Origin of the sequence: Variovorax paradoxus, from assembly GCF_030811855.1 — a bacterium.
Classification (GTDB): domain Bacteria; phylum Pseudomonadota; class Gammaproteobacteria; order Burkholderiales; family Burkholderiaceae_C; genus Variovorax; species Variovorax paradoxus_L.
In genome coordinates this window covers 1-48,550 of record NZ_JAUSRN010000025.1, presented here as the reverse complement: position 1 = coordinate 48,550, position 48,550 = coordinate 1, and the positions used below count along the sequence as shown (strand labels likewise).

The following is a 48,550-nucleotide window of genomic DNA, read 5'->3' as shown; positions in this document are numbered from 1 at the left end:
GCAGACAGTAGGGTCGCCTTTTCTTTGCTTACTTTCTTTTGGCGAAGCAAAAGAAAGTAAGTCCGCCGCCGGGCGGATATCCCGGCCTCGGGAAACAAACAGCGCGCAGCGTCAAAGAAGCTACGCCACCTCAAAGAGAGAACAAGAGTCAGCCAGCCTGCCGCTCGACCAAGTCATCATCGATATGCGGATCAGCCGGCTGCCCCCGCACCCTGCGCACCGTACGCCGAATCCAGTGCTCGATGTCGTCTACATAAGTGAACACAGCCGGCACCACCAGCAGACTCAGCACGGTCGACGTGATCAGCCCGCCAATCACCGCCATCGCCATCGGCGACCGGAAGCTCGAATCAGCCGCGCCAAGGCCCACGGCAATCGGCAGCATGCCCGCACCCATGGCCAGCGTGGTCATGATGATGGGCCGGGCGCGCTTGTGGCAGGCATCGCGCAGGGCCTCCCAGCGGGTCATGCCGTGGTCGCGGCGCGCCACGATTGCGTACTCCACCAGCAGGATCGAGTTCTTGGTGGCAACGCCCATCAGCATGATCAACCCGATCAGCGACGGCATCGACAGCGCCTTCTGTCCAATGAGCAGGCCCACGAAGGCGCCGCCAAGCGCCAGCGGCAGCGCGCAAAGAATCGTCACCGGATGCAGGAAGTCCTTGAACAGCAGCACCAGCACGATGTAGATGCACAGCACGCCCGTGAGCATCGCAAGGCCGAAGCTCGCGAACAGCTCGGTCATTACTTCCGCGTCGCCCACTTCGGTCACGCGCACGCCGGGCGGCAGCTTCTGGATCGAGGGCAGCGCCGTCACCGCGGTCTTGGCATCGCCGAGGCCCACGCCCGAAAGCTCGATCTCGAAGTTGACGTTGCGTGAGCGGTCGTAGCGGTCGATCACGGCAGGGCCGCCTTCCATCGTCAATGAAGCCACCTGGCTCAGCATGACGGGGCCGCGCGCGCCGGGCACCGAGAGGCGGCCGAGCAGGTCGAGATTCTGCCGGGCGGAGTCCTCGAGCTTCACCACGATGGGCACCTGCCGCTGTGCAAGATTGAGCTTGGCCAATGCCTGGTCGTAGTCGCCGAGCGTGGCCACGCGCAGCGTCTCGGCGATGGCCGAACTGGTCACGCCCAGGTCGGCGGCGCGTGCGAAGTCGGGGCGCACGGCAATCTCGGGGCGCACGAGGCTCGCGGTCGAGGTGATGTTGCCGAGGCCGGGAACCGTGCGCAAATCTTTCTCGACCGCGCTGGCCGCGCTGGCGAGCGCGGCAGGGTCTTCGCCGGTGAGCGCGAGGATGTATTTTTCCCCCGAGCCGCCAAGGCCCACGGTGCTGCGCATGCCAGGCAGGGTTTCAAGTGCTGTGCGAATCTGGTTTTCGATTACCTGCTTGCGCGGGCGGTCGCCGCGCTCGTCGAGCTTGATGGTGAGCGTGGCCTTGCGGGTTTCGGGTGTTCCGAAATTGGCGAACGGATCGCCGCCCGCGCTGCCGCCCGCCACGGTGGTGTAAACGCTTTTCACGTGCTTGATCTGCATCACGCGGCGCCGCGTTTCTTCAGCAGCAGCCGTGGTCTGCGCGAGCGTGGACCCCGGCGCGAGCGACAGGTAGATCTGTGTCTGCGAGTTGTCGTCCGGCGGAATGAAGCCGGTCTTCAGCAGGGGGATCATCGCGAGCGAACCGAAGAAGAAGAGGGTGGCCAGCACCATTGTCTTGAAGCGATGGTGCGTGCTCCATTCCACCGCGCGCATGTAGGCCGTGAGCCAGCGCGGCTCCTTTTCGGCGCCGACCACCGGCTTCAGGATGTAGGCCGCCATCATGGGCGTAAGCACCCGCGCCACCACCAGCGACGCGAACACCGCCAGCGAGGCCGTCCATCCGAACTGCTTGAAGAACTTGCCGGCGATGCCGCTCATGAAGGCCGTGGGCAGGAAGACCGCAATCAGCGTGAAAGTGGTGGCGATCACCGCCAGTCCGATTTCGTCGGCCGCCTCCATGGCCGCCTCGTAAGGCGACTTGCCCATGCGCAGGTGGCGCACGATGTTTTCCACCTCCACGATGGCGTCGTCCACCAATATGCCCACCACCAGGGAGAGCGCGAGCAGCGAGATCACGTTGACCGAGAAGCCCAGCAGGTGCATGCCGATGAAGGCCGGAATCACGGACATGGGCAGTGCCACGGCCGAAACGAAAGTGGCGCGCCAGTCGCGCAGGAATAGCCACACCACGATCACCGCCAAAATCGCGCCCTCATACAGCAGGTGCAGCGAGCCGTCGTACTCCTCTTCCACCGGGTCGACGAAGTTGAAGGCTTCTGTCAGCTCGATGTCGGGCCGCTGCACGCGCAGGTCGGCCAGCGCCTTCTGGATGGCGCGGCCCACCTCCACCTCGCTGGCGCCGCGGCTGCGGGCCACTTCGAAGCCGACCACGGGCTTTCCGTTGAGCAGCGCCGCGGCGCGCGGTTCGGCGATGGTGTCGCTGATGCGCGCCACCTGGTCGAGCCGCACGCGCCGGCCATCGGAGAGCGCAATCTGCATGTCGGCAAGCTGGTCGGCCGACTGCACGGTGGCCATGGTGCGCACCGGCTGCTCGCTGCCGCCCAGGTCGATGCGGCCACCGGCGCTTTCGGTCTGCACCTGGCGCAGCTGGCGCGAAATGTCGGCCGCCGAGGCGCCCAGCGCCTGCAGCTTGGCCGGATCGAGGTCGACATGCACCTGGCGTGTGACGCCTCCCACACGGTTCACCGCACCCACGCCCGGAAGTGCGAGCAGTTTCTTGGTGATGTCGTTGTCCACGTACCAGCTCAGCGCCTCGATGTCCATGCGCGCCGAGGCTATGGTGAAAGCCAACACCGGCTGGGCCGCGAAGTCCAGCTTGGTGACCACCGGGTCGCGCACGTCGGCCGGCAGGTCGGCGCGCACGCGCTGCACCGCGGAGCGCACGTCGTCCACGGCTTCCTGCACCGGCTTTTCGAGACGGAACTCGACGATCAGCGTGGCGGCGCCGTCCTGCACCTTGGTGGTGATGTGCTTCAGGCCCTGCACCGTGGCAATGGAGTTCTCGAGCTTGCGCGCGACGTCGGTCTCCAGCTGCGAAGGCGCGGCCCCCGGCAGCGCCGCCGAGACGGTCACGGTCGGCAGGTCGATGTCCGGAAAGTTCTGCACCTTCATCGCGTTGAACGACAGCAGCCCGCCGAAGGTGAGCAGCACGAACAGCATCACCGCCGGAATCGGGTTGCGGATGGACCATGCGGAAACGTTCATGGGCGTGCCTTCGTTTCAGTCGGGGCAGCGGGTTGCGCACCCGCGGCCGCCGGCGCGGTCGCCGCGACGACGCGCACCAGGTCGCCGTCGTTCAGGAAGCCAGCGCCCTGCACCACGATCTGCGCGCCTTCGGGCAGCGCGCTGGTGATCTCGACGCGCTCACCTACGCGGCGGCCGGTCTGCACCTTGAGCTGCGCCACGCGGTTGTCGGGCAGCAGCATGAAGACGTTGTTGAAGCCGTCGCGCGGAACGATGGAGGTCTGCGGCACGGTCGGCGCGGAACTGTGGCCGAGCTCGAAGTCGCCGCGCGCGAACATGCCGGCCTTGATGCCGGTGTTCTGCTGCACGTTCGGCAGGTCGACGTAGACCAGCGCCGCACGCGTTTGCGGATCGACCGTGGGCGCGATGCTGCGCACCTTGCCGCGCACCTGCGCGCCGCTGGCGCTGACCACGAAGGCCGTGGTGTCCACCGCGATGCGGCTGAGCTCGGCCGAGGTGACCTCGGCGCGCCATTCGAGTCGGCCTTGGCGGATTAGCCGGAACAGCTCGGTGCCGGAGGCCACCACGCTGCCGACCGTGGCGGTGCGCGATGAGATCACGCCGTCGTCGGGGGCCAGCACCTGCGTGTTGCGCCCGCGAACCTGCTGCGCGGCGAGCACGGCTTCGGCGGCCTCGACGCGTGCCTTGGCGGTCTGCTCGGCGGTCTGGTACTGGTTGATCTGCTGCTGGCTCAGCGCGCCGGTGGCCTGCAGCGTGCGGGCGCGCGCCGCGTTGCCGGCTGCGTCGGCGGCGGTGGCCCTGGCTTCGGCGAGCGAGGCACGCGATTGCGCGATGTCTGCTTGCACGGTCTCGGGCGAGAAGACGGCGAGCACCTGACCCTTCTTGACCACGTCGCCCACGTTCACGCGCACTTCGGCGAGCCGGAGCCCGGTGGACTCGGAGCCCACGATGGCCTCCTGCCAGGCGGCCACGTTGCCGTTGGCCGCAAGGGTCTGCGTGAGCTCGGTGAGTTCGGGCTTGGCGACCGTGACCGTCAACGTCGGCCGAGCAGCCGGGGCACCCGCCTTGTCCTTGGCGGCCGCCGCCGGGGTGCCGGGCTCGCTCGCTGGCTTGCGTGTCAGCCACACGACCGCCGCAATGACGATGACGAGCGCCAGCAGCGCGATGGCGAGGGTGGAGCGTTTGATATTTTTCATGGCGACGTCGCGACCTTGGTGGCCGGGTTGGAAGTCATCGGGGTCGATTCGGCACGGGTCCAGCCACCGCCCATCGAGCGGTAGAGCGCAACCCAGGCTTGGGCCCGTTCGCGCTGCAGCGAGACGCGCGCGGTTTGCGCGGCAAAGAGCGTGCGGCGCGAATCCTCGAGTTCGAACAAGCTGGCCAATCCGCTCTGGTAGCGGGCCTGTGTGGCGTCGAACGAGGCCTGGTAGTTCTTCACCGCCGAATCGGCATCGGTGGCGCGCGCATCGGTGGCGTCGAGGTTGACCAGCGCTTCTTCGACCTCGCGCACCGCCTGCCGCACGTTCGCGCGGTAGAGCGACACGGCTTCGGTGTAGCGCGCCTTGGCCGCATCGCTGTTGGCCGCGCGTGCACCGCCGTCGAGCAGCGGGACGGTGAGCGACACCGGGCCAATCGACCAGGTGTCGAGCGACGCCCGAAAGCCGCTGGTGCGGATCTGCATGCGGCCAATGGAGCCCGAGATGCTGAGCTTGGGATAGCGCTCCGCTTCCGCGGAGCCCACGTCGGCGCTGGCGGATGCCACGCCGAGTTCGGCCGCATATACGTCGGGCCGCTGCGAGATGGCCTCGGCCGGCACGCTGGCGATGCTGCCGACCACGGGCAGTGCACGCTGCGCGGGCGAAGACGCCAGCTTCTCTTCGAGCGTGGGCTCGTCGATGCCGCTGAGCGCCACAAGTGCCTTGCGCTGCACCGCGCACTGGGCGCGCTGCTGCGTGAGGCGGCCCGAGGCGTCCGAGGCGCTGGCGCGCGCGAGCGCGGCGTCGGCCGGTGCGGTGAAACCGGCGCGTGCGGAAAGGTCGGTGAGGCGCGCGGTTTCGCCGCGCGATTTCGCATCCGATTCGGCCACGCGCAGCTGCTGCTGGCAGGCGCGCTCGGCGAAGTACGCATTGGCCGTTTCTGCCGCGACGGCCACGCGCGCGTCATGCCATTTGGCGGTTGCGCTGCTCAGCTTCTGCTCAGCCGAATCGCGGTCGGCGCGCAGGCGTCCGAAGAGGTCGATTTCCCACTTGGACTGCAGGCCGGCCTGCAGCGTGGTCACCGGCGCGATGGCGCTGGTGGACGAGGAGGCCGTCGTGCCGCCCGCGCCGAACGAGGAGCCCGAGACACCGCGGCTGGCCGACAGCGTGCCGTCCAGATTGGGCAGCAGCGCGGCGCCGGCCTGCACGCGCGTGGAGCGCGCCTCGGCCACGCGCGCTGCGGCGCTCGCGAGGTTGGGGCTTGCGGCTTCGGCCGCGGCAATCAGTTCAACCAGCAGCGGGTCGTCGAGCTGGCGCCACCAGTCGGCCAGCGACGCCACCGAGCCGCCGTGAGGCAGCGGTGCATGCCACTGCGCGGGGAAGGGCGCCTCCACCGTGGCCGGCGGGCGCGTCAGGCCGCAGCCAGCAAGGCCGATACCAAGCGGCAGGCACACGGCGGCAATCCATCGGAGTCGTCTCATATCTTCTTTCTCCCGGAACGGGCAGCAGGTACGGCCGTGGGCTTGGCAATAGCTTTGCGGCGCAGTACTTCCGCCTCGACCAGCGCGACGGCATAGCCCGTGAGGCGCTGCGCCCAGGTGTCCACGTTTTTGGGTGTGTTCAGCAAAGACGGGCGTATGGCGTCGACGAGATCCTGGCTCACGAAAAGCTGCACCGCGAGCCCGGTGATGGCGAAGGTCAGGCGATGCACGTCGTCGTCGGGCCGCGCAAGACCCAGGCGGCGGCACAGCACGCCTGCGATGGCGATGTGCGGTGCCTTGATGTCGCGCTCGAATTCCTTGGCCCACTGGCTGGTCGGCTCGAGCATCTCGCGCATGTGCAACTGGATGCATTGCCGCACGATCTCGCCCTGCTTGAGCGGTTCGACCATGCGCGTGAAGAAGATGCGCAGCGCCTCTTCCATCGGCAGATCGGGCGCGTCGTACAGCGAAACGAAGTCTCCGGCATTGCCGCCCATCGGCTCGCCGAAGGTGGCGGCATACAAACCGGCCTTGTCGCCGAAGTAGTAGCTGATGGCCGAGATGTTGACGTCCGCCGCGCGTGCAATCTCGCGGGTCGAGGTCTTGGCGTAGCCGTTGGCGGCAAAGAGCGCAAGGGCGGCATAGAGGAGGCGCTGGCGCGCTTCGACGCCGTCGCTGCGCGGCGCGCGGGCGGAAATGGCTTGGAGGGCTGGGGCGCTCATGCCGGCGATTAGACCATTGTGGGCAATCAAACGATTGATTTACTTATGCCCGCATGAGGGCTTTCTTCTCACAGTTTGGTCAATGCGCATTCTGAGCATTTTCCAAAGGGGCATTGATGCTCGATTCGCAGGCGATTGATGCGCGCTACGATCCGCCCATGTCCGCTGTTCCGCCCGTTTCCGCACCGCCCGCTTTGCCAGCTCTGCCCCTGGATGCCGACGGCATCCTTGCCCTGGCGGCGCGATCGATGTTCCATCTGTTCTCGAGCATCAGCCAGGGCATGTTCCTGGTCGATCGCAGCGGGCGCATCGTGTGGGTGAACGAAGGCTACCGGCGCTTTTTGCCGGCGCTGGGCTTCTCGTCGATCGACGAGTTCATGGGCCACATGGTCGAGGACGTCATTCCCAACACGCAGATGCGGCGCGTGCTCGAAACCGGCGAGCCGATCCTCGTCGACCTGCTCACCAACAAGGCGGGTACTTTCGTTGTCAGCCGCATTCCGCTGCGTGCCGAAAGCGATGGGCGCGAGGGCAGGGCGGGAGAGGTCATCGGCGCCATCGGCATCGTGCTGTTCGACCAGCCCGAAACCACGCTGCAGCCACTCATCAGCAAGTTCGCGTTATTGCAGCGCGACCTCGACGACGCACGGCGCGAACTGGCGAGCCAGCGCAACAACCCGCTCTACCAGCATGCGGCCGACGGGCAGCGGCGCTCCAAGTACACCTTTGCCAGCTTCATCGGCAGCAGCCCCGCGGCGGTGGAGGTGAAGCGTCATGCGCGCCGCGCCGCGCAGTCCACGAGCCCGGTGTTGCTGCTCGGCGAAACCGGCACCGGCAAGGAGTTGCTCGCGCATGCGATTCACGCATCGTCGGCACGTGCCAAAGGGCTGTTCGTCAGCGTCAACATCGCGGCCGTGCCCGACACGTTGCTGGAGGCCGAATTCTTCGGCTTCGCGCCGGGTGCCTTCACCGGCGCCGACCGCCGCGGCCGCGAGGGCAAATTCAAGCTGGCCGACGGCGGCAGCCTCTTCCTCGACGAGATCGGCGACATGCCGCTCGGCCTGCAGGCCAAGCTGTTGCGCGCGCTGCAAGAGGGCGAGATCGAGCCGCTCGGCTCGAACAAGCTGGTGCCCTTCGATGCGCGCGTGATCGCCGCCACGTCGCGCGACCTGCCCGAGCTGGTGCGGCGCGGCCAGTTCCGCGAAGACCTGTACTACCGCCTCAACGTGCTGCCGCTGCGCGTGCCGCCGCTGCGCGAGCGCCGCAGCGACATCCCGGCTCTGGTCGAGGCATTGGGCGAGGACATGGCGCTGCGCAGCGGTGAGGCACCGCCCGAGCTCACGCCCGATGCGCTGGCGCTGTTGGCCGGCCAGCACTGGCGCGGCAACATCCGCGAGCTGCGCAATGTGCTGGAGCAAGTGACCATGCGCAGCGACTCGCAGCGCATCGACGCGGCGCAGCTCGAACGCATCCTGCGCGAGGCCGGCCTAGAGCAGATCGAACTGCCCGATGCGTCGCACGCGGCCGGAGGTGAAGATGGCAACCTGCTGCGTCCGCTGGCGCAACAGATTGCGGAGCTGGAGCGCAAGGCAATTGCCGCCGCGCTCGCGGCCACGGGCAACAACAAGCTGGCCACGTCGAGACTACTTGGCATTTCGCGCGCCACCTTGTACGAGCGGATGACCAGTCAGGGTCTTTGACCGGACCTCGTCGAGCGGGCAGGCGCACTCTCGAAAACCCTGACTGAAAAACAAGCATCTGCCTGAAAAAAACACACAAAAAGTGTTCTAAGTTCAGTCGATGTGGGCTTCTTCCCAATGAAGAACCCTTTGTTATCAACATGTTAAGGCGTGGCACGAACTGTGCAATATTCAGTCACCTTTACAGGAGACAAAGAATGAACCGTCGCCACCTCGTAGCCCTGGCCGCACTCGCCTGCTGCGCCGCCGCAGCCCCCGCATGGGCCCAGTCCAACGAAATCCGCATTGCGCACATCTACAGCAAGACCGGTCCGCTCGAGGCCTATGGCAAGCAGACGCAGACCGGTTTCACCATGGGCCTGGACTACGCCACCGGCGGCACGATGACGGTCAACGGCAAGAAGCTCGTGGTCATCGAGAAGGATGACCAGGGCAAGCCCGATCTGGGCAAGTCTCTGTTGGCTGCCGCGTATTCCGACGACAAGGCCGCGCTTGCGGTGGGCCCTACGGCTTCGGGCGTGGCGCTGGCCATGCTGCCGGTGGCCGAGGAATACAAGAAGATCCTGATCGTCGAGCCGGCGGTCGCCGATTCGATCACCGGCGACAAGTGGAACAAGTACATCTTCCGCACCGGCCGCAATTCGAGCCAGGACGCGATCTCCAACGCCGTGGCCATCGACAAGCCGGGCGTGACCGTGGCCACGCTTGCGCAGGACAACGCCTTCGGCCGTGACGGCGTGAAGGCCTTCGGCGCCGCGCTCAAGAAGGCGAAGCTGGTGCACGAGGAATACCTGCCGCCCGCCACCACCGACTTCACGGCCGGCGCGCAGCGCCTGATCGACAAGCTCAAGGACCAGCCGGGCCGCAAGATCATCTGGATCGTCTGGGCCGGCGCGGGCAATCCGTTCAAGATCGTCGACCTGGACCTGAAGCGCTACAACATCGAGATCGCGACGGGCGGCAACATCCTGCCGGCCATGGCCGCCTACAAGAACCTGCCGGGCATGGAAGGGGCGGCGTACTACTACTTCGGCATCCCGAAGAATCCCGTGAACGAAGCCCTCGTCGCGGCGCATTACAAGGAATACAAGACGCCGCCGGACTTCTTCACGGCCGGCGGTTTCTCGGCCGCGATGGCGGTGGTCACGGCGCTCAAGAAGACCGGCGGCGACACCAGCACCAACAAGCTCATCACCGCCATGGAAGGCATGAGCTTCGACACGCCCAAGGGCAAGATGACCTTCCGCAAGGAAGACCACCAGGCGATGCAGTCGATGTACCACTTCAAGATCAAGAACGACCCGGCCTTTGCATGGGGCGTGCCGGAGCTGGTGCGCGAGATCAAGCCAGAAGAGATGGACATCCCGATCAAAAACAAACGCTGATCGGCACCCCGATACCGCGGTCCTGAGGCCGCATCCCTTTCGCCTGGCATGGCCGCCGGGCGAAGCGCCAGCCTGCGCCTTCGTGGCGGACGTGGCGGCGCAACCAATGGCCCATTCGTCAGCAATCAAGCAAGCGTTCGACGCGCCTGCAACCAAGGAGACAGCGATGGCAGCGATGCGAGGGAACTGGAAGGGATTGGCCGCGGCTGCGGCAATGGCGTTTGGCGTGTATGCCTGCACGGCCACTGCGGCGGTGCCGCTGCCGTCGCTGGGCGCAAACCCGGGGGAGGTGAGCGTGTCGGGCCTCTCGGCGGGCGGCTTCATGGCCGTGCAGTTGCACGTGGCCTATTCGGCCACCTTCAAGCGCGGTGCCGGTGTGGTGGCCGGCGGGCCGTATTACTGCGCGGAGGGCTCGGTGGTCAATGCCACCGGCCGCTGCATGGCGCACAGCACCAGCATCCCGGTTTCGACGCTCGTGAGCACCACCAACAGCTGGGCGGCGAGTGGCGCGATCGACCCGGTGTCGCACATGACGGGCTCCAAGCTGTACCTGTTTTCTGGCACCTCGGACAACACCGTCAAACAGGCGGTGATGGACGACCTGAAGACTTACTACCAGAACTTCGTGCCCGCGGCCAACACGGTCTACAAGAACAACATCGGGGCCGGCCACGCGATGGTCACCGATGACTTCGGCGCCGCTTGCAGCACCACTGCTGCGCCCTACATCAACAACTGTGGCTTCGACCTTGCGGGCGAGATCCTGCAGCATCTCTACGGCCCGTTGAACCCGCGCAACAACGGCACGCTGAGCGGCACGTTCACGGAGTTCAACCAGTCGGAGTTCATCTCCGGCCACGGGGTGGCAGCCACCGGCTGGATCTACGTGCCGCAGGCCTGCACCACCGCCTCGTGCCGCGTGCACATGGTGCTGCACGGCTGCAAGCAGAACTACACCGACGTAGGCGATCAATACGTGCGCAAGACCGGCTACAACCGCTGGGCCGACACCAACAACATCGTGCTGATCTATCCGCAGACCAGCACGGCGGCCACCAACAGCTGCTGGGACTGGTGGGGCTACGACAACGCGAACTATGCGAAGAAGTCGGGCCCGCAGATGGCAGCGCTCAAGGCCATGGTCGATCGCGTGACCGGCTCCGGCGGCGGCTCGGCACTGCCGGCGCCCACCGGCGTGGGCACATCCGGCGCAACCAGCAGCAGCATGGTGATCGGATGGAACGGCGTCTCCGGCGCCAGTGGCTACAACGTCTATCGCGGCGGCAGCCAGGTCAACGCCGCGCCGGTGTCCGGCACCAGCTACACCGACAGCGGTCTGGCCGCGTCGACCACCTACAGCTGGACCGTGGCGGCATTGGACGCCAGCAACGCGCAGGGCGCGATGTCGGCCGCGGCCACGGGCACCACGCTTGCCGGAAGCGGTGGCGGCGGCACCTGCTACACCGCCAGCAACTACGCGCACACCGTGGCAGGGCGTGCCTACGCGCTATGGGGCCTTACCTATGCGTACGGCTCCGGGCAATCGATGGGACTGTGGAACATCTACGTCACCACCACGCTGAAGCAGACCGGCCCGAACTACTACGTGATCGGCAGCTGTTGAGCGCCGATCTACACCGACTTTCATTTGCAATGACCAACGATGCTTGAGACCCGAGACCTGACCATCCGCTTCGGTGGGCACGTGGCCGTCAACAGCGTGAGCTGCGCCTTCGCGCCGGGCACGCTGACGGCCATCGTCGGCCCCAACGGCGCGGGCAAAACCACGTACTTCAACCTGATCTCGGGTCAGCTCAAGGCGAGCGCGGGCACGGTCTCGCTCGATGGGCAACCGCTCTCGGGCCTGTCGCCGTCGGCGCGCACGCATGCGGGCCTCGGGCGGGCCTTTCAGCTCACGAACCTGTTCCCCAATCTCACGGTGCTGGAGAACGTGCGCCTGGCGGTGCAGGCCACGCGCGAAGGCGCGCATCGGCGCGGGCTCAACCTGTGGAGCATCTGGAGCGACCACAAGGCGCTGACCGAGCGCGCCGACCAGATCCTGGCCGACGTGGCGCTGAAGTCGCGCGAGCACGCGACCGTGGCCAGCCTGCCGCACGGCGACCAGCGCAAGCTGGAGGTGGCGCTCCTGATGGCGCTCGAGCCCAAGGTCTTCATGTTCGACGAACCGACGGCCGGCATGAATGCCGCCGAGGCACCCGTCATCCTCGACCTGATCCGCAAGCTCAAGCAGGACAAGAGCAAGACCATCCTCCTGGTCGAACACAAGATGGACGTGGTGCGCGAACTCGCAGACCGCATCATCGTGCTGCACAACGGCACGCTCGTAGCCGATGGCGAACCGGCCGAGGTGATTGCCTCGCCGGTGGTGCAAGAGGCGTACCTCGGCATCGCGAAGGAGACGGCTGCATGACGATGTATTTCTCCCTCCCCTTCCGGGGGAGGGCGGGGGTGGGGGCAAGCGGCCTTCACACCGCCGAGGCCCTTCAAGCGCCCCTCGCCCCCATCCCAACCTTCCCCCGGAAGGGGAAGGAGCAAGACCGATGACAACCCAGAACCTCCTGACCCTCGAAGGCGTGCACACGCACATCGGGGCGTACCACATCCTTCACGGTGTGGACCTCGCTGTGCCCAAGGGCCAGCTCACCATGCTGCTCGGCCGCAACGGCGCGGGCAAGACGACCACGCTGCGAACCATCATGGGCCTGTGGCATGCGTCGCAGGGCCGGGTGCGCTTTGGTGACAAAGACATCACCGCCATGCACACGCCGCAGATCGCCGAGCTCGGCATCGCCTATGTGCCGGAGAACATGGGCATCTTCTCCGACCTTACGGTGAAGGAGAACATGCTGCTTGCCGCGCGCGGCGCCAAGAACGCTGCGCAGATCGACGACACGCGGCTGAAGTGGATCTTCAGGCTGTTTCCCGCGGTCGAGAAATTCTGGAATCACCCCGCCGGCAAGCTCTCGGGCGGTCAGAAGCAGATGCTCGCGGTGTCGCGCGCCATCGTCGAGCCGCGCGAGCTGCTGCTGATCGACGAGCCCAGCAAGGGCCTTGCGCCGGTGATGATCAACAACATGATCGACGCGTTCGGCGAACTCAAGCGCAGCGGCGTGACGATCTTGCTGGTGGAGCAGAACATCAATTTCGCCCAGCGCTTGGGCGACAACGTCGCGGTGATGGACAACGGCCGCGTGGTGCACAGCGGCAGCATGGCCGCGTTCTCCGCGGATGCGCAATTGCAGCAATCGCTGCTTGGACTGGCTCTATGAAGTATTCGACGTTTTTCTCCCTCCCCCTCTGGGGGAGGGTTGGGGTGGGGGCTCGCGGCCTTCGATACAGCGCGGCGTTGCAAGTGCCGTCAGCCCCCATCCCAGCCTTCCCCCGGAGGGGGAAGGGGCAAGAAAAGGGAGCGCAGCAATGAAGGCACTCGATTTCGACTGGAAGCCGCTGCTTCTCGCCCCCATCCTCGCGCTGGCCGCGCTGCCGCTCACGGGTTCGTTCTCGACCTGGCTCACGCTCACGGTCGCGGGCCTGGCGATGGGCATGATCATCTTCATCATCGCGTCGGGCCTCACGCTGGTGTTCGGCCTCATGGACGTGCTCAACTTCGGCCACGGCGTGTTCATTGCGCTCGGCGCCTTCGTGGCCAGCAGCGTGCTCGGCTTGATGGGCGACTGGACGGGTTCGGGCGAGCTGTGGCGCAACCTCGTCGCCGTTTTCCCGGCCATGCTGGTGGCCATGGCGGTGGCCGGTGCGGTCGGCCTCGCGTTCGAGCGCTTCATCGTGCGGCCCGTGTACGGCCAGCACCTGAAGCAGATCCTCATCACGATGGGCGGCATGATCATCGGCGAGGAGCTCATCAAGGTGATCTGGGGGCCGGCACAGGTGCCGCTGCCGTTGCCTGAAGCCTTGCGCGGTTCGCTGCTGATCGGCGATGCGGCCATCAGCAAGTACCGTCTGCTCGCGGTGGCGGTGGGCATCGTGGTGTTCGGCCTGCTCGCATGGACCCTGAGTCGCACCAAGATCGGCCTCCTGATCCGCGCCGGCGTGCAGGACCGCGAGATGGTCGAGTCGCTCGGCTACCGCATCGGCCGGCTGTTCGTCGGTGTGTTCGTGGTGGGCAGCGCACTGGCCGGCCTGGGCGGCGTGATGTGGGGGCTGTTCCAGCAGAACCTGGTGCCGCAGATGGGCGCGCAGGTCAACGTGCTGATCTTCATCGTGATCATCATAGGCGGGCTCGGCTCGACAGGCGGCGCGCTGATCGGCGCGCTGCTGGTGGGGCTCATGACCAACTACATCGGCTTCCTGCTGCCCACGCTCACGCAGTTCGCGAGCATCCTGCTGATGGTGGCCGTGCTGCTGTGGCGGCCGCAGGGCGTGTACCCGGTTGCCAACCGCTGAGAAAGAAGAAGCCGCCATGTTCCTGAAACGACTTCTCTCCAACGACACGCCGAGGAGCCGCCTGCTGGCGCTGCTGCTGGTGGCGCTTTTCATCGCGCTGGCGTTCGCGCCGTTCATCTTCCCGGGCGTGAAGGCGCTCAGCGTCGCGGCCAAGATCCTGGTGTTCGTGGTGCTGGTCGCAAGCTTCGACCTGCTCTTGGGCTACACCGGCATCGTGAGTTTTGCGCACACGATGTTCTTCGGCATCGGCGCCTACGGCATCGCCATCTCGGCTTCACGGCTTGGGCCCAGCTGGGGCGCGGTCCTGCTGGGGCTCGCGGCGTCGCTCGCGATCTCGCTGGTGCTCTCGTTCGCCATCGGTCTGTTTTCGCTCAGGGTGCGTGCGATCTTCTTCGCGATGATCACGCTGGCGGTGGCTTCGGCGTTTCAGACGCTGGCGTCGCAGCTGTCGGATTTCACGGGCGGCGAAGACGGGCTCACCTTCAAGCTGCCCGAACTGATTTCGCCGAGCTTCGAGTTCTCCGAAGAACCTTTCCTCGGTGTCTCGCTCGATGGCCGGCTGCTGTGCTACTACATGCTCTTCGTGGCGGCGGTGGTGTTGGTGCTCGCGCTGCTGCGTATCGTGAATTCGCCCTTCGGCCGCGTGCTGCAGGCGATCCGCGAGAACGAGTTCCGCGCCGAGGCCATCGGCTACCGCGTGGTGGTGTACCGCACCACGGCGGCCGTGCTGTCGGCCCTGTTCGCCACGCTGGCCGGCGCGATGCTCGCCATATGGCTGCGCTACAACGGGCCCGACACGTCGCTGAGCTTCGAGATCATGATCGACGTGCTGCTGATCGTGGTGATCGGCGGCATGGGCACCATCTACGGCGCGGCCATCGGCGCGGTGCTGTTCGTGCTGGCGCAAAGCTATTTGCAAGATCTGCTGCGCGTGGGCAGCGAGGCCGCGAGCGGGTTGCCGTGGCTTGCGGCGCTGCTGTCGCCCGACAGATGGCTGCTGTGGCTGGGGGTGCTGTTCGTGCTCTCCGTCTATTATTTTCCGACGGGCATCGTCGGCAAGCTGAGGGCGAGGGCTGCACGATGAGCAACGATCTTCCCGTTCCGGTTTCCCGCTACGCCCAGCTCGCGGGCCGCGAAGTCCATTGGCTCGACTGGGGTGCGCCCGATGCGCCGGTGATCATCGCGTGGCATGGCCTTGCGCGCACCTGCCGCGACATGGACGAGCTGGCACAGCACTTTGCCGCGCGCGGCTTCCGCGTGATCTGCCCCGACACCATCGGCCGGGGGCTGAGCCAGTGGAGCCCGGCGCCCGACGAGGAATACCAGCTCTCGTTCTATGCCCGCATGGCGGCTGCGCTGTGCGACGAACTGCGCCTGGGCCGCGTTCATTGGGTCGGCACCTCGATGGGCGGCGCCATCGGCACGGTCTGCGCTTCGGGCCTGTTCGAGCCGCGCATGAGGGCGCGCATTGCGAGCCTCACGCTCAACGACAACGCGCCGCAGCTCGCGCAGGCGGCCATCGAGCGCATCCGCGCATATGCGGGCGAGCCACCCGCATTCGACACGGTTGCGGAACTGGAGCTTTTCTTTCGCACCGTCTACAAGCCCTACGGTTGGCTCAGCGATGCGCAATGGCGCCGCCTGACCGAAAGCTCCACGCGCCGCCTGCCCGACGGCCGCGTGACGCCTCATTACGATCCGGCCATGGTCCGTCAGTTCAGCGCGCACGACAACGACTACCTGATCTGGCCGCACTACGACGTTATCGAGGTGCCGGTGCTGTGCCTGCGCGGCGCCGAGTCGGACCTGGTGCTGCCCGAAATCACGCAGCAAATGCAGCAGAGGGGACCGGGCGCGGCCGGGTTGCTGAAGGTGATTGAAATCCAGGGATGCGGGCACGCGCCCGCGCTGAACGTGCCGGAACAACTGGACCTGGTCGAAGGGTTTATCCGCGCCGCCGGCCGCTAGGCGCGAGTCGGCGAGACAATCGCCGCCGATTCCAACCACAAGGATTTACCCATGGCGCTTTCGCTGTACGACATCTCCGTGCCGGTCTTCTCGCGCGGGCTCGGTCAACTCACCCACGTGCTCGAGAAGAGCCTGGCGCATGCCAAGGCCAACGACATCGATCCGGAGACACTCGTGGATGCGAGGCTCGCACCTGACATGATCACGCTGGCCGGGCAGATCCAGCGTGCGAGCGATGCGTCGAAGCTCGGCGTGGCGCGCATCTCGGGCATCACGGCACCGAGCTTTCCCGACGAGGAAAAGACGTACGACGAACTGCTGGCCCGCATTGCGAAGACGCAGGCGTTTCTTGGCACCGTGGACCGCGCGCTGGTCGACGGCCAGGAAGAACGCCAAGTGACCATCAAGGCGCGCGAAGGCGAAGCGCACTTCACCGCGCAGCGCTACCTGCTGCAGTTCGCACTGCCCAACTTCTTCTTCCACGTGACCACGGCCTACGACGTGCTGCGCCACAAGGGCATGCCCATCGGCAAGATGGACTACTTGGGCAAGTTCTAAGTACTGGCGGGGCGCTGGGTCGGCCAGCCCGCGAGATTGCGTTCGGCAATACCCGCCAGCGCGGTGATCCAGGCCGGGCTGTCGTTCAGGCAAGGGATGTAGCTGAAGGCCTCTCCGCCCGCGTGCATGAAGGCCTCCCGGCCCTCCATCGCAATTTCTTCCAAGGTTTCGAGGCAGTCGGCCGGAAAGCCCGGGCACACCACGTCGACCCGCTTGACGCCGCTCGCGCCGAGTTCACGCAGGGTGGGCTCGGTATAGGGCTCGAGCCATTTGGCGCGGCCGAAGCGCGACTGGAACGTGACGCGGTGCTGCGCGGCCGAAAGCCCGAGGCGCGTGGCCAGCAGGCGCGCGGTTTCGAGGCACTGCGCCTGGTACGGATCGCCGAGCGCGATGTTGCGCGCCGGTATGCCGTGGAAGCTCATCAGCAGCACCTCGCCGCGGCTTTCGCCCTTCCAGTGGCGCTCGATGCTCTGCGCAAGCGCCTCGATATAGGCCGGATCGTCGTGGTACTGGTTGACAAAACGGAACTCCGGAATGCGGCGCTGGCGGCGGCTCCAGTCGTTCACCGCATCGATCACGCTGGCCGTGGTGGTGGCCGAATACTGCGGATAGGCCTGCAGCACCAGCACGCGCGATGCGCCTTCGGTCTGCAGTGCATCGAGCCGCGAAGCGATCGAAGGGCTGGCGTAGCGCATCGCATCGCGCACCGCCACGCGGTGCCCGCGTTCGCCGAGCCAGCCGGCAAGCAGGGTGGCTTGCTTCTGCGTCCACACCTTGAGCGGCGAGCCCTCGGCCATCCATATGCTCGCGTACTTGGCGGCCGACTTGGCGGGCCGCACGCGCAGGATGACGCCGTACAGGATCACGGCCCAGAGCAGCTTCGGAATTTCGACCACGCGCGGATCGCCGAGAAACTCCGCAAGATAAGACCGCACGGCGGGCGTGGTGGGAGCATCGGGCGAGCCAAGGTTGCACCAGAGTACGGCGGTGCGCGCGGCGATGGAACTGTTGTTCCCGTTGTCTTGAGGCATGCGATATTCTCGGGCATGACTTCCGTTTCCACGGCGCTCGCAGGCGCCGAGCCACTCGACATCAAGCGCATCTCCGCGATCTCGCTCGACCTGGACGACACCCTCTGGCCCATCTGGCCGACCATCGAGCGTGCCGAGACCGTGCTGCAGGAATGGCTGCTGCGCGAAGCCCCCAAGACCGCGTCGCTGCTGCTGAACCCGGGCGTGCTGCGCGAGTTGCGCGAAGCCACCGCAAAGGAACGCTCGGACCTGGCGCACGACCTGAGCGCGCTGCGCCGCGAATCCATTCGCACGGCACTGAAGCGTTCGGGCGAAGACCCGGGGCTGGCCGATCCGGCCTTCGATGCCTTCTTTGCCGAACGCCAGCGCGTGACCTTGTACGACGATGCGCTGCCGGCGCTCAAGTGGCTCAGCGAACGATATCCGTTGGTGGCCATTTCAAACGGCAATGCCGACATCCACCTGACCGGCGTGGGCCGCTGGTTTCGCACCGCGTTCAATGCTCGCGCCTTCGGCAGCGGCAAGCCGCATGCGCCGATCTTCCGTGCTGCGGCCGCGTCAATTGGCCTGCTGCCGAAGGACGTGCTGCACGTGGGCGACGACGCGGAGCTCGATGTGGTTGGTGCGCTCAACGCCGGCATGCAGGCCGCCTGGCTGGTGCGCGATGAGCGCCCGTGGGTGCATGGGGCGCGGCCGCAATTGATCGTGCCGAACCTGCACGCGCTGTGCGTGGCGCTCGGCGCTTGAGTTCCCGCTTTACGAGAACACGGGCCGGAAGAAGCTGCGCTCGTAGCTGATGATGCAGCGGGTGTCCTCGGCGTACTTGAAGGCGGCCTGGCACTCGGCATCCTGCATCGAATCGGCGCGGTACTGCTCGTAGGCGGCGAAGCTCGGAAAGCTGAACATCGCGAGCGCCACGTTGTTCGCACCCTCCGAGGGCAGGAAGTAGCCGTGGTGCTGGCCGCCGAACTTCTCGACCAGCGGGATCCAGAGCTTGCCGTAGTGCTCGAATTCCTTGAGCTTGTACGGGTCGACGATGTAGCGCAGGTAGCAGGTGATCATGATTCTTTCCGTGGAGGGGGAGCGGCAGGCGGGCTTCAGTCCAGCTTGAATTGCTCGCGCAGCGCCGCGCAAAAATCGGTGGTGCCGCTGAGCGAGAAGGTCACGGTGTCGAGGTCCGGCGCTTCCCGGGTCTGCTGCAAGTCGAAATCCCATGCCGCTCCGTCTTCCAGGGCGCCTTGCGCATCCGGGAAGGTGGCGTTGGCCCAGGCCAGAACTTCCGCGACTTCGGCCAGCACCTCGCGTGTTTTCGCGGGCGCGGTCGATGCCATGGCGTCGAAGGTGCCGTGGCCTTCGGTGTCTTCGCTGTAATCGAAATCCAGGTAGCGCAGTTCGGTCATGGTGATGTCAATGCGTTTGCCGCGGCCAGTCCGCTCAGGACTGCGCCTTCGAGTGTCGCGGGGTAGGGGCCTTCGGTGTAGTCGCCGCAGGCCTGCAAGCCCGGAGCGATTTTCGTTGCCGGCCGAACGAGCCCGGGGGTGCAGGCAAAGGTGGCGCGCTTCTCGACCACGGTTTGCACGGGCTGCAGCGCGGTTTGGCCCAGCTGGGTTGCGGCTTGTGCCATGGCCTGATGTTCCAACGCCTCTCGCGGAGTTTCGTTCGCGCTGACGACCATGGCCAGCACGCCCTCGGGTCCGCCGAGCTGGCCGCGATCGAACACGAATTGAGCCGGGGCGGTGTCGGGCCGGCTGCGTAGCGCCAGCATCGGTTCCGCCAGCGGCGTGGCGCCGCGCAGATAGACCGTGGCAATGGCCTCGAAGCGCAAGGCCTCGGTGGTTTCGCACCAGTGTTGCGCCGGCAGGCCGGAAGCGCGGACAAGCCGCGCGGCATCCCACGGCGCACAGGCCAGAACCACGCGGTCGAAGCGCTCGCCGTCGACTCGCCATGCAGTGCCGTCCGGCCAGATCGCGTGCACGCGAACGCCGATGCGCAGCGTGGCCTCGTGCCGGGCGAGCCACGACAAGGCGGCATCGGGAAAAAGCCCGCCAAGGTCGACGCGCGGAAGCAGCAGGTCGGCCCCGCCGCTGCCGCTGAAGAGCGCGTCGTGCAGCACCCGCAGGAACACCTCGCCGCTCGACTGATCGACCGGCGTGTTGAGTGCGGAGACGCACAGCGGCTCGATCAGCTCTTCCATCACGCGCGGCGTGAGCCCGGCGCAAAGCGTGGCCACGGTCGTACCCGGGTCGCAGCGAAACCCGCGCAGGCGCCATTGCACCGCGGTGCGAAGCAGCGTGGATTTGTCCCGCCACGACCAGCCGCGCGCCGTGAAAATGCCGGCCAGCAGATCGAGCGGCGCCGGCAGCCGCGGCAGCTTCAGGCCGCCGCCATCGGCAAAACGCAGCGAGAGCGGCAGCCGGAGCAGCGCCTCGTCGACATTCACACCTACCTCGCGCATCAGCTTCAAGGTAGCGGCGTAGGCGCCGATGAGAATGTGCTGCCCGTTGTCCAGCGTCAGCCCATGCATGTGGTCGACGCGCCGCGCGCGCCCGCCCGCCATGTGCGCCGTCTCGAACAGCGTCACGGCATGGCCGAGCCGCGTGGCTTCGACGGCGCAGGCAAGGCCAGCCCAGCCGGCGCCGATGACGGCGGTCTTCAAATGCTCCCCAGCGCCTGGACTTTCCACGCCAGCCAGAACTTGCGCACGGGCGTCAGGCTCACGCGCTGGTTCAGCACCTGGAAGTCGTCGCGCTCGATCTCGCGCAGCAGTGTGCGGTAGATGCTGGCCATCATGAGACCTGGCTTCTGCGCGCGCCGGTCGGCGGCAGGCAGCAGCGCAAGGGCTTCGTCGTACGCCGCGTGCGCACGCTGGGCCTGGAACTTCATGAGCGCGATGAAGCGCTCCGAATGCACGCGGTTCAAAATCTCGTGCGCCTTGACGTCGAACTTCTGCAGCTCGTTCACGGGCAGGTAGATGCGGCCGCGCAGCGCGTCCTCGCCAACGTCGCGAATGATGTTGGTTAGCTGCAGCGCGAGGCCGAGCTTGTGCGCGTAGGCAGTGGTCTGCGGATCGGTCTGGCCGAAGATGCGCGCCGCGACTTCGCCCACCACGCCGGCGACCAAATGGCAGTAGCGCGCGAGGCCGGGAAAGTCCAGGTAGCGGGTCTGGTCGAGGTCCATCTGGCAACCGTCGATCACCTCGTTCAGCTGCCTGGGCTCGATACCGTAGGCGGTGGCATGCGGCACCAGCGCCTGCATCACCGGGTGGCGGGGCGGGCCTGAAAAAGACTGCGCCACCTCGGTGCGCCACCAGGCGAGCTTGGTGGCCGCCACGCCGGGGTCGGTGACCTCGTCGACCACGTCGTCGATCTCGCGGCAGAACGCATAGAACGCCGTGATCGCGGCGCGCCGCGGCTTGGGAAGAAATAGAAAGGCGTAATAGAAACTGCTGCCCGAGGCGGCGGCCTTGTCTTGTACGTATTGCTCGGGAGTCATCGGAGGGGCGCTTTCATGGGCGGCAATTGTCTCCGCATCCGGAGCGCTCGCCAGGCCAGCAAGGGCGCATCGGCCTTGCTGATCTTGGGACGTTGCGAGAAGGTATCGAATCCCAGGTCTTCGATCTTGTCGAGGATGCGCAAGCCGCCCTGGACCACGAAGCGCAGCTCCCACCCAGCGCGGCCCGGCAGGCGGTGGACCAGCGGCGCGCCTTGGGCCATGAGTTCGCGCGCCCAGGCGCTTTCGACCGCGATCAGGTTGATGGCCTCCTGCGGCGGCGGTGCATCGGCCAGCGGCATGAATGCCTTGAAGCTTTCGCGCGCCAGGCCGCGCCGGGCGCAGTCGGCCAGCGGCGGATAGAAGCGGCCGCGGGGCAGGTCCACGCTCGGGTCCTGCCAGAAATTGATGAGTTGCAAAGCGCTGCAGATGGCGTCGCTTTGCGTCAGCGCCTCGGCATCATGCACGCCGTACAGGTGCAGCAGCAGGCGGCCGATCGGGTTGGCGGAGCGGCGGCAATAGTCGAGCAGCTCGGCACGGTCGGCGTAGGTTCCTCCGCCCTGCGTCTTCTCAATGTCCTGCATGAAGGCGCTCAGCAGGTCGGCGAGCAATTCTTCGGGCAGCGAGAACTGCGCGATGCTGTGCGCCAGCGGTCCGAAGACGTACGGCCAGCGCGAGGCGGCCGGCACGCTGCCGCGCGCGGCGGCGCGGAGCTCTTCGCGGAAGGCGCGAAGGTCGGCCAGCCGCTGGTCGGGCGAGGCATCGCCTTCGTCCGCTATGTCGTCCGCGGTGCGCGCGAAATGGTAGATCGCGGCAATCGGCGGTCGCAGATGAGGCGGGCACAGCCAGGAGGCCACTGGAAAATTCTCGTAATGCGCCGGCGGCGCGGCAATGTGGGAAGGTTCAGGCACGCGGCGATTGTCCGCGACACCTGCCGCGCACTATGCTCGCGGCGTCACCTCCAATCCAATCCCCCGATTTCATGAATTCACAGGCACAGGTCCCCGCTGCCCAGAGTCCGACGCACGGCGAGGCGTCTCACGCGACAGGGCCGGGCCTGACGATTGCTGCGCTGGGCGTGGTGTTCGGCGACATCGGCACTTCGCCGCTCTACGCCTTCAAGGAAACGCTGAACCCCGAGCACGGCGTGGCGTTCACGCCCGATTCGGTGCTGGGCCTGCTTTCGCTCATCTTCTGGGGCCTGATGTTCGTGGTCACGCTCAAATACGTGGTGTTCGTATTGCGCGCCGACCACGACGGCGAGGGCGGCATTCTTGCGCTGCAGGCACTTGCGCGCAACGCGGCCGGAGGCACGCGAACCCGGCCGTGGCTGTGGAATGTCATCGGGGCGCTCGGCCTGGTGGGCGCGGCCATGTTCTATGGCGACAGCCTCATCACGCCAGCCATTTCCGTGCTGTCGGCGGTCGAGGGGCTGGAGGTGCAGGCGCCGATGCTGCAGCGCGCGGTAATCCCGATCACCATTCTCATCCTGCTCGGGCTTTTCGCGGTGCAGCGCAAGGGCACCGGCGCGGTGGGCAAGGTGTTCGGACCGATCATGCTGCTGTGGTTCGGGGTGCTGGCCCTCGCGGGCGGCTGGCAGGTGCTGCAGCATCCGCAGGTGCTGGGGGCGCTCGATCCGCGCCGGGCCATCGGCTTCCTGGTCGAGCACCGGCTGCAGTCGCTGGCGGTGCTGGGCGCGGTTTTTCTCGCGTTTACCGGGGGCGAAGCGCTCTACGCCGACATGGGGCACTTCGGCACACGGGCGATCCGTCTTGCGTGGCTCTTCATCGCGCTGCCGGGGCTGGTGCTGAACTATTTCGGCCAGGGTGCGCTGGTGCTGGCGGACCCCGCAGCGGTCGACAACCCGTTCTTCCGGCTCTTTCCCGCCTGGGGCGTGGTTCCGATGGTGGTGCTGGCGGCCATGGCCACCGTGATTGCCTCGCAGGCCGTGATTTCGGGCGCCTTTTCGCTCACGGCCCACGCCATGCGCATGGGCTACCTGCCGCGCATGCGCGTGGTGCAGACCTCGGGCTCGTCCATCGGCCAGATCTACGTGCCGGTGGTCAACTGGCTGCTGATGACCGGCGTGCTGCTGCTGGTGCTGGGCTTTCGCAGTTCCGGAGCGCTGTCGGCGGCCTACGGCATTGCGGTGTCGATCACGATGGTGACCACCACGCTGTTGGCCGGCATCGTCGCCTGGGGCCTGTGGCGCTGGAACCGAGTGGCGGTGGTGCTCGGCGTGGTGGCTTTTGCAGTGGTCGACCTGACTTTCGTGGCGGCCAACAGCCTCAAGGTGGCTGAAGGCGGCTGGCTCACGCTGGCCGTGGCGGCGGGCGTGATGGTGCTTTTTACGACTTGGGCCAAGGGCCGCCGGCTGGGGCTGGAGGCCGCCGCGGCCGAAAGCCTGCCGCTCAAGCCATTCTTCGAATCGCTTGCGCTCGACATGCCGCACCGCGTGAAAGGTACGGCGGTGTTCCTGAATGCCGACGCCACGGCTGTGCCCCACGCCTTGCTTCACAACCTCAAGCACAACCAGGTGCTGCACGAGCAGGTGGTCGTGCTGCGCGTGCTGGTCTGCGACACGCCACGCATCGATGCGCGCATCCGCATCGAGGCCGAGCACGTGATCGACGGAATCTGGGTGGTCACGGCGCGCCACGGTTTCATGGAACGGCCCGACGTGCCCGAGTTCATGCGGATATTCGCCTATCAAAAAGGACTGGCCATCGATTCGATGAAGACCTCGTACTTCGTCTCGCGCGCCTCCGTCGGGGAAGAGAACCTCCCGGGCCTGAACCCCGTGCGCCGCGCGCTCTTCGGCTGGCTCCAGCGCAATGCGGGCAGGGCGTCCGACTATTTCGAGCTTCCCGACAACCGCCTGGTGGAGATGGGACAGAGAACCTAGCGAATCATTGAAGACCGCGATTGACAGTCCCTGAGGTTTACCCTAAATTACTAACCAGTGGGTCAGTAATGACCAAGGTTCGACCTTTCCAGGGTGTCTCATGACCGCCTCTTCCGGCTTTTCTCCTGCCCGCGGCGCCATTGCATGGCTGCTGCTTCCCGCCTTGTTCCTGGCCGGCTGCTCGCAGTCCAAACCAGCCGAGGAACCCGTGCGTGCGGTCAAGCTGGTGACGGTGGGCACCAGCGACATCGACGCCCAGCCCGAGTTTTCGGCCGAAGTCCGGGCACGCGTCGAATCGCGCCTGGGCTTTCGGGTGGCCGGCAAGATCACCAAGCGCCAGGCCGAACTCGGCCAGCACGTGCAGGCCGGCCAGGTGCTGGCCCAGCTCGACCCGCAGGACTACAGGCTGGCAGCCGAAGCGGCGCGCGCCCAACTTGCCGCGGCGCAGACGAACCGCGATCTCGCGGCGGCCGACCTCAAGCGCTACCGCGAACTGCGTGAGCAAAACTTCATCAGCGGCGCCGAGCTCGAACGCCGCGAATCCACCTGGAAGGCCGCACAGGCGCAGCTCGAACAGGCGCAGGCCCAACTTTCGTCGCAAGGCAACCAGGCTAGCTACACCACGCTGGTGGCCGACGTGGCCGGGATCATTACCGCCATCGAGGCCGAGCCGGGCCAGGTGGTGCAGGCCGGCACGCCGGTCGTCCGCATTGCGCAGGACGGCGCGCGCGACGTGGTGTTTGCGGTGCCCGAAGACCGCGCTGCCCTGATCAAGCCAGGCTCGCCGGTCACGGTGCGCGGCTGGTCGGGCGGCGCAGAACTGCAGGGCGAGGTGCGCGAAGTGGCGGCCAGCGCCGACGCGGTCACGCGCACCTATTCAGTCAAGGTGGCAATCGACGCGGCCACTTCGCCGGCGCTCGGCGCCACCGTATATGCCCGCCCGCAGGCATTGGCGCGGGCAGGCGGCGCGGTCATGAAGCTCCCGACCAGTGCGCTGCGCCAGGAGGGCAAGGGCACCTCGGTGTGGGTGCTGGACAAGGCGACCATGACCGTGCGCTCGCAGCCCGTGCAGGTGGCAACGGCCGACGGCAATGAGGCCGTGATCGGCGGCGGGCTCGCGCCCGGCATGATGGTGGTGGCAGCGGGCGTGCATGTGCTCTCGCCGGGACAAAAGGTCACCATCTACCAGAGCAAGGAGGCCGCCGCGGCGGCCGCCAATGCGACGCAGCCCGCGCAATCCGCCGCGGCCGTTTCGGCCACGAAGAAGGAGATCGCAGCAGGTGCTGCCAAATGAGCGAGGGCGCTGCGACCACCGACAAGCCCGCCGGCTTCAATCTCTCCAAATGGGCGCTGGACCACGCGCCCCTCACGCGCTACCTGATGGTGGTGCTGATGGTGCTGGGAGCCTTTGCCTACTTCCAGCTCGGCCAGGACGAAGACCCGCCGTTCACCTTCCGTGCCATGGTGGTGCGCACCTACTGGCCCGGCGCCACGGCGCAGCAGGTGGCCGAGCAGGTGACCGACAAGCTGGAGCGATCGCTGCAGGAGGCGCCCTATGCCGACAAGATCCGCAGCTATTCGAAACCCGGCGAGTCGCAGATCATTTTCCAGATCAAGGATTCGTCCAAGCCAGGCGACGTGGCCAACGTCTGGTACACGGTGCGCAAGAAGATCGGCGACATCCGCAACACCTTGCCGCCGGGCATCCAGGGCCCGTTCTTCAATGACGATTTCGGCGATGTCTATGGCGTGATCTACGCGCTGGAGAGCGACGGCTTCAGCTACGCCGAGCTCAAGACCCTGGCCGACGAAGTGCGCCAGCAGTTGCTGCGCGTGAAGGACGTTGCCAAGGTCGACCAGTTCGGCGTGCAGGACGAAAAGGTCTACATCGAGATCTCGCAGAAGCGCGTGGCGCAGCTGGGGCTCGACTTCAATGCGGTGCTGGCCCAGCTGGGCTCGCAGAACGCGGTGGAAAGCGCCGGCACGATCCAGTCGCCGCTCGACGTGGTGCAGGTGCGCGTGGCAGGGCAGTTCACCAGCGTGGAGCAGCTGCGCGAGATGCCGATCCGCGGCAGTTCGGGCAACCAGCTGAAGCTCGGCGACATTGCCGACATTCATCGCGGCTACGTCGACCCGCCGGCCGTCAAGGTGCACCACCAAGGCAAGGAAGTCATTGCGCTTGGCGTTTCCATGGCCAAGGGCGGCGACATCATCGCGCTGGGCAAGGCGCTGCGCGCCACCACGGCAACCATCGACCAGCGCCTTCCGGCCGGCGTCAAGCTGGGGCAGGTGCAGGACCAGCCGGTGTCGGTGGCCAGCTCGGTCAATGAATTCGTCGGCGTGCTGATCGAGGCGGTGGCCATCGTGCTGGCCGTGAGCATCATCTCGCTCGGCCTGCACAAGGGCGGGCGCTTCGGCTGGTACATCGACATGCGGCCGGGCCTGGTGGTGGCCATCACCATTCCTCTGGTGCTGGCCGTGACCTTCCTGGCCATGAACTACTTCGGCATCGGGCTGCACAAGATATCGCTGGGCTCGCTGATCATCGCGCTCGGCCTTTTGGTGGACGACGCGATCATCGCGGTCGAGATGATGGTGCGGAAGATGGAGGAGGGCTATGACAAGGTCCGCGCCGCCACCTTTGCCTACGACGTGACGGCCAAGCCCATGCTCACCGGCACGCTCATCACCGCCGCTGGCTTCCTGCCGATCGGGATTGCCAAGTCGGTGACGGGCGAATACACCTTCGCGATCTTCGCGGTAACGGTGATTGCGCTGGTGCTGTCGTGGATCGTTTCCGTGTACTTCGTTCCGTACCTGGGCACGCTGCTGCTCAAGGTGAAGCCGCACGATCCCGACGCGCCGCCGCATGAGCTGTTCGACACGCCGTTCTACAACACCTTCCGACGCACGGTGAACTGGTGCGTGCACCATCGCTGGCTGACCATCGGCGCCACGGTGCTCATCTTTGCACTGGGTATCGTCGGCATGGGCAAGGTGCAGCAGCAGTTCTTCCCGGATTCGAGCCGGCCCGAGATCATGGTGGATATCTGGTTCCCGGAGGGCACTTCGTTCCCCGCGAACGAAGAGGTCGCCAAGCGGGTCGAGCAGCGCATCATGAAGGAAGAGGGTGTGAAGACGGTAAGCACCTGGATCGGCTCCGGCGTGCCGCGCTTCTACCTGCCGCTGGACCAGGTGTTTCCGCAGACCAACGTGTCGCAACTCATCGTCTTGGCCAAGGACCTGAAGGTGCGCGAGAGCTTGCGCATCAAGCTGCCGGCCCTGCTGGCACAGGAATTCCCTGAAGTGCGCGGCCGCGTGAAATTGCTGCCCAACGGGCCGCCGGTGCCATACCCGGTGCAATTCCGCGTCATCGGCACCGAGCCCGCCCAGCTGCGCGCGCATGCCGACGAGGTCAAGGCCGTGCTGCGCGAGAACGCCAACATGCGCGGCGTGAACGACAACTGGAATGAATCGGTCAAGGTGATCCGCCTCGAGGTCGACCAGGCCAAGGCGCGCGCGCTCGGCGTCACCAGCCAGGCGATCGCCCAGGCGTCCAAGACGATGTTCTCCGGCACCACGGTGGGCCAGTACCGCGAGAACGACTTGCTGATCGACATCGTGCTGCGGCAGTCGGCGGACGAGCGCGAGGCCATCTCGGACATCGGCAACGCCTACCTGCCCACCACTTCGGGCCGCTCGATCCCGCTGACGCAGATTGCGCGGCCAGTGTTCAGCTGGGAACCGGGCGTGATGTGGCGCGAGAACCGCGACTACGCCATCACGGTGCAGGGCGACGTGGTCGAGGGCCTGCAGGGCGCCACGGTGACCGAGCAGCTGCTTCCGAGGCTGCGCCAGCTGGAAGCCGGCTGGCACGCGGCCGGCGAGGGCGGCTACCGCATCGAGGTGGCCGGCGCCGTCGAGGAAAGCAGCAAGGGCTCGGCCTCCATCGTGGCGGGCGTGCCGATCATGCTGTTCGCGGTGTTCACGCTGCTGATGCTCCAGCTGCACAGCTTCAGCCGCGCGCTGCTGGTGTTCATCACCGGTCCGATGGGGATTGCCGGCGTGGCGGCTGCGCTGCTGCTGCTGAACCGGCCGTTCGGCTTCGTTGCGCTCCTGGGCGTGATTGCGCTGATGGGCATGATCCAGCGAAATGCGGTGATCCTGATCGACCAGATCGAAAGTGACCGCGAGGCGGGCGTGCCGGCCTGGGACGCCATCGTCGAATCGGCCGTGCGGCGCCTGCGGCCGATCGTGCTCACCGCCGCGGCGGCCGTGCTGGCGATGATCCCGCTGTCGCGCAGCGTGTTCTGGGGGCCGATGGCCGTGGCCATCATGGGCGGCCTGATCGTGGCGACCGTATTGACCCTGCTGGCGCTGCCGGCAATGTATGCCGCGGCGTTCCGCGTCAAGCGGGAGCCAAAAGAGCTTCCGATTAGCGCTTAAAATACGCGGTTGACCGATTTCAGGCGGACGGTCTTTGGGCTTCGGTTTTCCGTGGCACCAGGGCCGTCCGCCTTTGCATTCACCTGAAAAAATTGGCATAGCGCGGGTGGCGAAATTGGTAGACGCACCAGGTTTAGGTCCTGACGTTCGCAAGAACGTGCCGGTTCGAGTCCGGCCCCGCGCACCAGCCACACCCCTCACAAGGAAGACACCATGACCGTGACCGTTGAAACTCTCGAGAAGCTCGAACGCAAGATCACGCTGACCCTGCCGGTCGGCACCATCCAGTCCGAAGTCGATTCGCGCCTCAAGAAGCTCGCGCGCACCGTCAAGATGGACGGCTTCCGTCCGGGCAAGGTGCCGATGAACGTCGTGGCCCAGCGCTATGGCTATTCGGTGCACTACGAAGTCATGAACGACAAGGTCGGTGAAGCCTTCTCGCAAGCTGCCAACGAAGCCAAGCTGCGCGTGGCCGGCCAGCCCCGCATCACCGAGAAGGAAGAGTCGCCCGAAGGCCAGCTCGCCTTCGACGCCGTCTTCGAAGTGTTCCCCGAAGTCAAGATCAACGACCTGTCGGGCGCCGAAGTCGAGAAGCTCTCGGCCGAAGTGGGCGACGACGCGATCGACAAGACGCTCGACATCCTGCGCCGCCAGCGCCGCACCTTCGCCCAGCGCGCGCAAGACGCCGTCGTGCAAGACGACGACCGCGTAACTGTCGATTTCGAAGGCAAGATCGACGGCGAGCCGTTCCAGGGCGGCAAGGCCGAAGACTTCCAGTTCATCGTCGGCGAAGGCCAGATGCTGAAGGAATTCGAAGACGCCGTGCGCGGCATGAAGGCCGGCGACAGCCGCACCTTCCCGCTGTCGTTCCCGGCCGACTACCACGGCAAGGACGTGGCCGGCAAGCAAGCCGACTTCATGGTCACCGTGAAGAAGATCGAGGCTTCGCACCTGCCCGAAGTCAACGAACAGCTCGCCAAGTCGCTTGGCATTCCCGAAGCCACGGTCGAAGGCCTGCGCGCCGACATCAAGAAGAACCTCGAGCGCGAAGTGAAGTTCCGCCTGCTGGCCCGCAACAAGAACGCCGTGATGGACGCCCTGGTGGCCAACGCCGAGCTCGACCTGCCGAACGCCAGCGTGCAGTCTGAAGTGAACCGCATGGTCGAAGGCGCCCGCGCCGAGCTCAAGCAGCGCGGCATCAAGGACGCCGACAAGGCCCCGATTCCCGACGAAGTGTTCCGTCCGCAAGCCGAGCGCCGCGTGCGCCTGGGCCTGGTGGTGGCCGAACTGGTGCGCGCCAACAACCTGCAGGCCAAGCCCGAGCAGATCAAGGCCCACATCGACGAGCTGGCCGCCAGCTACGAAAAGCCGGCGGACGTGGTGCGCTGGTATTTCAGCGACAACAACCGCCTGGCCGAAGTCGAAGCCGTGGTGATCGAGAACAACGTGACCGAATTCGTGCTCGCGAAGGCCAAGGTCAAGGAAAAGTCGGTCACGTTCGACGAACTGATGGCGCAACAGCAGGGCTGAGCGCCACGCCGCCCGCGACGCCAATGGGGCTTGTGCTTTGCGGCACGAGCCCCATTTCACTCAGGCGTACAGTTAAATTCGAACAGCGAACGAACCCCTTCCGGAGAGCAAATCAATGAGCGCACAGGAAATCACAGGCCTCGGCATGATCCCGATGGTTATCGAGCAGTCGGGCCGCGGCGAGCGGTCCTACGACATCTACTCGCGTCTTCTCAAGGAACGCATCATTTTCCTGGTGGGCGAGGTCAACGATCAGACCGCCAACCTCGTGGTGGCGCAGCTGCTGTTCCTGGAGAGCGAGAACCCGGACAAGGACATTTCGTTCTACATCAACTCCCCGGGCGGCAGCGTGAGCGCCGGCATGGCCATTTACGACACCATGCAGTTCATCAAGCCCGACGTGTCGACGATGTGCATCGGTTTTGCGGCCAGCATGGGCGCCTTCCTGCTTGCGGCCGGTGAAAAGGGCAAGCGCTTCTCGCTGCCCAATTCGAAGATCATGATCCACCAGGTACTCGGCGGCGCCCGCGGCCAGGCCACGGACATCGAGATCCATGCCCGCGACATCCTGCGCACCAAGGACCAGATGAACCGCATCCTGGCCGAACGCACCGGCCAGCCGCTCGAAAAAGTCAAGTCGGACACCGAACGCGACTATTTCCTGACCGCCGACGAAGCCAAGGACTACGGCCTGGTCGACCAGGTCATTGCCAAGCGCGGCTGATCGGTAAAACCTGCGCCACCACGGCGCCGGTGGCGCCAAAAAGGCAAAAGCGGCGTTTTCCACAAGGGAAACGCCGTTTTTGTTTCGTTATCATTGTCCCTACCCCTTTACGAGGCACCTGTCCATGGCCGAAAAAAAAGGCTCCTCCAGCGAAAAAACGCTTTATTGCTCGTTCTGCGGCAAGAGCCAGCATGAGGTCAAGAAGCTGATCGCGGGCCCTTCGGTCTTCATCTGCGACGAGTGCATCGACCTTTGCAACGAAATCATCCGCGACGAGCTCCCGGCCGGTGATGAGGCGCGCGAGGCGCGCAGCGACCTGCCCACGCCGCTGGAGATCAAGACCAACCTCGACAACTACGTGATCGGCCAGGAGCCGGCCAAGCGCATGCTGTCGGTGGCGGTCTACAACCACTACAAGCGCCTGCGCCACAAGGAAAAGGCCAAGGGCGACGACGTCGAGCTCAGCAAGAGCAACATCTTGCTGATCGGGCCCACGGGCTCGGGCAAGACGCTGCTCGCGCAAACACTCGCGCGCATGCTCGACGTCCCCTTCGTCATGGCCGATGCCACCACGCTGACCGAAGCTGGCTACGTGGGCGAGGACGTCGAGAACATCATTCAGAAGCTGCTGCAAAGCTGCAACTACGAGGTCGAGCGGGCCCAGCGCGGCATCGTCTACATCGACGAAATCGACAAGATCTCGCGCAAGTCGGACAACCCCTCCATCACCCGCGACGTGTCGGGCGAGGGCGTGCAGCAGGCGCTGCTGAAGCTCATCGAAGGCACCATGGCCAGCGTGCCGCCCCAGGGCGGGCGCAAGCACCCGAACCAGGACTTTTTGCAGATCGACACGACCAACATCCTGTTCATCTGCGGCGGGGCCTTTGCGGGCCTCGAGAAGGTCATCGAAAACCGCACCGAGGCCTCGGGCATCGGCTTCGGCGCCTCGGTCAAGAGCAAGGCGCAGCGCAGCATCACCGAGGTGTTCCGCGAAGTCGAGCCCGAAGACTTGATCAAGTTCGGCCTCATTCCGGAACTCGTGGGCCGCATGCCCGTGGTGGCTTCGCTGGCCGAACTCAGCGAAGACGCGCTGGTGCAGATCCTGACCGAGCCCAAGAACGCCGTTGTCAAGCAGTTCACCAAGCTGCTGCAGATGGAAGGCGTCGACCTGGAGATCCGTCCCGCGGCGCTCAAGGCCATTGCGCGCAAGGCGCTTGCGCGCAAGACTGGCGCACGCGGATTGCGCTCCATCCTCGAGCAATCGCTGATCGACACGATGTTCGAGCTGCCGAATGCCACCAACGTCGACAAGGTTGTGGTCGAAGAATCCACAATCGATGAAAACAAGCCGCCGCTGCTCGTGTACCGCGAGGCGGCCAAGAAGGCCTGAGTGAACGCGGCGCCGGCGCTTTCTACCGAGGCCGCCGGCGCCTTCGACAAAGAACGGGTGCACGGGCTTGAAATGCCCGCAGGCCCATCCATCTTTGCCTGATCAATCAAAGGATATTCATGTCCGGTCATACCCCCCTGCCTGCCGACGCGATCGACCTGCCGCTGCTGCCGCTGCGCGATGTCGTCGTGTTCCCCCACATGGTGATTCCGCTTTTCGTGGGGCGCCCCAAGAGCATCAAGGCACTCGAACTGGCCATGGAGGCCGAGCGCCGCATCATGCTGGTGGCGCAAAAAGCCGCTGCCAAAGACGAGCCCTCGGTCGAGGACATGTTCGAGGTCGGCTGCGTCTCCACCATCCTGCAGATGCTCAAGCTGCCCGACGGCACCGTGAAGGTGCTGGTCGAAGGCCAGCAGCGTGCCCGCGTGAACCGCATCGACGACGGTGAAACCCATTTCACGGCCAACGTGACGCCCGTCGAGGCGCCCGAAGGCGGCGAGAAGGGCACCGAGGTCGAGGCGCTGCGCCGTGCCGTGATGCAGCAGTTCGACCAGTACGTCAAGCTCAACAAGAAGATTCCGCCCGAGATCCTCACCTCGATCTCGAGCATCGACGATCCGGGCCGCCTGGCCGACACCATTGCCGCCCACCTGCCGCTCAAGCTCGACAACAAGCAGGCCGTGCTCGACCTGGCCGACGTCAAGTCGCGTCTTGAGAACCTGTTTGGCCAGCTCGAACGCGAAGTCGACATCCTCAACGTCGACAAGAAGATCCGTGGCCGCGTGAAGCGCCAGATGGAAAAGAACCAGCGCGACTTCTATCTCAACGAGCAGGTCAAGGCGATCCAGAAGGAGCTCGGCGAAGGCGAAGAGGGCGCGGACATCGAGGAGATCGAGAAGAAGATCAAGCTCGCCAAGATGCCCAAGGAAGCGCTCAAGAAGGCCGAGGGCGAGCTCAAGAAACTCAAGCTGATGTCGCCCATGTCGGCCGAAGCCACCGTGGTGCGCAACTACATCGACGTGCTGGTGGCCCTGCCCTGGAGCAAGAAGACCAAGATCAAGCACGATCTGGCCAATGCCGAGGCGGTGCTCAATGCCGACCACTACGGCCTTGAGAAGGTCAAGGACCGCATCCTCGAATATCTTGCGGTGCAGCAACGGGTCGACAAGGTGAAGGCACCCATCCTGTGCCTGGTGGGGCCGCCCGGCGTGGGCAAGACCTCTCTCGGGCAGTCGATCGCCAAGGCGACCGGCCGCAAGTACACCCGCATGGCGCTTGGCGGCATGCGCGACGAAGCCGAGATCCGCGGCCATCGCCGCACCTACATCGGCGCGCTGCCGGGCAAGGTGCTGCAGGGGCTGAGCAAGATCGGCACGCGCAATCCGCTGTTCCTGCTCGACGAGATCGACAAGCTCGGAACCGACTTCCGCGGCGACCCGTCGAGCGCGCTGCTCGAGGTGCTCGACCCGGAGCAGAACCACACCTTCGGCGACCACTACGTCGAGGTCGACTTCGACCTGTCGGACGTGATGTTCGTCGCCACCTCGAACTCGATGAACATTCCGCCGGCGCTGCTCGACCGGATGGAAGTCATTCGCCTCTCGGGCTATACCGAGGACGAGAAGACGCACATTGCGCTCAAGTACCTATTGCCGAAGCAGCTGAAGAACAACGGCGTCAAGGAAGACGAGTTGCTGGTCACCGAAGAAGCGGTGCGCGACATCGTGCGTTACTACACGCGTGAAGCCGGCGTGCGTTCGCTGGAGCGCGAGCTCTCCAAGATCTGCCGCAAGGTGGTGAAGGGTTTGCTGCTCAAGAAAATGACACCGAAGGTCACGGTTGACGGCAGCAATCTCAACGACTTCCTGGGCGTGCGCAAGTACAGCTTCGGCCTGGCCGAGAAGCAGAACCAGGTTGGCCAGGTGGTCGGTCTGGCGTGGACCGAGGTGGGCGGCGACCTGCTCACCATCGAGGCCGTCACGATGCCCGGCAAGGGCGTGATCAGCCGCACGGGTTCGCTCGGCGATGTGATGAAGGAATCGGTCGAGGCCGCGCGCACCGTGGTGCGCAGCCGCTCGCGCCGCCTGGGCATCAAGGACGAGGTGTTCGAGAAGCGCGACATCCACATCCACGTGCCCGACGGTGCAACGCCCAAGGACGGCCCGAGCGCGGGTGCCGCAATGACGACGGCCTTCGTGTCGGCGCTCACCGGCATCCCCGTGCGTGCCGACGTTGCCATGACCGGCGAGATCACGCTGCGAGGCGAGGTCACGGCCATTGGTGGCTTGAAGGAAAAGCTGCTGGCGGCTCTGCGCGGCGGCATCAAGACCGTGCTGATTCCCGAGGAGAACGCGAAGGACCTGCAGGACATTCCCGAGAACGTGAAGAACGGCCTGGAGATCGTGCCCGTGAAGTGGATCGACAAGGTACTGGAGATCGCGCTCGAGAAGATGCCCGAACCGTTGTCGGACGAAGAGGTTGCCGCCTCTGCTGCTGCCGTGGCCGAGCTTGCCAAGCAGCGCGAAGCACGGGCCTCCGAGGGCTCCGTCAAACATTGATCGGCAGAACTTGCCGATCCCCGAAAAAGTGTTCTATAATTCGAGGCTCGAAACGCGGGAATAGCTCAGTTGGTAGAGCGCAACCTTGCCAAGGTTGAGGTCGAGAGTTCGAGACTCTTTTCCCGCTCCAGTTTTTGAAAAAGGGAAGCATTGCTTCCCTTTTTTTCGCGAGTTCGATTTCGTTTTTCAGCAGCGTGGCGCGATAGCAAAGCGGTTATGCAACGGATTGCAAATCCGTCTAGCCCGGTTCGACTCCGGGTCGCGCCTCCACCTCTCCTGATCAATTCGATCCACCCTCCATCAAAAAACAGCCCCGCCAACCTGCGTTGCCGGGGCTCGTTTCGTTTGGGTTATCGTCGATGTTCAACCCGAGGCCCGGATGGTGAAATTGGTAGACACATCGGACTTAAAATCCGCCGCTTCCTTAATCGGGGCATACGGGTTCGACCCCCGTTCCGGGCACCATACTTAGACAAGGGAGCACTCCATGCCTCGTTACAACGCTCCATTTGAAATCCATGTGCACGGCGACGTGCCGCTGCGGTCTGACGTCACCTTCGACCAGATCCAGGAAGCACTCAAGCCGCTGTGGGTCTATTCGGGCGCCAAGTCGCTGGCCGACGGCGCCACGAGCACCTACGAAGAAGAGCCCGGCATCCGTTTTGAGCAGAAGGACCACATGCTCCAGATGTGCTGGACGGTGCCCGGAGACGAAGACTTCCGCCAGGCGCTTGATGAAATGTGCATGGCGCTGAACGAGCTGTCCGAGCGCGGCGCGGCCATCGAGGTCACCTTCTACGACACCGACTTCGACGAGGAAGAGGGCGACCCCGATGAAGAATCGCGCGACGATTTCCTGATGCTGTTCGTCGGCCCGAATCCGGCCGCGATCATGCAGGTGCAGCGCGACCTGCTGGTGGAAGACGTCGTCAACCTGATGGAGCGCCACTTCGATGGCGCCGAGCTCGGCGGTGTCGTCTCCGAAATCGATCGCCTCTTCAGCGACCGCTTCGATGCGCTCGTGAATTCGCTCGAGATCGGCAAGCGCCCGCGCGGCACAGGCGGCAGTGGCAGCGGCGGTGGGCATGGCGGCGGCCGCCGTCCGCGCCACCTGCACTGACACCGTTCAACCGACTTCAGGCGCCGCGACTCACCGCCGCATGGCGCTGTTCCCGTCTTCCGCCCTGAACGCCGGCGTGCGCAAGCGCGAGGTGTTCGCCTGGGCAATGTACGACTTTGCCAATTCGGGCTACACCACGGTCGTCATCACGGCCGTGTTCGCCGCTTACTTCGTGGGCGGTATCGCCAAGGGCGCGCCCTGGGCTGCCTTTGCATGGACCGCGGCACTCAGCGTCTCCTATGCCATCGTGATGCTCTCCATGCCCGCCATCGGGGCCTGGGCCGACCGTCACGCGGCCAAGAAACGCGTGCTGGCCGTTGCGACAGCGGGCTGCGTGCTTGGCACCGCCGCGCTTGCGCTCACGCCAAGCTTTTCGGGCGCCGCAGGCGTCGCGGTGGCCATGGGCTTGGTGATCGTCTCCAACACTTTCTATTCGTACGGCGAATCGCTGACCGGTGCCTTTTTGCCCGAGCTTGCCACGGCCGAAGGCATGGGAAAGGTCAGCGGATGGGGCTGGGCCTTCGGCTACGTCGGCGGCATGCTCGCGCTCGGCTTGTGCCTGGCCTACGTGCTGTCCTCGCAAGCCAAGGGGCTGCCGGCGTCGCACTTCGTGCCGGTCACGATGCTGATCACGGCTGCCATCTACGGCACGGCGGCCTGCGCCACTTTTGCGTTGCTGCCCGAGCGCGCGCGGCCCCGGACGGCTGACAACACGACGAGCGCCTGGCGGCAGTTGCGCGCCACGTTCGGTGAGGCGCGCGCCTACCGCGACTTCATGTGGCTGCTGGTCTGCACCGTGTGCTACCAGGGCGGCGTGGCGGTGGCCATCACGCTGGCGGCCATCTATGCGGAGCAGGTGATCGGCTTCGTGGCAAGCGAGACGATGGTGCTGATCTTCGTGCTCAACATTGCGGCCGCGGTCGGCGCCTTTGCCTTTGGCTACGTACAAGACCGCATCGGCCACAAGATCGCGCTGGCTGGCACGCTGGTGGCCTGGATCGCGGTCTGCGTAATTGCGGCCATGGCCACCACCAAGGGCGCCTTCTGGTGGGCCGCCGCCATCGCAGGGCTCGCCATGGGCTCCAGCCAGTCGGCCGGCCGCGCGATGACCGGCTACCTCGCGCCTCCGCGGCAACTGGCTGAATTCTTTGGGCTCTGGACCTTCGCCACTCGCCTGGCGAGCATCATCGGTCCGCTGATGTTCGGCGCGATCACCTGGGCGGCGGGCGGCAACCAGCGCATCGCCATTCTCTCGACCGCGGCACTGTTCGTGGCGGGGCTGCTGCTGTTGCTGCCCATCGACATGGCCCGCGGCCGCGAAGCCGCTTTGCGCAGCCGGTAGGCAGCCGGTACGACCTGCCGCTCAGGGCATCTGCTGCTGCAGCGACTTGGGCACCCGGTAGCGCTCGCCGTCGTAGCGCAGCGTGACCGTGTTGAATCGCGCGGGCAGGGACTTCTCCGCGCAGCCCTGGTCTTCCTGAAGCTGGGCGTGGCTCTGGACCAGCGTGCGCGCAAGTTGCAGATCGGCGTAGCCATTGCTCGCCGACTTGCCGACCGAAAGCATGGTGCGCAATTTCTCGAGGCGGCCAGTGCAGCCGCTGTCCCATCCGCCACTGTCATGGTCCAGTTCGACCTCAGGCAGCACCTGGCGCAGCTTGCTGCCGTGTTGCACGTAGAGGCGGATGGTTTCGCTTGCGACCGAACTGCCTGGCGCCGTGCCCCTGTAGCGCACGCGCAGCCCGAAGGCGCGTGTATCGGAAGACAGCACGTAGCGCGAGGTGTCGATCCGGATGTCCTGGATCGCGGTCGCGCGGTCTTCGTCGAGGGCCTCGGGTTGGAAGATGCGGCCGATCACCACGTCGCGCTCGGTGTTGCCGTTGTCGGGCCGCTGGATCAGCAGCAGTTCAAGGTCGAAGACCTTGGCGCCCGAGCTGCTGGTTTCGCGCGGCACGGGCAGCACCACGATGCTGCGTCCCGGAAAGGCGGGCCATGGCTTGCAGGCGGCCAGCCGTTCATCGAACGGGCGGTTCGGATGCAGCTTGGCATGCATGCGCTCGGCCAGCCCGCTCTCGCAGGCGGCGTGGCTCAGGCCGGCGGCCGAAAGGCACAGCAAGAGCAAGGCAAGGCGCAAAGAGCAGCGCATTCGAATCGCATTCAGGCGGAGGTTGGCGCGGGCACGCTTGCATCGCTCTGCCGCGGCCGCTGCAACCAGTGCGCGGCTGCGGCTTCGAGCACGGCCAAGTCCCCGCTGCCCTGCAGCTGCAGGCCGCCTTCACCGCCGTCTGCCAGGCGGCCGAGAGAGGCCAGCACGCGCCGGGTCTGCTGCGCGACCGGCGCGCCGGTGTCGATGAAGCGCAGCGCGGGTGGCGCATGGCGCTGCAGTTCGCTTTTCACGAGAGGGTAGTGCGTGCAGCCGAGCACCACGGTGTCGACTTCGCCCGTCGCGTGTCCAAAGGGGCCGGCCTCGGCCATGTAACGGGCACAGAGCGCTTCGATGCCCGCGGTGTCGAAGCCCTCGATAGCTTTCACGAGACCATCGCATGGCACGGCGCGAACATTCGCGGATCCCGCGAAAGAGTCGCGCAGCGCCGCGTACTTGGCGCTGGCGAGTGTTCCGCGCGTGGCCATCACCGAGATGTGGCCGGTGCGGCTCGTCGCCACCGCGGGCTTGAGCGCAGGCTCCAGGCCCACGATGGGCAAGGCCGGATGCTCGGCGCGCAGCAGGTGGATCGCCGCGGTCGTGGCCGTGTTGCAGGCCACCACCAGCGCTTTGATGGCATGCTCTTGAATGAGCTGCTCGGCCACCTTGCGCGAGCGCTCGATCACGTAGTCGTCGCCGCGCTCGCCATAGGGTGCGAAAGCGGTGTCGGCGAAGTAGACGAAGTGTTCGTGCGGCAGTTCGGCGCGCAGCGCGGCAAGCACGCTGAGCCCTCCCACGCCGCTGTCGAAGACCCCTATCAAGCTCAAGCTTCTTCCATCATGATGGTCTTGAACTCGCCGCTGGCAATGCGCTTCTGCCACTCGGCCGGGCCGGTGATGTGCGCGCTGGTGCCGCCCGCATCGACCGCCACCGTCACCGGCATGTCGACCACGTCGAATTCATAGATGGCTTCCATGCCCAGGTCTTCGAAGCCCACCACCTTGGCGGTCTTGATGGCCTTGCTCACCAGGTAGGCGGCGCCGCCCACGGCCATGAGGTAGGCGCTCTTGTGCTTCTTGATGGCCTCGATCGCGACCGGGCCGCGCTCGGCCTTGCCGATCATCGCGATCAGGCCGGTTTCGGCCAGCATCATCTCGGTGAAACCGTCCATGCGCGTGGCGGTGGTCGGGCCGGCCGGGCCCACGGCCTCGTCGCCCACCGGGTCGACCGGGCCGACGTAGTAGATGACGCGGTTGGTGAAGTCCACCGGCAGCTTCTCGCCCTTGGCTAGCATGCCCTGGATGCGCTTGTGCGCGGCGTCGCGGCCGGTGAGCATCTTGCCGTTCAGCAGGATCGTGTCGCCCGGCTTCCAGCTTGCCACTTCGGCAGGCGTGAGCTTGTTCAGGTCGACGCGCTTGCTCTTCTTTTCGTCCGGTGCCCAGTTCACGTCGGGCCACAGGTCGAGCGACGGCGGATCGAGGTACACCGCGCCGCTGCCGTCCATCACGAAGTGCGCATGGCGGGTGGCCGCGCAGTTGGGGATCATTGCCACGGGCTTGCTGGCCGCGTGCGTCGGATACATCTTGATCTTGATGTCCAGCACGGTGGCCAGGCCGCCCAGGCCCTGTGCGCCGATGCCCAATGCATTGACCTTTTCGTACAGCTCGATGCGCAGCGCCTCGACCTTGCTGAGTTCGGCGCCCGAGGCCTTCTTGGCCTGCAGCTCGTGCATGTCGAGGTCGTCCATCAGGCTTTCCTTGGCCATCAGCGCGGCCTTCTCGGCGGTGCCACCGATGCCGATGCCCAGCATGCCCGGCGGGCACCAGCCGGCGCCCATGGTGGGCACGGTCTTCAGAACCCAGTCGACCACGCTGTCGCCGGGGTTCAGCATCACGAGCTTGCTCTTGTTCTCGCTGCCGCCGCCCTTGGCCGCGACCGTCACTTCAACGGTGTTGCCCGGGACGATCTCGGTGAAGATCACCGCGGGCGTGTTGTCCTTGGTGTTCTTGCGGTCGAACTGCGGGTCGGCCACGACCGAGGCGCGCAGCGTGTTGTCGGGGTGGTTGTAGCCACGGCGCACGCCTTCGTTGATGGCGTCGTCCAGGCTGCCGGTGAAGCCGTCCCAGCGCACGTCCATGCCCACCTTGAGGAACACGTTGACGATGCCGGTGTCCTGGCAGATCGGGCGGTGGCCGACGGCGCTCATCTTGCTGTTGGTCAGGATCTGCACAATGGCGTCCTTGGCCGCGGGGCTCTGCTCGCGCTCGTAGGCCTTGGCCAGGTGGGCGATGTAGTCGGCGGGGTGGTAGTAGCTGATGTACTGCAGGGCGGCGCTGACCGATTCGATCAGGTCGGCCTGCTGGATGGTGGTCGTCATGGTGGGGGCTTTTTGGAGTGGGAAACGCCCCTCGATTATCTCAGCCGCCGCCAGAGACCCGCAGTGCTACCTCGCAGCAGCCCGGGCTTCGGCGATCCAGCCGTCGAACAGCGGCTGATGCACCCGGATCCAGCCGTCCGTGTGGCGCTCCACGTCCTGCTGCGTGTTGGCGCCCTGGCTCATGCGCAGGTTCTGGGCGTTGATGTCGCCGATGGGCAGCTTCATCACCTCGAACAGCTTGCCCGCGGCCGGGTTTTTCTCGACGAAGGCCTTGTTGGCGACGATCTGCTCCTGGTTGGCCTGGAAGCCGTAGTTCTTGCCGTTCGGCAACTGCGTGTCGACGTTCTCGCCGCCCTGCGAGGACGAAAAGGGCACCTGCAGCCAGACTACGTCCGCACCCGGCCGCAGCACGGCGCTGACCCAGTAGGGCGTCCACGTGTAGTAGAGGATCGGCTTGTCCTGCTTGAAGCGGGCGATGGTGTCGGCCATCAGCGCGGCGTAGCTGCCTTGCTTGTGGGTCACGGTGTCGCGCAACTGGTAGGCCGTCAGGTGCTTCTCGATGGCGAGCTCGCAGCCCCAGCCGGGCGTGCAGCCGGTGAGGTCCGCCTTGCCGTCGCCATCGGTGTCGAACAACTTGGCGATTGCCGGGTCCTTCAGCTGCGCGACGTTGGTGATGTTGTATTGCTCGGCCGTCTTGCGGTCGATCAGGTAGCCCTGCACGGCGCCGTCCGAGTACACGCCCTTGCGCGAGAGCTTGGCGTCGCCGCCACTGTTCTTGTAGAAGTCGGCGTGCAGCAGGCTCCAGTGGTTGGTCATGAAGGTGGCATCACCATTGGCAATCGCCAGGTGCTCGGTGGCGGGCTCCAGATCCTTCATGGGCTCGACGGTGTAGCCGAGCTTTTCTAGCGCGCGCATCACGAGCAGCGTCTGGAACGCCTCTTCGGCGAGCGAGCTCTTGAGAGGTTGCACGGTGACGCCCTTGCCGGGCAGGTCGTTGGCGGCCTGGGCGGCCAAGCCGAAGGCGACGAAGCCGAGGGCCAGAAGGCGGCGGGCGATGAGAAGACTGGTTTTCTTCATGCGTTGGATTCCTTCGTAGTGGCTCATTGCGCTTGCGTGGACAGGGCAGGAACGGGCTCGTTCGCGTTGCGCGACGGCGTACCAACGAGGCGTTGCAGCAGACGCAGCGCAAGACCGGCCGGCCCGGTGTGCCACCAGCGGCGCCCCGCGCTGCGGCGCGACTTGCCCATCGCCTGCGTGAGCCGGTCGAGCGAAATCGCCAGCAGCACGATGCCCAGGCCGCCCACGGTCGCGAGGCCCATGTCGAGCCGGCCGATGCCGCGCAGCACCATCTGGCCCAGCCCACCGACCGCGATCATCGAGGCGATCACCACCATCGACAGAGACAGCATCAGCGCCTGGTTAATGCCCGCCATGATCGACGGCATGGCCAGCGGCAACTGCACCTTCACGAGCATCTGCCAGGGCGAGGCGCCGTAGGCGCGCGCAGCCTCGATCAGGTCGGGGCGTACCTGGCGCAGGCCCAGGTTGGTCAGGCGCACCAGCGGGGCCAGCGCGAAGATGATCGTCACGATCACGCCCGGCACGTTGCCGATGCCGAAGAGCATCACCACCGGCACGAGGTACACGAAGGCGGGCGTGGTCTGCATTGCGTCGAGCACGGGCCGCATGATCCGCTGGGCGCGGTCGCTGCTGGCCAGAAGCACGCCCAGCGGCAGGCCGATGATCATGCAGAAGACCAGCGAGGTCAGCACCAGAGACAGCGTCACCATCGCCTCGGGCCAGATGCCCAGCATGGCCACGAGCAGCAGCGCCACCGTCGTGCCGATGGCGAGCGCGCGACCGGCGAACTGCCAGGCGAAGAGGCCGATCAACGCGATCATCGCGAGCGTGGGCAGGCCGGTCAGCAGACCTTGCACCCAGTTCAGCGTGCTGTCGATGGGCAGGCGCACGGTCTGGAAGAAGGGCCGGAAATGCTCGACCACCCAGCCCAGGCCCTGGTTGATCCAGGATTCGACGGGGAGGGAGCCGTCCCAGAGGCGGTGCAGCTGGAAGCCGCTGTTCGTGGCGGTGTCGGCCGATCCTGCCAACTGGTGGACAGCGTCGACGGGGGCGTCAAGCCAGGCGCTGGTGGCGGAGGCGTCGGGCGCTGCGGACAGAGCGGCCCACGGGTCGACCGGCGTTGGCGCCTGCGGGGCCACGGCGGAGGCCGCGTCGTTCAGGGGCGTGAATTCGGAGGGCAGTGCGGTGTCGTTCATCAATGGTTCCTTCGAAGTCGGTCAGGCAACGGCCACGACGGCTGCGGCTTGCTGGGGCTGATGCGCGGGGTCGATCGGCGGCGTGTCGCGGTCGAGGAACTTGAGCAGCGTCGTCTTGCTGATCGCACCGCAGAAGCGGCCGTCGCCGGCCACCACCGGCATCGCGCACGGCGCCTGGCCCACTTGGCCGATCAGGCCGGCCACGGGCGCATCGGCCTCGATCACGCCCAGGTCGTTCAGGAACGCATGGCGCAGGCCCAGCGGGCCCGAATGCCCGTCGAGCGTCGCGCGCAGCGTGTCGGCGGACACGGTGCCCAGGTAGCGCTTGTTCGGGCTCGTCACGTAGGCGTAGTCGCGGTCCTGGTCTTCCAGCACTTTGAGCGCCGCGCGCGCACCGCGCTCGGGATGCTCGCAGACCACCGTGAGCGATTTGCGCGCAATGTCCGCCGCCTTGAACACGGCCGCCGCGTCCACGCCGCGCACGAAGCTGCGCACGTAGTCGTCGGCGGGGCTGCGCAAAATCTCGTCGGGCGTGCCGACCTGGATCACCTGGCCGTCCTTCATGATCGCGATGCGGTCGCCGATGCGCATGGCTTCGTCGAGGTCGTGCGAGATAAAGACGATGGTGCGGCGTTGTTCCTGCTGCAGCCGCAGCAGTTCGGACTGCATCTCGGTGCGGATGATCGGATCGAGGGCCGAGAAGGCCTCGTCCATCAGCAGGATCGACGGGTCGGAGGCCAGCGCGCGCGCTAGGCCTACGCGCTGCTGCATGCCACCCGAAAGTTCATCAGGGTAGCTGTCGCCCCAGCCCGCCAGCCCCACCTGCGCGAGCGCCAGGTCGGCCTGCGCGAGGCGCTCTCTCTTGCTCGTGCCCGACAGCTCGAGGCCGAACGCGGTGTTCTCGCGCACCGTCATGTGCGGCATCAGCGCAAAGGACTGGAACACCATGCTGATGTCCTTGCGGCGCAGTGCGCGCAGCTTGGCGTCGGAATGCTCGTTGATGTCGGCGCCATCGATCACGATGCGGCCCGCGGTCGGCTCGATCAGCCGGTTCAACAGGCGCACCAGCGTCGATTTGCCCGACCCCGAGAGACCCATGATCACGAAGATCTCGCCGGCCTGGATTTCGAAGGTGGCATCGAACACGCCGATCGACTGGCCCGTCTGAGCGAAGATTTCCTTCTTCGAAAAACCTTGCCGCACGAGTTCGAGGGCCTGTTCGGGCGAATCGCCGAACACCTTGAAAACATGGTCGATGAGAATTCCTTTGGCCATATGCCGGGGCTCCTTGTTGAAAGGTTGGACACAGCACCGCCCCCCAAAAGTACGGGGCGGCAACGGTCACGCCATCAGCCGATGGGCCGTCCGAACAGAGAGCGCGGGAGAACGCGTGCAATGGCCCGGCGAGCCTTGGAGGCTGCCGACAGGCACTGAAGACGACGTGGCGACGAAACCAGTGCCCGCCGAAAGGTGGCGTGGCAGTGGGGCCGGAAAGATCCGGCCGGTTTGCCGGGCAGGGCCCGGCGGGGAGAACCTTGCACCGCGACGGGATTCGGAGATCCGCGAGTAGTGCAGGGCCGATCAACATGACTTACATGACTTGTTGGTCGTCTGAAGCCAATGATTATAACTTTTTGACATGATGCGAGTCAAGCCAACAGGCGTAACGTGGTGTCGGCGGCAGCCCAATGGCCCCGTCAGATGCGAGCTATTCTTGTTGGCCGATACTCGGGCCCGTGCCCGACCAGGCGGCGCGACCATCCAAGACTGCGGAGCTTTTTCTCATGACGACTTCCCCCAAGACCCGTGCCGAGCGCGATACCTTCGGTCCGATCGACGTGCCGGCCGACAAGCTGTGGGGCGCGCAAACGCAGCGCTCGCTGCAGAACTTCGACATCTCCGGCGAGCAGCAGCCGCGTGAAATCATCAAGGCGCTGGCCCAGGTCAAGCGGGCATCGGCCGTGGTCAACCATGCGCTGGGCCTGCAGGACGAGAAAAAAACCAAGGCCATCGTGGCCGCGGCCGATGAAGTCATCGCCGGCAAGCACCCGGGCGAGTTCCCGCTGGTGGTCTGGCAGACCGGCTCAGGCACGCAGACCAACATGAACGTCAATGAGGTCTTGGCCAACCGCGCGAGCGAAATCCTCGGTGGCGAGCGCGGGGAAGGGCGCCTGGTGCACCCGAACGACGACGTCAACCGCAGCCAGTCGAGCAACGACGTGTTCCCGACCGCCATGCATGTGGCGGCTGTCGAGGCGATCACGCACAAGCTGCTGCCCGCCATCGCCAAGCTGCGCGGCACGCTGGAACAAAAGTCGAAGGACTTCGCCGACATCGTGAAGATCGGCCGCACGCACCTGCAGGACGCGACGCCGCTCACGCTGGGCCAGGAGTTCTCGGGCTATGTGGCGCAGCTGGCGCACGGCGAAGCGCATGTGCGCGCCGCGCTGCCGCACCTGAGCGAGCTGGCGCTGGGCGGCACGGCCGTCGGCACCGGGCTCAATGCGCCCAAGGGCTATGCCGAGCAGGTGGCCGCCGAACTGGCCAAGCTCACGGGTCTGCCGTTCGTCACTGCGCCCAACAAGTTCGAAGCCATGGCCAGCGTCGATGCGCTGGTGCACGCCCACGGCGCGCTCAAGACGCTCGCCGCCAGCATGAACAAGATCGCCAACGACGTGCGCTGGCTCGCGAGCGGCCCGCGAAGCGGCATCGGCGAACTGAGCATTCCCGAGAACGAACCCGGCTCGTCGATCATGCCGGGCAAGGTCAATCCGACCCAGAGCGAGGCCGTCACGATGCTGGCCGCGCAGGTGTTCGGCAACGACGTGGCCATCAACATCGGCGGCGCCTCGGGCAATTTCGAACTGAACGTGTTCCGCCCGATGGTGGCGCACAACTTCCTGCAGAGCGTGCGCCTGCTGGCCGATGGCATGGTGAGCTTCAACGACCACTGCGCCGTGGGCATCGAGCCGAACCGCGAGCGCATCACGGAGCTGGTCCAGCGCTCGTTGATGCTGGTGACGGCGCTCAACACGCACATCGGGTACGACAAGTCGGCCTACATCGCGAAGAAGGCGCACAAGGAGGGGACGAGCCTACGTGAGGCTGCCATTGCTTCAGGCCACCTTACGGCCGAACAGTTCGACCAGTGGGTCGTTCCTGAAAACATGACGGGCCGATAAGTCTGAATCGCCCAATAAAAAAGGACCCGCGCGGGTCCTTTTTTTATTTGTTTGCCGGCCGATCAGTAGCCGACCGTGTAGCGCTGGCGCGAATGTGCCTGCTTCTCAAGTTCGTCGATGAACGCGATCGCGAAGTCCTCGAAGCTGATCCAGCTGCGGCCTTCGGCACTCACCAGCAGATCGTCCTTGCCCAGGCGGAACTTGCCCGTGCGCTCGCCTTCGACGAATTCGGCGGAAGGCGAGAGAAAGGTCCAGTCGAGTTCCTTTTCATTGCGAAGTACCTCGAGGAAAGCGGCGCCTGCGGAGGCTTCGGCCTTGTACGCCTCGGGGAAGTTCGGCGTGTCGACCACCTTCAGGCCCGGCGCCGCGAACAGGCTGCCGGCGCCGCCGACCACCAGCAGGCGCTTCACGCCAGCACGCTTGGTCGGCTCGATGATGGCGGCGGGCGGCACGCTGGAGAAGTGCGCGGCGCTGAAGACCGCGTCATGGCCGGCCAGAGCCTTTTCGAGTGCGGCGGCGTCGAGTACGTCGAGATCGATGGCCTTCACGTCTGCGCGGCCCGACAGCTTTTCGCTGGCCTTGCGCGCAATGGCGGTCACGGTGTGGCCGCGGCGCAGGGCCTCTTCGAGAAGGCGGCCGCCGGCGCGTCCGGTGGCGCCGATGATGGCGATGTGGCTCATGAATGCTCCTGAAATGTTGATGCGATGAAGCGCATCTTAGGTTTCTGCTTTCGAAAGAAATACCTCGAATTTCGCGTTTGTTTATTCCTAAAATCGTTCGAATGGATCGATTGAATGCAATGCGGGTGTTCGTCACGGTGGTCGACTCGGGCAGCCTTACGGCCGCGGCCGACAAGCTCGATCTTTCCCGGCCGGTGGTCACGCGCTACGTGGCCGAACTCGAGCAATGGACCGGCGCGCGCCTGCTGCATCGCACGACACGCCGACTGAGCCTCACCGCGGCAGGCGAGGAACTGCTGCCGCGCTGCCGCCAGGTGCTCGAACTCGCGGGCGACATGCAGGCCGCCGTGCGGCATCCCGCGGAAGCGCCTCAAGGCCAGTTGCGCATCACGGCCAGCACCTCTTTCGCGCAGGCGCAGCTGGCTGGCGCGGTGGCCGATTACGTGCGGCTGTATCCCGGGGTGGCGGTCGACCTGGTGCTGCTGGACCGCGCGGTGAACCTGGTGGACGAGCGCATCGATCTCGCCATTCGAGTGGCAGTGGAGATCGATCCCAACCTGATCGCGCGGCGGCTCACAGACTGCCGTTCGGTGGTTTGCGCGTCACCCGGCTACCTGAAGGAACATGGCAAGCCTTCGCGCGTGGAGGAGCTGGCCCAGCGGAACTGCCTCACGCACTCGTACTTCGGGCGCAGCCTCTGGAATTTCACGCGCAAGGACAACGGGGAGCCGGCCTCCGTAGCCGTGGGCGGCAACCTGTCGACCAACGATGCCGCGAGCCTGATGCAGCTGGCGCGTGCCGGAGCGGGCATTGCGATGCTGCCTACCTACCTGACGGCCGGCCTCGTGAAGGCCGGCGAACTGGTGCCGCTCTTCCCTGATTGCGAACCGCAGGTGGTGGGCATGTATGCGGTGTATGCCTCGCGCAAGCACATGCCGGCCGCGCTGCGCACGATGCTCGACTTTCTGGCCGAGCGATTCACCGACGTGCCTGCGTGGGATCTGCCGCACGCAGGCTAGAAATGGGCAGGGCTCAGTGCGGGCCGCCGCCTTGTGGCGCGTTCGACGTCATGAGCTTGTCGGTGTAGGCAATGGCCATGGCCGAGAACAGGAACGCGATGTGGATCACGGTCTGCGCAATCAGCACGCGGTCGGTGTAGTTGTCCGCGTTGATGAAGGTCTTCAGCAGATGGATCGAGCTGATGCCGATGATGGCCGTGGCCAGCTTCACCTTGAGCACCGACGCGTTCACATGGCTCAGCCATTCGGGCTGGTCGCGATGGCCTTCGAGGTCCATGCGGCTCACGAAGGTTTCGTAGCCGCCCACGATCACCATGATGAGCAGGTTGGAGATCATCACCACGTCGATCAGCGCCAGCACCACCAGCATGATCACCGTTTCATTGAGCGTGCCTACCGGCGCGGTGGTCTTGTAGCCGATGCTGGTGATCAGGGCCTGCAACGCATCCTTGCTGCCGAAGGCCGCCTCGACCAAATGTAGCAGCTCGACCAGAAAGTGCACCACGTACACCGCCTGCGCCACGATCAGGCCCAGGTACAGCGGCAGCTGCAGCCAGCGGCTCGCGAAGATCAGCTTGGGAAGTGGCCGCAGCGGCGAGGCGGCGGCGGGCGTGTGGGGGCGGTCGAAAGGATCGGGAGCGGACATTGGACGGGAGGTTGGGAACGACCGGCGATTCTAGAGGTGCCCCCGTGACCGACTCGTGATAACCCTGCGAACTAACATCGGACCTGGACGGACCCGTCAGTGACCCGTAAGTGGGCCCGCCGACATTACGGCCGCACCTACCCAGGAGACAAGAAATGAGCAGCAGCGCATCCAAGAACATCGAATCCGTCCTCGTCGAGAACCGCGTGTTCCCGCCCGACGCCCGCGCCACCCAGGGCGCCCGCATCTCGGGCATGCCCGCCTACGAGGCCCTGTGCCAGGAGGCCGAGCAGGACTTCGAGGGCTTCTGGTCCCGCCTGGCCAAGGACAACCTCGCGTGGACCAA

40 protein-coding genes and 4 tRNA genes are annotated in these 48,550 nt (G+C 65.8%); 26 read left to right on the top strand and 18 right to left on the bottom strand.

The window, feature by feature from the left end; genetic code table 11:
• Positions 1 to 148: 148 nt before the first annotated feature.
• The 4 genes from J2X92_RS28940 to J2X92_RS28925 are packed head-to-tail and all read right to left on the bottom strand — an operon-like array spanning position 149 to position 6,658.
• Positions 149 to 3,259, bottom strand: a complete 3,111-nt coding sequence (locus J2X92_RS28940) for an efflux RND transporter permease subunit (protein ID WP_307581229.1) — start codon at positions 3,257 to 3,259, stop codon at positions 149 to 151.
• Positions 3,256 to 4,455: an efflux RND transporter periplasmic adaptor subunit gene (locus J2X92_RS28935; RefSeq protein WP_307581227.1), complete on the bottom strand. Its 1,200-nt coding sequence runs from the start codon at positions 4,453 to 4,455 to the stop codon at positions 3,256 to 3,258. Before J2X92_RS28935 ends, J2X92_RS28940 begins: the two co-directional genes overlap by 4 nt.
• Positions 4,452 to 5,936: an efflux transporter outer membrane subunit gene (locus tag J2X92_RS28930; RefSeq protein ID WP_307581225.1), complete on the bottom strand. Its 1,485-nt coding sequence runs from the start codon at positions 5,934 to 5,936 to the stop codon at positions 4,452 to 4,454. The genes J2X92_RS28935 and J2X92_RS28930 overlap by 4 nt, the downstream gene beginning before the upstream one ends.
• Entirely contained in the window at positions 5,933 to 6,658 is a 726-nt protein-coding gene (locus J2X92_RS28925) for a CerR family C-terminal domain-containing protein (RefSeq protein ID WP_307581223.1), read from the bottom strand. The genes J2X92_RS28930 and J2X92_RS28925 overlap by 4 nt, the downstream gene beginning before the upstream one ends.
• Before the next feature lie 158 nt (positions 6,659 to 6,816).
• On the opposite strand from J2X92_RS28925, the gene J2X92_RS28920 reads away from it, so the two are divergent.
• The 9 genes from J2X92_RS28920 (at position 6,817) to J2X92_RS28880 (ending at position 16,691) form a co-directional block, all read left to right on the top strand.
• Positions 6,817 to 8,358 carry a sigma-54 interaction domain-containing protein gene (locus J2X92_RS28920; protein WP_307581233.1) on the top strand — a complete coding sequence of 514 codons (1,542 nt, stop codon included), beginning with the start codon at positions 6,817 to 6,819 and terminating at the stop codon, positions 8,356 to 8,358.
• Positions 8,359 to 8,555: 197 nt separating this feature from the next.
• Positions 8,556 to 9,743, top strand: coding sequence for a substrate-binding domain-containing protein (locus tag J2X92_RS28915; protein WP_307581221.1), 1,188 nt, complete (start codon positions 8,556 to 8,558; stop codon positions 9,741 to 9,743).
• Positions 9,744 to 9,909: 166 nt separating this feature from the next.
• Positions 9,910 to 11,367 (top strand): extracellular catalytic domain type 2 short-chain-length polyhydroxyalkanoate depolymerase, encoded by a 1,458-nt coding sequence (locus J2X92_RS28910; protein ID WP_307581219.1) that lies wholly within the window; start codon positions 9,910 to 9,912, stop codon positions 11,365 to 11,367.
• A gap of 39 nt (positions 11,368 to 11,406) precedes the next feature.
• Positions 11,407 to 12,174 carry an ABC transporter ATP-binding protein gene (locus tag J2X92_RS28905; RefSeq protein WP_307581218.1) on the top strand — a complete coding sequence of 256 codons (768 nt, stop codon included), beginning with the start codon at positions 11,407 to 11,409 and terminating at the stop codon, positions 12,172 to 12,174.
• 130 nt (positions 12,175 to 12,304) lie between these two features.
• Positions 12,305 to 13,033 (top strand): ABC transporter ATP-binding protein, encoded by a 729-nt coding sequence (locus J2X92_RS28900; RefSeq protein WP_307581216.1) that lies wholly within the window; start codon positions 12,305 to 12,307, stop codon positions 13,031 to 13,033.
• Between the two features lie 148 nt (positions 13,034 to 13,181).
• The gene (locus tag J2X92_RS28895) at positions 13,182 to 14,165 is read left to right on the top strand and encodes a branched-chain amino acid ABC transporter permease (RefSeq protein WP_307581214.1); all 984 of its coding nucleotides are present in this window, start codon (positions 13,182 to 13,184) and stop codon (positions 14,163 to 14,165) included.
• A 16-nt stretch (positions 14,166 to 14,181) separates the two neighbouring features.
• A complete protein-coding gene (locus J2X92_RS28890; protein ID WP_307581212.1) occupies positions 14,182 to 15,249 on the top strand; it encodes a branched-chain amino acid ABC transporter permease in 1,068 nt (355 codons plus the stop codon).
• Complete coding sequence (locus tag J2X92_RS28885) at positions 15,246 to 16,133, top strand: alpha/beta fold hydrolase (RefSeq protein ID WP_307581210.1); 888 nt, start codon at positions 15,246 to 15,248, stop codon at positions 16,131 to 16,133. Before J2X92_RS28890 ends, J2X92_RS28885 begins: the two co-directional genes overlap by 4 nt.
• Positions 16,134 to 16,184: 51 nt before the next feature.
• The gene (locus tag J2X92_RS28880; RefSeq protein ID WP_307581208.1) at positions 16,185 to 16,691 is read left to right on the top strand and encodes a DUF1993 domain-containing protein; all 507 of its coding nucleotides are present in this window, start codon (positions 16,185 to 16,187) and stop codon (positions 16,689 to 16,691) included.
• Here the strand turns inward: J2X92_RS28880 and hemH are convergent.
• Positions 16,688 to 17,722 (bottom strand): ferrochelatase, encoded by a 1,035-nt coding sequence (gene hemH, locus J2X92_RS28875; protein ID WP_307581206.1) that lies wholly within the window; start codon positions 17,720 to 17,722, stop codon positions 16,688 to 16,690. The genes J2X92_RS28880 and hemH overlap by 4 nt on opposite strands.
• 15 nt (positions 17,723 to 17,737) lie before the next feature.
• On the opposite strand from hemH, the gene J2X92_RS28870 reads away from it, so the two are divergent.
• Positions 17,738 to 18,469, top strand: coding sequence for an HAD family hydrolase (locus tag J2X92_RS28870; protein WP_307581204.1), 732 nt, complete (start codon positions 17,738 to 17,740; stop codon positions 18,467 to 18,469).
• A gap of 9 nt (positions 18,470 to 18,478) precedes the next feature.
• Here J2X92_RS28870 and J2X92_RS28865 read toward each other — a convergent pair whose 3' ends face one another.
• Genes J2X92_RS28865 through hpnC form a run of 5 tightly spaced genes read right to left on the bottom strand, consistent with a single transcriptional unit; the run spans position 18,479 to position 22,122 of the window.
• Positions 18,479 to 18,784, bottom strand: a complete 306-nt coding sequence (locus tag J2X92_RS28865) for an NIPSNAP family protein (protein WP_307581202.1) — start codon at positions 18,782 to 18,784, stop codon at positions 18,479 to 18,481.
• Between the two features lie 35 nt (positions 18,785 to 18,819).
• Positions 18,820 to 19,122, bottom strand: coding sequence for a hypothetical protein (locus J2X92_RS28860; protein ID WP_307581200.1), 303 nt, complete (start codon positions 19,120 to 19,122; stop codon positions 18,820 to 18,822).
• Entirely contained in the window at positions 19,119 to 20,378 is a 1,260-nt protein-coding gene (gene hpnE, locus J2X92_RS28855; RefSeq protein ID WP_307581198.1) for a hydroxysqualene dehydroxylase HpnE, read from the bottom strand. The genes J2X92_RS28860 and hpnE overlap by 4 nt, the downstream gene beginning before the upstream one ends.
• Entirely contained in the window at positions 20,375 to 21,214 is an 840-nt protein-coding gene (gene hpnD, locus J2X92_RS28850) for a presqualene diphosphate synthase HpnD (protein WP_307581196.1), read from the bottom strand. Before hpnD ends, hpnE begins: the two co-directional genes overlap by 4 nt.
• Positions 21,211 to 22,122, bottom strand: coding sequence for a squalene synthase HpnC (gene hpnC, locus J2X92_RS28845; protein WP_373424901.1), 912 nt, complete (start codon positions 22,120 to 22,122; stop codon positions 21,211 to 21,213). The genes hpnD and hpnC overlap by 4 nt, the downstream gene beginning before the upstream one ends.
• Before the next feature lie 71 nt (positions 22,123 to 22,193).
• Here hpnC and J2X92_RS28840 point away from each other — a divergent pair, with 71 nt between their 5' ends.
• The 13 genes from J2X92_RS28840 (at position 22,194) to J2X92_RS28780 (ending at position 37,226) form a co-directional block, all read left to right on the top strand.
• Positions 22,194 to 24,116 carry a potassium transporter Kup gene (locus J2X92_RS28840; RefSeq protein ID WP_307581194.1) on the top strand — a complete coding sequence of 641 codons (1,923 nt, stop codon included), beginning with the start codon at positions 22,194 to 22,196 and terminating at the stop codon, positions 24,114 to 24,116.
• Between the two features lie 100 nt (positions 24,117 to 24,216).
• On the top strand, positions 24,217 to 25,410 hold the full coding sequence (locus J2X92_RS28835) for an efflux RND transporter periplasmic adaptor subunit (RefSeq protein ID WP_055806223.1): 1,194 nt from the start codon (positions 24,217 to 24,219) through the stop codon (positions 25,408 to 25,410).
• Positions 25,407 to 28,562 (top strand): efflux RND transporter permease subunit, encoded by a 3,156-nt coding sequence (locus J2X92_RS28830; RefSeq protein ID WP_307581192.1) that lies wholly within the window; start codon positions 25,407 to 25,409, stop codon positions 28,560 to 28,562. Before J2X92_RS28835 ends, J2X92_RS28830 begins: the two co-directional genes overlap by 4 nt.
• 100 nt (positions 28,563 to 28,662) lie before the next feature.
• Positions 28,663 to 28,749, top strand: a tRNA-Leu gene (locus J2X92_RS28825).
• Positions 28,750 to 28,775: 26 nt separating this feature from the next.
• A complete protein-coding gene (tig, locus tag J2X92_RS28820; protein ID WP_307581191.1) occupies positions 28,776 to 30,092 on the top strand; it encodes a trigger factor in 1,317 nt (438 codons plus the stop codon).
• A 115-nt stretch (positions 30,093 to 30,207) separates the two neighbouring features.
• Positions 30,208 to 30,816, top strand: coding sequence for an ATP-dependent Clp endopeptidase proteolytic subunit ClpP (gene clpP / locus J2X92_RS28815; protein WP_055806230.1), 609 nt, complete (start codon positions 30,208 to 30,210; stop codon positions 30,814 to 30,816).
• 124 nt (positions 30,817 to 30,940) lie between these two features.
• Positions 30,941 to 32,206 (top strand): ATP-dependent Clp protease ATP-binding subunit ClpX, encoded by a 1,266-nt coding sequence (gene clpX / locus J2X92_RS28810; protein ID WP_307581188.1) that lies wholly within the window; start codon positions 30,941 to 30,943, stop codon positions 32,204 to 32,206.
• A gap of 119 nt (positions 32,207 to 32,325) precedes the next feature.
• Complete coding sequence (lon, locus tag J2X92_RS28805) at positions 32,326 to 34,764, top strand: endopeptidase La (protein WP_307581186.1); 2,439 nt, start codon at positions 32,326 to 32,328, stop codon at positions 34,762 to 34,764.
• Positions 34,765 to 34,818: 54 nt separating this feature from the next.
• A tRNA-Gly gene (locus tag J2X92_RS28800) sits at positions 34,819 to 34,894 on the top strand.
• Between the two features lie 66 nt (positions 34,895 to 34,960).
• Positions 34,961 to 35,034 (top strand) — tRNA-Cys (locus J2X92_RS28795).
• Positions 35,035 to 35,137: 103 nt separating this feature from the next.
• A tRNA-Leu gene (locus J2X92_RS28790) sits at positions 35,138 to 35,229 on the top strand.
• Between the two features lie 22 nt (positions 35,230 to 35,251).
• Entirely contained in the window at positions 35,252 to 35,884 is a 633-nt protein-coding gene (locus J2X92_RS28785) for a DUF6806 family protein (RefSeq protein ID WP_307581184.1), read from the top strand.
• A 40-nt stretch (positions 35,885 to 35,924) separates the two neighbouring features.
• Positions 35,925 to 37,226 carry an MFS transporter gene (locus J2X92_RS28780; protein WP_307581182.1) on the top strand — a complete coding sequence of 434 codons (1,302 nt, stop codon included), beginning with the start codon at positions 35,925 to 35,927 and terminating at the stop codon, positions 37,224 to 37,226.
• A 21-nt stretch (positions 37,227 to 37,247) separates the two neighbouring features.
• Here the strand turns inward: J2X92_RS28780 and J2X92_RS28775 are convergent, their stop codons facing one another.
• From J2X92_RS28775 to proV, 6 genes are all read right to left on the bottom strand, one after another.
• Positions 37,248 to 38,027: a hypothetical protein gene (locus J2X92_RS28775; RefSeq protein ID WP_307581180.1), complete on the bottom strand. Its 780-nt coding sequence runs from the start codon at positions 38,025 to 38,027 to the stop codon at positions 37,248 to 37,250.
• An 11-nt stretch (positions 38,028 to 38,038) separates the two neighbouring features.
• Complete coding sequence (murI, locus tag J2X92_RS28770) at positions 38,039 to 38,851, bottom strand: glutamate racemase (protein WP_307581178.1); 813 nt, start codon at positions 38,849 to 38,851, stop codon at positions 38,039 to 38,041.
• The gene (locus tag J2X92_RS28765; RefSeq protein WP_307581176.1) at positions 38,848 to 40,401 is read right to left on the bottom strand and encodes a fumarate hydratase; all 1,554 of its coding nucleotides are present in this window, start codon (positions 40,399 to 40,401) and stop codon (positions 38,848 to 38,850) included. Before J2X92_RS28765 ends, murI begins: the two co-directional genes overlap by 4 nt.
• 66 nt (positions 40,402 to 40,467) lie before the next feature.
• The gene (proX, locus tag J2X92_RS28760) at positions 40,468 to 41,478 is read right to left on the bottom strand and encodes a glycine betaine/L-proline ABC transporter substrate-binding protein ProX (RefSeq protein WP_307581174.1); all 1,011 of its coding nucleotides are present in this window, start codon (positions 41,476 to 41,478) and stop codon (positions 40,468 to 40,470) included.
• 23 nt (positions 41,479 to 41,501) lie between these two features.
• Complete coding sequence (gene proW / locus J2X92_RS28755; protein ID WP_307581173.1) at positions 41,502 to 42,677, bottom strand: glycine betaine/L-proline ABC transporter permease ProW; 1,176 nt, start codon at positions 42,675 to 42,677, stop codon at positions 41,502 to 41,504.
• 21 nt (positions 42,678 to 42,698) lie between these two features.
• On the bottom strand, positions 42,699 to 43,952 hold the full coding sequence (proV, locus tag J2X92_RS28750; protein WP_307581171.1) for a glycine betaine/L-proline ABC transporter ATP-binding protein ProV: 1,254 nt from the start codon (positions 43,950 to 43,952) through the stop codon (positions 42,699 to 42,701).
• A gap of 509 nt (positions 43,953 to 44,461) precedes the next feature.
• Here proV and fumC point away from each other — a divergent pair.
• Positions 44,462 to 45,859 carry a class II fumarate hydratase gene (gene fumC, locus J2X92_RS28745; RefSeq protein ID WP_093056465.1) on the top strand — a complete coding sequence of 466 codons (1,398 nt, stop codon included), beginning with the start codon at positions 44,462 to 44,464 and terminating at the stop codon, positions 45,857 to 45,859.
• Positions 45,860 to 45,921: 62 nt separating this feature from the next.
• Here fumC and J2X92_RS28740 read toward each other — a convergent pair whose 3' ends face one another.
• On the bottom strand, positions 45,922 to 46,539 hold the full coding sequence (locus J2X92_RS28740; RefSeq protein ID WP_307581169.1) for an NAD(P)-dependent oxidoreductase: 618 nt from the start codon (positions 46,537 to 46,539) through the stop codon (positions 45,922 to 45,924).
• A 101-nt stretch (positions 46,540 to 46,640) separates the two neighbouring features.
• Between J2X92_RS28740 and J2X92_RS28735 the strand changes: the two genes are divergently transcribed.
• Positions 46,641 to 47,558 carry a LysR family transcriptional regulator gene (locus tag J2X92_RS28735; RefSeq protein ID WP_307581167.1) on the top strand — a complete coding sequence of 306 codons (918 nt, stop codon included), beginning with the start codon at positions 46,641 to 46,643 and terminating at the stop codon, positions 47,556 to 47,558.
• A gap of 13 nt (positions 47,559 to 47,571) precedes the next feature.
• Here the strand turns inward: J2X92_RS28735 and J2X92_RS28730 are convergent, their stop codons facing one another.
• On the bottom strand, positions 47,572 to 48,204 hold the full coding sequence (locus tag J2X92_RS28730) for a YqhA family protein (RefSeq protein WP_307581164.1): 633 nt from the start codon (positions 48,202 to 48,204) through the stop codon (positions 47,572 to 47,574).
• Positions 48,205 to 48,359: 155 nt separating this feature from the next.
• Between J2X92_RS28730 and J2X92_RS28725 the strand changes: the two genes are divergently transcribed.
• Positions 48,360 to 48,550: hypothetical protein (locus J2X92_RS28725; RefSeq protein ID WP_307581163.1), on the top strand; the 191-nt coding region annotated here is incomplete at its 3' end.

What these genes read in the sequence shown, in the direction of transcription:
- J2X92_RS28910 (WP_307581219.1), top strand. Translation starts at nt 9,910, where the DNA reads ATGGCAGCGATGCGAGGGAACTGGAAGGGATTGGCCGCGGCTGCGGCA.
- J2X92_RS28905 (WP_307581218.1), top strand. Translation starts at nt 11,407, where the DNA reads ATGCTTGAGACCCGAGACCTGACCATCCGCTTCGGTGGGCACGTGGCC.
- clpP (WP_055806230.1), top strand. Translation starts at nt 30,208, where the DNA reads ATGAGCGCACAGGAAATCACAGGCCTCGGCATGATCCCGATGGTTATC.
- J2X92_RS28765 (WP_307581176.1), bottom strand. Translation starts at nt 40,401, where the DNA reads ATGACGACCACCATCCAGCAGGCCGACCTGATCGAATCGGTCAGCGCC.
- J2X92_RS28870 (WP_307581204.1), top strand. Translation starts at nt 17,738, where the DNA reads ATGACTTCCGTTTCCACGGCGCTCGCAGGCGCCGAGCCACTCGACATC.
- J2X92_RS28730 (WP_307581164.1), bottom strand. Translation starts at nt 48,204, where the DNA reads ATGTCCGCTCCCGATCCTTTCGACCGCCCCCACACGCCCGCCGCCGCC.
- J2X92_RS28840 (WP_307581194.1), top strand. Translation starts at nt 22,194, where the DNA reads ATGAATTCACAGGCACAGGTCCCCGCTGCCCAGAGTCCGACGCACGGC.
- J2X92_RS28885 (WP_307581210.1), top strand. Translation starts at nt 15,246, where the DNA reads ATGAGCAACGATCTTCCCGTTCCGGTTTCCCGCTACGCCCAGCTCGCG.
- proX (WP_307581174.1), bottom strand. Translation starts at nt 41,478, where the DNA reads ATGAAGAAAACCAGTCTTCTCATCGCCCGCCGCCTTCTGGCCCTCGGC.
- J2X92_RS28900 (WP_307581216.1), top strand. Translation starts at nt 12,305, where the DNA reads ATGACAACCCAGAACCTCCTGACCCTCGAAGGCGTGCACACGCACATC.
- clpX (WP_307581188.1), top strand. Translation starts at nt 30,941, where the DNA reads ATGGCCGAAAAAAAAGGCTCCTCCAGCGAAAAAACGCTTTATTGCTCG.
- J2X92_RS28860 (WP_307581200.1), bottom strand. Translation starts at nt 19,122, where the DNA reads ATGACCGAACTGCGCTACCTGGATTTCGATTACAGCGAAGACACCGAA.
- J2X92_RS28930 (WP_307581225.1), bottom strand. Translation starts at nt 5,936, where the DNA reads ATGAGACGACTCCGATGGATTGCCGCCGTGTGCCTGCCGCTTGGTATC.
- lon (WP_307581186.1), top strand. Translation starts at nt 32,326, where the DNA reads ATGTCCGGTCATACCCCCCTGCCTGCCGACGCGATCGACCTGCCGCTG.
- J2X92_RS28890 (WP_307581212.1), top strand. Translation starts at nt 14,182, where the DNA reads ATGTTCCTGAAACGACTTCTCTCCAACGACACGCCGAGGAGCCGCCTG.
- J2X92_RS28915 (WP_307581221.1), top strand. Translation starts at nt 8,556, where the DNA reads ATGAACCGTCGCCACCTCGTAGCCCTGGCCGCACTCGCCTGCTGCGCC.
- J2X92_RS28935 (WP_307581227.1), bottom strand. Translation starts at nt 4,455, where the DNA reads ATGAAAAATATCAAACGCTCCACCCTCGCCATCGCGCTGCTGGCGCTC.
- J2X92_RS28880 (WP_307581208.1), top strand. Translation starts at nt 16,185, where the DNA reads ATGGCGCTTTCGCTGTACGACATCTCCGTGCCGGTCTTCTCGCGCGGG.
- J2X92_RS28925 (WP_307581223.1), bottom strand. Translation starts at nt 6,658, where the DNA reads ATGAGCGCCCCAGCCCTCCAAGCCATTTCCGCCCGCGCGCCGCGCAGC.
- J2X92_RS28740 (WP_307581169.1), bottom strand. Translation starts at nt 46,539, where the DNA reads ATGAGCCACATCGCCATCATCGGCGCCACCGGACGCGCCGGCGGCCGC.
- J2X92_RS28785 (WP_307581184.1), top strand. Translation starts at nt 35,252, where the DNA reads ATGCCTCGTTACAACGCTCCATTTGAAATCCATGTGCACGGCGACGTG.
- J2X92_RS28835 (WP_055806223.1), top strand. Translation starts at nt 24,217, where the DNA reads ATGACCGCCTCTTCCGGCTTTTCTCCTGCCCGCGGCGCCATTGCATGG.
- proV (WP_307581171.1), bottom strand. Translation starts at nt 43,952, where the DNA reads ATGGCCAAAGGAATTCTCATCGACCATGTTTTCAAGGTGTTCGGCGAT.
- J2X92_RS28895 (WP_307581214.1), top strand. Translation starts at nt 13,182, where the DNA reads ATGAAGGCACTCGATTTCGACTGGAAGCCGCTGCTTCTCGCCCCCATC.
- fumC (WP_093056465.1), top strand. Translation starts at nt 44,462, where the DNA reads ATGACGACTTCCCCCAAGACCCGTGCCGAGCGCGATACCTTCGGTCCG.
- hpnD (WP_307581196.1), bottom strand. Translation starts at nt 21,214, where the DNA reads ATGACTCCCGAGCAATACGTACAAGACAAGGCCGCCGCCTCGGGCAGC.
- J2X92_RS28735 (WP_307581167.1), top strand. Translation starts at nt 46,641, where the DNA reads ATGGATCGATTGAATGCAATGCGGGTGTTCGTCACGGTGGTCGACTCG.
- J2X92_RS28920 (WP_307581233.1), top strand. Translation starts at nt 6,817, where the DNA reads ATGTCCGCTGTTCCGCCCGTTTCCGCACCGCCCGCTTTGCCAGCTCTG.
- tig (WP_307581191.1), top strand. Translation starts at nt 28,776, where the DNA reads ATGACCGTGACCGTTGAAACTCTCGAGAAGCTCGAACGCAAGATCACG.
- J2X92_RS28940 (WP_307581229.1), bottom strand. Translation starts at nt 3,259, where the DNA reads ATGAACGTTTCCGCATGGTCCATCCGCAACCCGATTCCGGCGGTGATG.
- proW (WP_307581173.1), bottom strand. Translation starts at nt 42,677, where the DNA reads ATGAACGACACCGCACTGCCCTCCGAATTCACGCCCCTGAACGACGCG.
- hemH (WP_307581206.1), bottom strand. Translation starts at nt 17,722, where the DNA reads ATGCCTCAAGACAACGGGAACAACAGTTCCATCGCCGCGCGCACCGCC.
- J2X92_RS28780 (WP_307581182.1), top strand. Translation starts at nt 35,925, where the DNA reads ATGGCGCTGTTCCCGTCTTCCGCCCTGAACGCCGGCGTGCGCAAGCGC.
- J2X92_RS28775 (WP_307581180.1), bottom strand. Translation starts at nt 38,027, where the DNA reads ATGCGCTGCTCTTTGCGCCTTGCCTTGCTCTTGCTGTGCCTTTCGGCC.
- J2X92_RS28865 (WP_307581202.1), bottom strand. Translation starts at nt 18,784, where the DNA reads ATGATCACCTGCTACCTGCGCTACATCGTCGACCCGTACAAGCTCAAG.
- J2X92_RS28830 (WP_307581192.1), top strand. Translation starts at nt 25,407, where the DNA reads ATGAGCGAGGGCGCTGCGACCACCGACAAGCCCGCCGGCTTCAATCTC.